Genomic DNA, 57,671 nt, shown 5'->3' with positions numbered 1-57,671 from the left:
CGCCTGAAAACCATCGAGCTCGGGTACAACATTCCGAAACGGATGCTCCGGTTTTCGGGACTCCAGTCGGTCCGCCTCTATGCCCAGGGGATGAACCTGCTCACGTGGGACAAACTCAAAAGCGTCGATATCGATCCGGAAACCAAGGAAGGCTCGGGCGATTGGTACCCGATTCAGAAGGTATACAACTTCGGCATAGACATCACATTCTAAAGACTGTATCCGATGAAATTCAACATATACCACGGGCTTATACTGCTGACGGCCTGCCTGCTCAGCGCCTGCAACGATAAATTTCTTGACCGGAAACCCGATGACCAACTCGATGAGTCTCAGGTTTTTACCCGGTATAACAAAACCAACCAGCTGGTTACCGACCTCTATGCCAATGTCAAGTGGGCCAACCGTCCGCTGGTGTTCTTCAACCACTTTTCGTCGGCGCCGGTAACCGACGAAGCGGAAGGGTCGAATGCCGAAGGCAGTCTGACCAATAAATTCAACGCCGGCGACTGGAGTCCGGCAGGTATGCCCGACCGGAGCGACTGCGGGCAGTATTGGTGGAGTTTGTACAGCAAAATCCGGGAGTCGAACGTGATTCTGGAAGGCATCCGGAAGTACAAAACCCCGGACAACCCCCTCCAGGAAGGCGACCTGAGCCGGCGCATCGGTGAAACGATGTTCATGCGGGCCTACCTGCATTACCTGCTGATCCGGATGTATGGAGAAAGCGTATACCTGACGCATTCCGTCAAGGCAACCGACCCGATGGATTTCAAGAAGGAATCCTTTCATTCGATGGTCGAGAAAATTGTGACGGATTGTGACTCAGCCTATGCCCGGGTACCGGCCAACTGGGGCGGCGCGGATTTCGGACGGATCGACAGAGGCGCCTGCCTCGGCCTGAAAGCCATGGTGCGCTGGATGGCCGCTACCCCGCTGTGGAACGGAGGTGCCCTGCCCAACGATACCCGGCAGTTTAAGTCGGAGTATGCGTTTGACCAGACCCGCTGGGTCAAAGCCCGTGACGCCGCAAAGGCGGTGCTGGATTTTCGGGGTGACGGCGGCCTCCGCTACAGTCTCTACACCGGCCATGATGAAACCGATTTTAAGGACGATGCCGGTGTGAACAACAACAATTCCAAAGTATATGGCCGGTTGTGGGACCTGTACTACAGCATGGACGCTTACCAGAAAGAAGCCGTCTTTTTTGTCACCCGGGATAAGGATAACAACTGGCAGGGGGATATCTACCCGCCGAGCTGGGGAGGCAGTTCCCGGCAAATGCCGGTGCAGGAGCAGGTCGATGAATATGAATACATTGCCGCCGACGGCTACGGGTATCCTGTGTATGGCTCCCGGGCAAAAGCCGATGGGTATGACGACGAAAATCCCTATGAATCCGTACGCCGCGACCCGCGTTTCTACCGCGACGTCATTTACCACGGTGCTACTTTCAAAGGAAAAGTTATCAACACGGCGGAAGGCGCGGATAAAGTAGGGGCAACCAACTCGTCGACTACCGGCTATTTCCTCCGCAAACTACTCCGCGAATCCTGGAACCGGGATAAGAGCTTCTCTATCAACGGTCCTCCGGTATGGCGTCTGCCTGAGTTCATCTTTATTTATTGCGAAGCGGTGAACGAGACTACGGGCCCCAATGCCGAGATTGCCGGATTGCTCAATCAGGTGCGGAAACGCTCGTTTATGGCGCCGATTCCGCCGGCCGCTGCGTCCGACAAAAAGCTGATGGACGAATACATCAAGCGCGAACGCCGGGTCGAACTGTTCTACGAAAACAACCGGATCTGGAGCAGCCGCCTGTACCTCGAGCCAAGCGCCACTACCGAAACAGCGAAAGAGGCTGCCTGGCAGAGCGCCGGAAGCACCAACGACGAGCGCTCCCAGAAGTACTGGCCTTATCCGAAGGCGCAGCGCATGATCAACGGCATGCGTCCGGTAGAGGATTCCGACGGAAAAATCGTCGTCAACGGGAAGAAGTACAAGATGAAGCGCTTCTTCGTCGAAAGCCGCGTCTTCCTCGCGCCCCGGCATTACCTCTTCCCGATTATGCAAACCGAACTGGAGCGAACGCCGACGCTGGGGCAGAATCCGGGGTGGTAGAGAAGCGGTTTTCAGTTTACGGTTTACGGTTTACAGTTTGGGGTTTAGGGTTTAGAGTTGGGGGCTGGCAGGTGTGCCAGCCTCCGTTGCTTTCGACGTATCCAGTCGCCTGCCGTGCGTAGCATTTGCTACGCACTTTTTAGTTGGTAGGCTGCGCCTACCGTCATTCAAGTTAAAGAATTGAAAAGGCTATCTACTGGTTGTCAGAAAACAAAACAGTAGGCGCAGCCTACTAATTAAAAAGTGCGTAGCGGATGCTACGCACGGCGGGCGACCATACTTGCCTGCGGCAAAGAAGTACTGTCAACCTTATTTCTTATAAAAAAGGGACCGGCATGCTTGCCAGTCTCCCTTGCTTTCGACGTATCCAGTCGCCTGCCGTGCGTAGCATCCGCTACGCACGGCAGGCGACCATACTTGCTCACAAAAAAAGAACTGCCCCCATGCCAATCCAGATTACACACGCACGGCAGGCACCCGGGCGCGCCAAAGCAAAGGGCCGGCATACCTGCCAGCCCCAACTCTAAACCCCAAACTGTAAACAGTAAACCGTAAACTGAAAACCGCTTCTCTACTTTGCCAGCGCATCCCACAAAATCTCTGCCGGGTGCAGCGCCGTGCGGCCCGTGCCGTCGTGGATCTGGTGGCGGCAGCTGGTGCCGGCCGCGGCGATGATGACTTCCTGGGGTTGCTTGCGCACCGTCGGAAAGAGTACCATCTCGCCGATTTTCATCGAGACATCGTAATGCTCGGCTTCATAACCAAAGCTGCCGGCCATCCCGCAGCATCCGGACGGAATGAGCTGTACTTCGTAATTCGCGGGAAGCGAAAGGATCTTCTTGCTGGGTACCAGTGAACTGACCGCCTTCTGCTGGCAATGTCCGTGGAGTTTGATGAGGCGTTTTTCCGCCGTGAATTGTTCCGGGCGGATACGCTTTGCGTCGACCTCACGGGCCAGAAACTCTTCAAATGTAAGGGCATTTTTCCCGAGGCGGGCAGCTGCTTCTGCGAGATCCGCATCGACCAGATCCGGGTACTCATCCCGGAAGGTGAGGATAGCAGACGGCTCTACACCCACCAGCGGCGTTTCTTCCGAGATGATGTCTTTCAATTGACGGACATTCCGGTTGGCTACTTCTTTTGCTTCTTTCAGTAATCCTTTGGAAAGCTGAGGGCGGGCCGACTGAAGGTTTTCACCCGGAAGACGTACATCATACCCGAGCTTTTCGAGCAGCCCGACGACCTTCTTCCCGATTTCCACATCATTGTAGTTCGTAAACTCATCTGCAAAGAGGTAAACAATTTTACCGTTTGCGGGAGTAGCGGACCGCTTTTTCCACCAGCTGTTAAACGTCTGGGGTGCGAGGAGCGGCATGGTCCGGTCGGGATGGAAACCCACTACCCGGTTGGCAATGCGCCGCAACGCCGGCGTATCAAAAATGGCGTTGTAGGCCCAGGGAGCCATACTTGCCATTTTGTTGAGCGAACTGAAGCCTGCGATGAGGCGCGACCGCATCGGGACTCCCTTCTGCTCGTAGTAATGCTGGAGGAACTCCATCTTGAGCTTCGCCATGTCGACGTTTGAGGGGCATTCCGCCTTACAGCCCTTACAGAGCAGGCAGAGATCCATGACCTCCTTGATTTCGTCGTGTGCGAATCGGTTGGGCTGCGTCGAGTTGGTCAGAAACTCCCGGAGGATATTGGCCCGGGCCCGGGTAGTTTCCTTTTCGTTGCGCGTGGCCATGAAGCTCGGACACATAGTGCCTCCGCTCAGGTGCGATTTGCGGCAGTCGCCCGATCCGTTGCATTGCTCGGCATGCTGGAGTACGTCCTGGTCGGTATACCGGAAATAGGTATTAAATGCCGGCGTTTGCTGGCCCGGGGTATACCGCAGGAAGGTATTCATCGGCGGAGTATCGACGATCTTGCCCGGGTTGAAGATATTCTCCGGGTCCCAGAGCGCCTTTACTTCCTTCATGAGTGCATAGTTCTTCTCGCCGACCATCCAGGGAATAAACTCCCCGCGGAGGCGCCCGTCTCCGTGCTCACCGGAGAGGGAACCGTTGTATTTCTTAACGAGGCGGGCGATTTCTTCAGCGATAAGCCGGAACTGCCGGTTGCCTTCTTCCGTCTTCAGGTTGATAATCGGGCGAAGGTGGATTTCCCCCGAGCCGGCGTGGGCATAATGCACCGCACTCATGCCGTTTTGGTGGAGGATATCGTTGAAGTCCCGGATAAAATCGGGGAGGTCATAGATATCCACCGCTGTATCTTCAATAACCGCTACCGCCTTTTCATCTCCCGGCAGGTTGGAAAGCAGGCCGAGACCGGCTTTCCGGAGCGCCCAGATTTTGCCGGTATCCGCGCCGAACAACAGGGGGAAATGATAGCCAAGACCCGCCTGACGCATGTCGGCTTCCACCTGCGCGGCGAGGATTTCGATTTCTTCCCGGGTATCGCGCTTGAACTCGACCACCAGGATCGCGCCGGGGTCTCCGTCTACGAAAAACCGGTTTTTACGTTGTTCAATACTGCTCTTCGTGCACTCAAGGATGTAGTGGTCGATGAGCTCGGAGGCTGATGGCTTGAACTGCATGGCGATGATATTGGCCCGCAGCGCTTCGTCCACCGAATTAAAATGTACACAAATCAGCCCGGTTTCCTTCGGCGGAAGCGGGTTGACGTGCAGCTTGATTTCGGTCAGAAAGCAGAGGGTACCTTCCGAGCCGGCAATGAGCTGGCAAAGGTTGAAATCCGGTCCGCCCGGTGTAAACGGCTCCGCGTGGAGCAGCATGTCGATGGCGTAACCGGTATTCCGGCGTTCGATGCTGGGTTTCGGAAAGTTGGCCCGGATTTCTTCCTGGGTAACAGGGTCCGAAAGCAGCTCAATCGTCCGGTCGTAAATGTGTTTTTCAAAGGGGTTTTCCGGAGAAACGGCAATGCGGCCGTTGACCGCCGGCCGGTCGCTGAAAATAGCTTCCGAGCCATCTGCGAGGAGGGCTTTTACTTCCAGCACGTGTTCCCGGGTGGAGCCGTATACGACTGAGTTAGAGCCGCAGGAGTTATTCCCGACCATCCCGCCGATCATGGCGCGGTTGGCCGTGGAGGTTTCGGGTCCGAAGAGAAAACCGTATGGCTTGAGGAACATATTCAGCTCGTCGCGCACAACGCCCGGTTGTACCCGTACCCAGCCTTCTTCCGGGTTAACTTCCAGAATCCGGTTGAAATACTTCGATACGTCGACCACGATACCTGCGCCGACGACCTGCCCGGCAAGGGAAGTACCTGCGGTTCGCGGAATCAGCGAAGTCCGGTGCTCCCGCGCAAAGGCAATCAGGGTTTTGAGGTCCGATTGGGTTTTGGGAAGGGCGACAGCGGTAGGAAATTCGCGGTAAGCCGAAGCATCGGTGGCATACAGCGTCCGCATGGTATCGTCGTAATAAAATTCACCTTCGAGGCGTTGGGCAAGGTCGCGTAGGGCTTCGGTCGGTAAAGGGGAATTCACTCCAGCCGTTGTCATCATTCGTTTTATTGCATTCGGGACTGCAAATGTAGCCTAAATCCATAGACCAGAAACGAAAAAAGGTACGGAACGGGTCCGTACCTTCATTTGAATGGGGGAAAGGAAAAGCAGGTGGGTCCTGCCGGATGATTACTTGACGAATACCATGCGCGTCGGCTGGTCGGTAGAAAGATCTACCTCTTTCTTCAGCGTCGTTTCGCCGTCCGTCACTTCAAAGCTGTATTTGCCGTCGGTCAGGCTGTTGAGGTCGAAGCGGCGGGCATAGCCGGTGGCGTTCTTGGCGATGGTTTCGGTGAAGAGGATTTCACCTTTGGCGTTGCGCAGGGTAACGGCCAGTCTCTTGCCTTTTACTTTTTCGAGGAGGAAGTTTACTTTACCTTCCTGGCCTTTGAAGACGTTGATTGCGTACGACGTCTTAGCGGTTTCTTTCGGATCTTCGAGGGAAGCAGCTTTAACGCTGGTGAAAGAGAGGGCGAAAAGAGCGATGGCGAAAAGAATGTTGGTTTTCATGGCTTTATACGTTTTAACGAATGGTTTGATTTTCATGGCTTTGTGTCAAGTCCTTGCGGCTGATTGACGATTCAAAATTGGCTGAAATTTCAGTACTATGCAATGCAAAGTAGTATGTATGGCTTTGCAGTGTGATGAACGGTTGCCGGCTACTCACTTTCCGTTCTTTTCTGCTGAACTGAAATTCGAACTAAGGATGAGGGAAACCGGCCCGACGTTGCAGCAGGAGTGCTTTTTTGCGCATTTCAGGGATGAGCGGAGATTTGGGAGGGGTGAGCGGCGGAAGGTACGTCAGTCCTGATTCAGCGCCAGGTACCAGCGACCGTGAATAAGTCTCAGATATTCAAGCGAAGCAGTGGATCGCTCCGGAAGGCAGACAAACGTACCGGCCCCGGAACGAAAAGAGATATCTGTTCGGTCCTTACCCGTGCGAATAAAAAAGACATCTTGTTCAGCCATTTGAGATACCAGGCCGGAGAGGGCAAGCGAGTCAATGCCATGCCTGTTGAGAAAAGTGTTTTCCGGTAACCTACTCCCTTTCTTTCCCCGGCAATTAACCTCCGTGCCGTTGAGGAAGGTAATACATCCGCCGTGCTGAGAGATGGTTTGAAGGCCCGCTACACGATTAACTTTGGCTACGAGATTTGTCAGAGCCGTTTCCTTTGTCAACCGGAAACGATATGCCGGAACATATTCGTCTGCTGCCCACCAGACCCCCCAGAAAAGTAAACAGGTCCAAAGGGAGAAGACTCCCCAGCGATGCCTTGATGGACGATCCGGTTCGTTAAGGGTATAGATATGGTACTGGATAGCCAGAATTACCAGACAAATAAACCAGATAAATAGCGTCTGGGGGAAGAGACCGAAAAGAGCAGAGATCGGTTTCGTCAGGTAATTAAAGCAAACATAGAAATATGGAAAAACGGAAAAGACAATGAGAGAGAAGAGAAGGCTCTTTTTCACGAAAGATAAGTGGAAGAAGGTAAGACGATTAGCACTATTTAGAAAAAGCAACCGCTAAAACGGATTCCAGAGATACCACGGACCCCGAAGGTGTTTGTATAACGATCCCGCCGGCGAAGGCATCCCGGTAGCGTGCAGGTAAGTACGGCCTGATTCAGTATGCAACGAGATATCGCCGTTTGCGTCACAACTCACGGAGATGACGCCGTTACTCTTCATAGCAGTCCGGAGAGCCAGAACATCTTTCCAGTTTTTCGGGGAAGTACCGGCTTCATTGCCCGTGGAGCGGTAAAATTCCGGCTCCCTGTTCGGAAACAGGTGGTGTAACGCTGGAACTTCCTCCACCTGACGGACAACTTCCGTCAGACCCGGTTCATCGATCCAGATCAGTCGACCGAGGGGTATCAGGTAGCCGATCGACCACCATACCGGAAAAAAAAGAAGAACAGACCAGCTACAGTAAAATCCCCATCGCAGCCGTTCAGCCGGATTTTCTTCTTCAACTGTCAGCCGATAGTAAGCAATCCATATAATCAGTAACAGGAGAAGGCCGACGAAGAATATTTCGAAGTACGCCATAAATGTCAGGCTTTCGCTAAATACATGCCTGTACAGTAGATATGCGTACTGGGCACCGATACTGGAAAGAATCGCAATGCGGGGAAATGACTTCATGAGCTGGATAAAGTACTTTGAATTGCAAAGTAAAATCAACCTCCTCCATTCTTCCAAATTTCCCCAATAAAAAAGCCTTCTTCCCCCCGAAGGAAAAGAAGGCTTTTAAAAGAAATGAATTGATAATCAGCGCACTCCTGCCAGGTTTTCCAACTCATTCAGCGCCAGGCGAAGGCCCATCTGCGCGGAATACAGATCCTGCTCGGCTTTGGCGAGGTTGGCTTTGGACTCCAGCAGGTCCTTGTCGAGCTTGAGGCCGGCCTCGCGGGCGTTGGTTTTCAGGCGTATTTCTTCCCGGCGGAACCCGGCTGCTTTTTCGGCGACCGCCACCAGGCGCTGCGTCTGGGTTACCTTGCGGTAGGCTTTGCCGATTTTGGCGGAAACATCGTCACGGGTATAGGCGAGGTATTCTTCCGCCTGCTTTTTCTGGGAAGCGCGCTGGTTTTCCCCGGCCTTCCGCTTCCCGAAATCATAAATATTCCAGCTCAGGTTCAGGCCCAGAAAGTAGTTATGGCCGGGTAGATCGGCAATCAGATTCTGATACGTATACCCACCGATGACCCCGATGTTGGGCAGCTTGTCTTTCCGGGCCGCTTCGATGCCATAGTCGGCCTTGGCGATGGTCTGTCCCGCCAGTTTGATATCCGGATTACCCGATTGTGCCTGGTTGAGGTACCAGGACAGCGGCTGTACTGTCTGCGCCAGCCCGGTCAGTTCTTCCGGTACCAGTTGCGTGGTATCGGTGCTGCCCAGCAGGTTTTTCAGATCGGCCTGGTAGTCTTCCATCTGATTCGTGATCTGGAGGATTTTCTGCTCCTGATTGGCCAGGTCTGCCTGAAGGCCTACTTTGTATACTTCATCGGTTTTTCCGGCAGCCAGTGCGCTTTCGACATCGTATAGTTTGGCCTGCGTCAGGAGAACGTTGACACGGGCTTCGTCGAGTTGCTTCCGGTTGATGAGCAGGCCGTAATACAGCTTTTCCACTCCTTCCAGAATACCCAGTTCCGCTTTGGATACCTGTGTCTTCGCGATGTCCACGTCGGCTTCGGCCACTTTAACCCCCACCTTGATCTTGCCGAGCTGGCTGATGGGCTGGTACGCCATCACCGAACCAAGCAGCAGGTTGTGCTTTCCTTCAAACAGCTTCACGTCCTTCTGTGGCAGGGGATTGCCGCCGAGGTTGCCGAAGGAGCCCGCCGGAATCGCCAAATCCTTCGTAATGCCGTTGAAGATGTAGTTTCCCGATGCCATCAGCATGGGTTTGTTTTTGGTCCGGGCTTCGGCAACCTTGAATTCGTTTTCCCGGACTTTTTCCTGCTGGATCGACAGCAGGCGGTTGTGTTGCAGGGCCTGCTCCTTCGCTTTTTCCAGGCTGATGGACTGCGCCCCGGCGTGCGTCCCGGCTATCGCCAGGATCAGCAGAATGCCTATCTTTTTCATGCGTGTGTTTCGGTTCCGACGAGGTATTCCTTGTCCTTCGGTTTGATGAATTTGACGTACAGCACCGGGACCGTCAGCAGGGCCATGATCATGGACCAGACGACGCCCACCGCGATGACGCTCGCCAGCGGACTCCACATCGGGGAGCCGGACAGGATCATCGGCAGTACCCCGATGGCCGCGGCCATCGCCGTGAGGAAGATCGGGCGGAGCCGCCGCTTGCCGGATTCCATCGCCGCCGACGGAATATCCATGCCGTGTTTCAGCAGCTCGTTGGTATGGTCGACGAGGATGATGGCATTCCGGACAACAATCCCCGAAAGACTGATCAGTCCCACAAAAGCGGTGAATCCGAAGTTATTATGCGTCAGCAGCAAACCGAGGAAGGCGCCAAAAAGACTCAGCGGGATCGTCAGCATGACCAGCAGGGCTTCCTTGATACTCCGGAACTGGAACAGCAGGATCAGGAATATCAACACGATACTGATCACCATCACCACTACCATCTGGCTGAAGGTTTCTTTTTGTCCTTCAAATTCGCCGCCGTACTCGATGCGGTACCCTGCCGGCAGCTGAATTTTGGCAATCTCCGGCTGTACTTCCTTCAATAGTTCAGAAGGCAGTACCTGGTCTTTGGTTTCGCTCTGTACTGTCAGCGTCCGGACGCCGTTGCGGTGCATGATCCGCCCGGTTTGCCAGGACGGCGTCAGGTTGGCAATCTGGCGGAGCGGCACCGATGAGCCCGTAGCGGGCGAGGGCAGGTAGGTATTCTCCAGGTCTCCGAAATTCCGTCGGTTGGCCTCGTCGAGGCGCACGGCAATGTCTACCGGCGTATTGCCTTCGTACATGGTTGTCACCGGTGCGCCGTTGAAGCCCGCATAGATGGTCTGCGCGATGGAAGAAGTCGTGAAACCCAGCCGGTTTGCCTCGTCCTTCAGGTTGATATTCACCCCGTAATAATCTTCCATAAAATCCCGCCGGATAAGGGCGCTGCCGCGCGCCTGGCGCAGAATTCCTTCGACCTGATTGCCCAGTTCCTTGAGGGTATTGAGGTCTTCTCCGACAATACGAACCTCTACCGGGGCTTTCGTTACCGTACCCTGCTGCATCAGTTTCACCTGCGGGCGGCCTTCGGGTACCAGGGCGTCGACCTGATGGGTCAGCTCTTCGGCCATAGCCTGAGCCGAGGCGATATCCGTGGTATTGATGAGTATCTGCGCATAGTTTGTCACAGGTACTTCCGGCGAGAAGTTGTAGTAGAAGCGGGGAGCGCTGGTACCGGTGAAGGTGGCATAGCTTGTCACGCGTTTGTCTTTCTTCACGACGTCCTCCAGCTTGCCGATAGCCACCTGGGTACGTTCGAGCTTGGTACCGGTGGGCATCCAGAGTTCGACCACAAACTGGTTTCGTTCGGCGGCCGGGAAGAACTTCTGCCGGATTTGCGTAAACAGGAGCCCTGCCAGTACTACCGTGACCAGACTCGCCGCGATTGTCAGCCAGGAGTGTTTCATGCACCATTCGATGGCCCGGTCGTAACCGTTCTGCATGCGGTCGAGCAGAGAAACGCGCTTCTTCTTCTGCGGTTCAGCTGAATGGTCATGCAACCCCTTTTTGATGAACGTATAGCAAAGCAGCGGCGTCAGAATCATCGCGACGATGAACGAAGCCGCCAGGGCAATCGCCACCGTAATCGGCAGGGCGAAGATGAATTCCCCGACAGATCCCGTCAGAATAATCATCGGCATGAACGAGGCAATGATCGTAATCGTCGCCGCCAGAACGGGGACTACCAGGTCGCTGGCACTGCGCCAGGCGGCCGTCCACCGCTCCACACCTTCATCGAGCAACTCTACATAGTTGTCCGCAATGACAATCGCGTCGTCCACCACCATCCCGAGTACTACAATCAGCGCCGCCAGCGATACCTGGTGCAGCTCGATGCCAAAGGCATGCAGCAGGGCAAAGGTGACGGCCACCGTCATCGGAATAGCCATCGCGGCCACCGTTGCAATGCGGAAGGGGAGGAGCAGGATCACGACGACAACCACCGAAACAATCGCGAGGAAAAACTCCCGGATGAAGTGGCTGACGTTTTCGTCTACCAATTCGGGCTGGTCGACAACCGTTGTCAGGGTGACATCAGCCGGAAGCAGCTTTTTGACCGCTTCCACCTTCCCGTTTACCTCTTCCCCGAAACGCACAATGTTATTGCCTTCCTGCATTTCAACGGCAAGCATGAGTGCCTTGTGGCCGTTGACCGTCGTCAGGCTGGTGGGTTCCTGGTACTGCCGGGTGATCGTCGCGACGTCTCCGATGCGGATCACTTCCCCGGTTTTCGAGGTGCCGACAACCTGATTCGCGATCTGGTTTTCTGTATTGTAGTAGCCGTTGGTATAAAGGGGCACTTCGGCGGTGCCGGTTTTGACATTCCCGGTCGCGTTGATCGAGTTCTGCGATTTCAGCACCTGAATCACCTGCGAGAACTTGATGCCGTACTGCGCCAGCTTTTCGGAATTGCTCGTGAGAACGATCTGCTCCTTCTGCTCGCCGATGCGCTTGATTTTCGAGACCGCCGGAATCGTCCGGAGTTCGTCCTCCAGCTTCTGGGTATAGTCTTTCAGCTGATTGTAGGAGGCTTTGTCGGACTGGACGCCGATGACCAGCGCCTCCGTATCTCCGAAATCGGAATTGACAATCGGGCCGCGTACTCCTTCGGGCAGCGCCAGGGTTTTGGCGATGAGGAGTTCGTGCCGGAGCTTGCTCCAGAAAATATCCGGGTCTTTGACTTTGTCTTCGAGTTCGACGTTAATGACTACTGCGCCATCGCGCGTGGTCGAAAAGGTCTTCGATTTCTTCACCTCTTCAAACTGAAAGAGGTACTGTTCGAGCTTTTTGGTGACCTGGTCTTCCACCTGCGCCGACGTAGCGCCGGGGTAAAAGGCCAGCACCAGCCCCGTCCGGATCGTGATTTTGGGGTCTTCCCGCCGGGGCATGGTGAGCAGGGAGTGTACGCCGACGGCAAAAACCATCAGCAACACCGTCAGCGTCACCTGCGCGTATTTCAGGGATGATTTGACAAGATTCATGAGAAAGTCGGTTAGTGGGTCGTGTCAGAAGAAATCGTAACAGGTGATCCGTCGTGCAGTTTCTGCTGCCCGCCCGTGACGACCTGCTCGCCGGGTTGGATACCGGAAACGATTTCCAAAACGCTGTCGGTCAGGCGACCGATCGACACTTTCCGCTTGAACGCCTGTTTCCGGGCGGGGTCGGCGACAAACACATAGGCAGTGTTGTCTGCGTCACGCAGCACGGCTTCGGCCGGGAGGCCCAGGATTTCCTTCTTTTGGGACGACGGCAGGGTTACTTCGGCAATCATACCCGGCCGGATAAGGAGTTTCGGGTTGGGAACGTCGATTTTGACGGAAAACGAACGTGTCGTCGCGTCGGCAGCGGAACCTACTTCCGTGACTTTCCCGCTGACTGTTTCATCTAACGCTGCGATATATACCCTGGCGTCCTGGCCGAGACGTACCCGGCGCAGCTCCGATTCCGGAATCGCGGCGTTGACCTTGACCTTCCGGATATCGGACACCACAAAGAGGGGCATACCCGAGCCAACGATCTCGCCGACTTCCGTCATCTTCTTCAGTAATACGCCGGAAATGGGGCTGTACAATTTGGTGTCCGACAGGTTTTTGCGCTGAAGACCGGCCTGCGCCTGCGCCTGCTTGAGTCCGTTGCTGATTTTGGAGAAATCGGCATCGCTCAGGCTGTTGCGGTCGTGCATGAGCTTCAGGCGATTGTACTCGTCTTCGACCTGCGCGGCGCTCGCGCTGGCGGCGTCCACGCCAAATTGATAGCTGGCCGGGTCGAGGCTGGCGAGTACTTTGCCGGCGGCGACGGGTTGGCCTTCCGCCGCGGCGATGTAGTTGACTTTTCCGGCGACGAGAAATCCGAGGCGGACAGTTTTACTGCCTTCGACGTTTCCGCTGATGGAGATATCGCTCGAAACGGGCGTCAGTGCCGCGGCGCGCGTCAGAACGGGAATCGGCGAAACGGTAGCTTCCTGAGTTGCTTGCCTGGGGTGGCAGGCTTCTGTTCCGGCAAGAAGGCCGGCCAGCAAAAGAAGACGTGACTTCATGGGTACGTTCGTTTTTAGGATGAAAGGTTTCGGATCGCTTCGGCGGGTACTCCCAGAAAGAGGAGGTACTCCCGGACCGATTCCGTGAGATCGGGATTTCCGGATAGTATAAAGCGGACCGGCTGTCCGTCGGACCGGTTTACCACCGACTCCAGGTAATCGAAGCAGGCGGGTTCCGGCAGAAACGGCGGTTCCGTTGTGATCGGCAGCAAAAGGGAAGAAAAGCGCCCGGGCCGGGAGGCCTTCGCGAGGTCGTCCGGGGCAGTGGGTTCAGAAAAATAAAGAAAGTAAACGGATTGTACTTCTTTTCGAAGAAGGAAATCCAGCGCGGTTTTCCAGTTATTTCCGTTTTCTGAAACCAGTACCAGCAGGCTGTCGGTCGGCGTTGTCGGCGTGTCCATGAGCTTTTTCCCTGTTGACGGGCACAAAGTTCCGGCGTCTTCCGGCCAACCTATTTGATAAAGGTCAAAAAGCGAAAACGGCTATTTTTTGCTGCGGATGCGGCTGAGGGTTTCCTGCGAGATACCCAGGTAGGAAGCGATGTGGCCAAGGCTGACCCGCTGAAAGATAGACGGCTGGTCTTCCAGAAGGGACTCATACCGCTCTTTGGCGGTCTGAAATTGCAGGGCAGTGATGCGGTCTTTCATTTCCAGCAACAGCTGATGCTGAATGAGGCTCTGCAGCTTTTCAAAAAGCGGGTATTTCCGGAGCAGGGCTTCGAAGTCGGCAAGCGTCACCGAATACAGGACCGAATCTTCGAGGGTTTCAAGGCTGTAGCGGCTGGGCTGGTTGTCGAGAAAGCTATCGGCAACGGTCACAAACGCGCCTTCGGTATTGAACCGGTAGGTAGTTTCTTTCCCGGACATGCTGAAGTAGTACTCGCGGATGAGTCCTTCCTCGATGAAAAAAAGCTTACGACAGTATTGCCCGGGGCTGACGAGCACCTGATGCGCCGGTGTTTCTTCCCGGGTAATCACACGGAGGAGATCTTCGAGCATGTCCGGCGTCAGCGGGATGTGACGCCGGATGAAGTCCGTCAGGTTCATGAATCAGCCGATATAGTACTGAAGCGCTTCGGTCATTTCCTTCTTCGTCACCGGTATATCGAATACACAGGTACCGATGCCTTTGAGAAGAGAAAAGCGAATCTCCTTTCCCCGGTTTTTCTTATCCTGTGCGGTAAGTGCCACAATTGCCTCGAAATCTTCGGGGCGGATATCGGCTTTTCCGTAGGTCGTAAAGAGAAATTCTTCGAGCTGAAGCAGCTCCTCTTCCGTGAGCCAGCCGCGTTTGAAGCTCAGCCAGGCTTCGGTGATCATACCGGCAGCGATAGCCTCTCCATGCAGGAGGCGCTTTTTCGGATCTTCGAGGAAGTGCGTTTCAATGGCATGACCGAGGGTATGTCCGAAGTTGAGGATCTTCCGGAGGCCTTTTTCGGTCGGATCGCTTTCGGTGATTTTTTCCTTGATCGCGACAGAATGGGAGATGAGGTCTTCCCAGTTCTGTTCTTCCCATTCTTTATTCCGGATTTCTTCCCATTTGGAGGCGTCGGCGATGAGGCAATGCTTGATCACTTCGGCAAAGCCGGAGCGGAGTTCGCGGAAGGGAAGGGTAGCGAGGAAGCCGGCGTCGATCAGGACCGCATCCGGAATGCGGAAAACGCCGATGTGGTTTTTCAGTCCTTCGAAATCGATGCCGAGCTTTCCGCCGACGCTGGCGTCGACCTGCGAGAGCAGCGTCGTCGGGAGTTGCACGAAATCGATACCTCTTTTGTACGTCGCGGCGCAGAATCCGCCCATGTCTCCGATGACGCCCCCGCCCAGGTTGAGGAGCAGGCCGTGCCGGTCGAACCCGGCATCGGTGAGCGCTTTCCAGATTTCACCGGCAGTACCGAGGTGCTTTTGCGTCTCGCCCGACCGGATCTGGATGAGCCGGTGTTTGGGGAGGAGGTTTTTCACCCGGGGATAGCAGTGCTTTTTGGTCTGTTCGTCGACCAGAACGGCGATCTGCGAGTAGTTGCGGGAGGCGAGGAAGGCCGGAAGACTTTCGGAAATCGGAGCGATGCGTACCATAATGGACAAAGGTAGGGGTTCATCGGGAAAAGCCTCCTTTCTCCGATGACTGCAAACGATGATTCGTGCTGACAGAATAGCTCAAAATAGGACAAATCAAATAGAAAACAGCAGCAGCTCCGGTGTGTTTCCCAAATACTATTTCGCATAATTGCGGATTTGTGAAATCCTGTTTTGCTGGATTGTGCAGGTAAATAGCCCTGGTAGCGGGTATTTTGTATCGTATGCCTTTTCCGGTCTGCCGGAATTTAGTAGAAATTAATCTTCATAAGTGGCGAAAATCATTTGTTTCAAAGCCGCAAATGGCTAATTATGCAAGCTGTTTACTGGTTTTGCCCCGGTAAATATTCTGAGTTGCATGTAATTGCCATCTTGTAGGCTTTTACAAAGATCGGGACAGTTTCGGGCGAAATCCGGCATTTAGTAATTTTTTCACTCCTTATCCATTTAAAGGGAAACTTATGCTTCACACACTTTTACGGGCATTTCGTCTGGTGTTATTGGTGGGAGCGGTCGTTTCGGGTTCCGTGTCCTGGGCGCAGGACAGGGTAGTCACCGGTAAGGTGACGGACGAAACCGGCTCCCCACTGCCCGGCGTTTCAGTTTTGGTCAAAGGTACCAGCCGGGGTGTCTCGGCAGGGGCCGACGGCGGTTACCGGATTCAGGCGGGCTCCGGTCAGACCCTGGTGTTTTCGATGGTGGGTATGACGACGAAAGAAGTAGCCGTCGCTGCCCAGACGGTGATAGACGTAGTATTGGCCAGCACCGATTCCCAGCTGAATGAAGTAGTCGTAACGGCTCTCGGTATCAAGCAGGAAAAGCGGGCACTGGGGTACTCTGTCGGCGAAATCAAAGGCGGAGACCTCGTCAATGCCCAGCGCGACAACTACCTGGTTTCGTTGCAGGGACGGGTGGCCGGTCTGAACGTGACGACGACCTCCGGTATGCCGGGCTCCTCAACCAGCATTCAGCTCCGCGGTGCGGCGTCTATCGGCGGGAATAACCAGCCGTTGTTTGTTGTCGACGGTCTTCCGATCGATAACCGGACTACCTCCGGTGGCGTGCTGTACTCCAATCGTGCGAACCGGGATATTGATTACCTGAACAAAGCATCGAATATCAACTTCAATGATATTGAGTCCATGACGATTCTGAAAGGACCGGAGGCGGCGGCGTTGTATGGGATTGATGCGGCAGCTGGTGCAATTGTAATCACTACCAAATCAGGAAAGTCAGGCAGGACACAGATCGATTACAGTAATAACTTTCGTTTCTCAGAGGTCTACCGTTTCCCGGAAGTGCAGCAGGTATATGGCCGGGGAACAGCAGGTTATACTGATCCGAATGCGCTTTCGTTTTTCGGCCCGAAATATGCCGAAGGCTCGAAGATGTATGACAACATTGGTAACTTCTTCCGCACGGGCTTCACGCAGACACATAACCTGTCGTTTTCCGGCGGAACCGAACGCGCAACCTACAACCTCTCGACGCAATATGTCGGAAGCGAAGGAATAGTACCGACGACTTCCCTGAAGAACTTTAATGTTAAGCTGACCTCGCGGATTAAACTATCTGATAAGATGTCACTTCAGCCTTCACTTACCTACATCAACGTGGATAACGTGAAGGTGATGAAAAACAACAGCGGCTTTGTAATAGCATTATTGAGCTGGCCCGGTAATGATGACGCGAGTAACTACCTCAATGCCGACGGAAGCCGCCGCATTCTTTTGAGTGCTATTCGTCAGGGCGAACCGGACAATCCTTATTTCAGCATATACAAAAATCACCTGGAAGATATTACAAACCAGACGCGTGCGAATATTCAATGGGAATATACGCCGTTGGACTGGCTCAAATTCAACGCGCGCTTTGGCGGGGACATTTATTCCACCCGCAGCAATATTTTCCTGCATCCGGAATCCTGGCAGGCAGGTAATGGCGCGGGAGTTACGGGCGGATTTTCCTCCGGAGGTTCTGTGGAAGACGCGGCTGAAAACAGCCGCCTTCTGAATGGAAACTTCCTGGCTACGATGAACAAAAAATTCGGTAAACTGAATACGACGCTGATTCTCGGTACCGCCATCGATGATCGTGATTACCGGACAAATGTCATGTATGGCCAGAAACTATATGACGCCAACTTCAACTCGGTCAACAATACGGACCCGGCTACACAGCGTGACAAATATTCGGTATCGAAACAGCGCACCCAGGGCATATTTGGAAGCCTGTCTCTCAACTATGAAGATTGGCTGTACCTGACGCTGACAGGTCGGAACGACTGGTCATCAACGCTCCCGAAAAAGAACTGGAGTTTCTTCTACCCGTCGGCAGCACTGTCCTACGTTTTCACGGATATGCCTGGTATCAAGGGAAATACGGGTATTCTGAATGCGGGTAAAATTCGCTTGGCATATGGTCAGACCGGTAACCCGCCACCCCCGTATTTCGTGTATCCCCGTTTGGTTCAGCAAACGACTTATGGAGGAGGGTACGGATATGATTTTTATGGAGGAAATACGGACCTCCAGGCCGAGCGCGGGGAGAGTTTTGAATTAGGCACCGAGTTGAAATTTTTCGATGATCGATTGGGAATCGATGCCGCTTATTATCAGAAGTCGCTCTCTCAGCAGATTGTGCAGCAACGGCTCAGCTATGCAACCGGTTTTATTTTTGGCTTGCTCAATGGAGGATCCTTCCAAAACAAGGGTGTTGAGATTCAACTAACCGGTATGCCGGTAAAGACAAAGGATTTTCGCTGGAATGTTACCCTGAATTTCACCAAATTGAAGACGGTCGTATCCAGCTTGCCGGCACAGGTTCCGGAGTATTATAACTCTGATACCTGGCTATACGGGCAGGCTCGTGCCAGTGCTTTTGTAAATAACCTGCCGTCCTTCTTTGATGCTTCCAATCCGGCTTACCGTGGGTTTAACTGGAATTATTACCAGCGGGGTATGGGGTCGGCCACGGCTATCGGTGGGTATTCTTATCAACGAAACAAAAACGGGGATATCCTGATCAACCCGGCCACGGGTCTGCCGATTCAAAACCCGAACTTCCTGCCTATCGGCGACCGCAACCCGGACTTCACGATTGGTTTGCAGAACTCATTTACGTACAGGAACCTGACGCTGTCGTTCCTGCTGGACATCCGCAAGGGTGGAGACGTGTTCAACGGTACCGAGATGTACCTGTGGCGCACCGGCCTGAGCAAGAAGACCCTCAATCGTGAAACGCCGGTCGTTTTCAAGGGTGTACTGCGCGATGGACGGGAAGATTCCGACAGCCCGACCAGAAATACCATTCAGGTCAACCCGACCCTGCGTTCGGCGGACTATTTCAACGCTATTCCAGAGTCCGAATTTGTTGAGAAGGATATCAACTGGGTTCGCCTGCGTGACGTTACGCTGCGTTATCAGGTTCCTTCTTCCGTGCTTACGCGTTCGAAGCTGGTCAAGTCAGCAAGCATTTTTGTCAATGGTACTGACCTTTTCCTGCTGACCAATTACACAGGTGCCGATCCGAATGTTAACGGCACGACAGCTGCCTCCGGCGGCGTGGGTGGCGGCGGTTTCGACTTTGGAACGGTATCAATGCCGAGAGGTTTTGCTTTTGGTATTTCACTCGGATTCTGACCTTGATAAACTAGCTTTTACGCTCTGGAAGATCACAACATTATGAAACGAATTCAACATGCATTGCTGATTGCGCTCGCTGGAATCGGGCTCAGTAGTTGCGAAAAATACCTTGACATTAACCGGGATCCGTCTACGCCTCAGATCGCGGAAGGATACACGCTTCTGCCTCCGATCATTGAGCAGATGGCGCTCGGAGAGCAATATGATTCCCGGTTTATCGGAAAATACATTCAGAACTGGGGGCACGTCGCAGCCAACGATAACTGGGACCGGCATGGATATGATCCCGGATCGGATAATGCCGGCCTGATCTGGCGTGTCAATTACTGGAACCTCGGTCCGAATATCCAGCTGATGATTGACGACGCCACGGCTAAGCAGAAGTGGGAATACCTGGGTGTTGCCCACGCGACGTTCGCCTGGAGTTGGCTCACCACCACCGACTATCACGGTGAAATTGTCCTGAAGCAAGCTTTTGAGCCGGGAAGGTATGTCTTTGATTATGATTCCCAGGAAGACGTTTATGCGCATGTCAATGATCTGTGTGCCAAAGCACTGGAGGCATTCGGACGTACCGATGGTATTCAGGGCGCCAATATCCTCAACAAGAATGGCGCAGATCTGGCTTACAAGGGGGATAAGTCGAAATGGGTGAAGTTTGTTTATGCAGTGATGGCCCGGGCGCAGCTTCACCTCAGTAACAAAGCGTCCTTTAATCCGGACAAAGTGATCGAATACTGTGACAAGTCGTTTGCCTCCAATGCGGACAACTTTAACGTTCCTTCTGCATCAACCGGAAACAATACAACGCTGAATTTTCTCGGGCCTACGCGAAGTAATTACGGGCTGTACTTGCAGACGGACTGGCTGGTGAAATTGCTTGACGGAACCATTATGGGTGCCAAAGATCCGCGGCTCAATATTCTTGCCTCAGCCTCTGCCGACGGAATTTTTCGGGGCGTTACGCCGACACAGGGAGATCCCAACAACGTCAAAGGCAACAAACAGCGTATTCCGACGCTTTGGGGAGTAGTATCCGACAGCGTCGTGACGGGAGATCCCAACGCAGGAAAGTACATCTTCAAGGATGGTGCTGATTTCCCGCTTATTACCTATTCAGAAGTACAGTTCATGAAAGCCGAAGCTGCGTTCAAAAAGGGCGACAAGGCAATGGCATACGACGCATACAAAAAGGGCATCCAGGCGGCGATGGATTTTGCCAAGGTACCTGCCGCTGCCGCTACCACATACCTCGCAGGCAAAGCCGTTCCCCAGACTGCGACCGATCTCAAAATCAGCGACATTATGATTCAAAAGTACCTGGCTCTTTACGGTCATGGTGTGATTGAAACCTGGGTGGATATGCGTCGGTACAAGTACAGCGCGGACGTGTATCCGGGCTTTACACCGCCTGCTGTGGATAAGCTTTTCCCGGACAACAACGGGAAACTGGCCTACCGGGTCCGCCCGCGGTACAACTCCGAATACGTCTGGAACCGGACGTCGATGGATAAAGTCGGCGGGAATAACCTTGACTATCACACGTATCCGACCTGGATCATTAATCCTTAATTCCGTATGAACACATTCGTAAAAAGCATCCTGACCGCTGCGACAATGCTGGTCGTGGCCGCCTGCGGAAGCGAGCATGATCCGCTGACGAGCCTGGCTCCTCAATCGGGTGCGCGGATCAAATTTTACCACGCCGCCCCGGATGCGGCCGGCGTTAACCTGTACGTCAACGACAAACTGTTTTCCGGCGTCAATACTGTCCCGGCAAATCCGCAACCCCTGCCGACGCCCGTTACCTACTTCACCTCGTATCCGGTACTTGACTACGCCGTGGTCGGCGCCGGCGCGGCGAAGTTCAGCGTGAAACTGGCAGCGACCGCTTCGGCGGCGGAAAGCGCGCTGCTCTCCGGAGATGCCACGGTCGAAGACGGTAAATACTATTCCGTTTTCACGATCGGAACGACCGGCGGGTACGAACTCCTGACCGTAGCCGATAACCTGCCGGGTACTGATAAGTCGAAAGCCTATGTACGGGTGGTCAACCTGGTGAAAGACAGCCCCGCGGGCGGGTATGAACTCCTCGTCAACGGAAAGTCGGTCACGACGGCCGCCGCCTACAAATCGGCATCTGCCTTTGTAGCGGTGGATCCGGTAGCCTATGGCGCGACGGCTCAGACGGTTGTGGCGAAAAACGGTGCAGCGTCCCTGACGGCCACCGGCGGCATTCAGCCCTATGCCGGCCGCTACTATACCGTTGTAGTCCGGGGTGTATTCGGAAATACAAAGACCCCTCCGACAGCGACCCTTTCGGTTAATCTTTAGAAAACAGGTATAAAAAAAGACCTCAGAAGCTGTTTGCTTCTGAGGTCTTTTTTTATACCTGTTTTCAGTTTTCAGTTTTCAGTTTTCAGTTTTCAGTTTGCGGTTTTCAGTTTACGGTTGGGGGGCGCCCAACTGAAAACTGAAAACCGTAAACTGAAAACTGTTTAAAGGATCGTCGCCCCCAGCCGCGCATACGGCTGAATAGCCGGGTCGTCGGAAGGTAATTCGGTGATGAGGGTATCCAGTTCGCCGATTTCGCAGAGCTTCATGCGGTGGGAGGTGCCCAGTTTTTCGGAGATACTGAGAACGGCAACCTTGTCGGCTGCCTTCATCATCGCTTTTTTGATCTGGACGACTTCGATATCGGTTTCGGTGATGCCTGCCGCGGTGTCGATGCCGGTGGTACCCATGAGGAGCAGGTCTACCCGGATCTCGCTCAGGCGGTGGATGACTTCGCCGCCGAGGCATATCTGGGTTTCGGCCGTGACGCGCCCGCCGATGAGAAATACCTCAATGTTGGGATGCCCGATGAGCTCGATGGCGATGTTAGGGCTAATGGTGAAGACCGTGAGCCGGAGGTTTTCCGGAAACAGCCGGACCAGCGCGCTGACGGTGGTGCCGCCGCCCATGAGGACATACATGCCGTCGTGAAGCAGCCCCATCGCTTTCCGGGCGATGATTTCCTTTTCGTCCGGAGCATAAATTTCACTCCGTACCGTGGTGTGTCCGTAGGATTTGGACAACGCTCCTCCGTGGACCTTGACCAGCTTGCCCAGGTCGGCGAGCTCGTTGAGGTCCCGTCGGATGGTGTCTTCGGAGACTTTGAGCTGCTGACTCAGGTCGGAGGAGAGTACCCGGTTATGGATATTCAGCTGGTGCAGGATGAGCGACTGACGTTCTGGTTTAAGCATTGCAGGGAATATAAAAAACAGAGCGAGGATTAGCGGTTTATTTCATGTTTATGCGGAAAATTAATGGTTTCACACTAAAAATCTTGCAAAAACCTGAAAAAACTGCAACTAATTCCCGAATTGTTTACGTAACTTTCAAGGACGAAATATTGATTCGTTCGATTTTAAGCGGTAAATATGCAAATAGACGCGTTTGTGCAAGTTGTGTCGCAGATTTGCGCATTTATGCTGTTTTGAGTCGGTTTGTTCACTTATCCTAATCAACTTCCATGCTGCACCTGCTACTTACTTCCTGCCGATGCAAGTTACTGATCCTTTGCTTACTGCCGATGATGGCGTATAGCCAGGATCGTATTCTTACCGGTCGGGTCTCTGACACCAAGGGACAACCGCTGCCCGGCGTAACCATTCAGGTCAAAGGTACGCCACGAGGTACCAACACCAATGCTTCCGGTGAATACCGTTTGTCAGTGTCCCCCGGAGTTACACTGATTTTCAGTATGATCGGCACGCAAACCCAGGAAATAGAACTGGGTTCTCAGACCGAACTGAACGTTACCCTTGAAAACGCCGTCACTTCGCTCGACGAAGTAGTGGTGACCGGTTCTACGCTGACATCCAGTCGCCGGACCCTCGGGAACTCCATTGCCTCCATCAAGTCTGAAAACCTCACCAAAACCGGTACCAACAACCTGTTCGGAGCGTTGCAGGGGAAGGTGGCCGGCGCCCAGATTACCCAAAACTCCGGGGATCCTTCCGGCGGTATTTCCATTCGCCTCCGCGGTGTGAAGTCCCTCCAGGGTAACTCCGATCCGCTGTATGTCATTGACGGGGTGGTCGTTTCCAACTCGTCTGACAACGTTTCCCAGATCGCTTCCGCGACGCAGGCGGGAACCGCCGCCACGCAGGGCCAGAACCGGATGGCGGACATCAACCCGAATGATATCGAGACGATCAACGTCATCAACGGCGCTGCTGCCGCTGCCATTTACGGGTCGCGTGCCAGCAACGGGGTCGTGCTCATTACCACCAAACGCGGCAAGTCAGGCAAGCCCCGGGTTACGTTCTCGACCAGCTTCAATGTCAACGAACTACGCAAGAAAGTCTTTATCTCGACGTATGGCAAGCAGTTCGGGACGGCTGACCTCCGTTTACACACCATCGGCGCGGCACCTGCTTCGGCTCCGGCGTCGGATGTTGTCTCGATTGTCCGCGATGGAACGGCTACCAATTTATACAAAAACCTGGTCGACGTGAAACGCTATGATTATCAGGACGATATCTTTCACACCGGATACGGAACCGATAATTACCTGTCTATTTCAGGCGGAACGGAGAAAACTCAGTACTTCGCTTCGCTGTCATACCTGAAAAACGAAGGAATTATCCGCGGAACGGATTTCAAGCGGTACGGCCTGCGCCTGCGCCTGGAACAACGCCTGACGGACTGGGCGAAGGTATCCCTCGGGTTGTCGTATACCAACAGCTTTTCGCATGAAATGCCGAACGGAAACGTCTTTTACAGCCCGATCAACTCGGTCAATATCACCAATAACATTTATGATATCTCCCAGCGCGATGCCGCCGGTAACCTGAAAGCGGTAGAGCCGACGCGTATCAACCCGCTGACGGTAATCGAGACGTTCAAGTTTACCCAGGCGGTCAACCGGACCGTCAATAATTTCCAGCTGAACCTTACGCCGCTGAAAGGCCTGAGCGTCGACTGGATCGTCGGGGTGGATGCATACTCGCAACTCGGGAAGAACTTCATGCCGCCTTATCCGTATGCCACGGAAGCTGGTCTGCCGGCTGAGCGGTATCCGAAAGGCTTCGCGGCGACCGCCAACAACCTGGTATTCCTGATCAACAACGATGTCAACGCGACCTATTCACGGGATTTGACAGACTGGTTGTCGCTCAATGCTACCGTTGGTTTTAACTACCAGTACCAGCAGAAAGACCAGTCGGTGTCGACGGGACAAAATCTCTCTCCGTTTATCGAAACCGTCAGCGGTGCCAGTACCACCATCACGGCAGGGTATGACCTGAACCGGTTTGCGATCAGCGGACAGTTTGCCCAGGCGACGTTCGGTTATAAAAACCAGTTGTTTCTGACGGGAGCGATCCGCCGGGACGGTTCGACCATCTTCTCGCCCAGCGAAACCAACCAGCTCTACCCGAAAGTGAGCGGGAGCTGGGTCGTATCCGATGCGGGATTCTGGAAACAGGCATCACTTGACAACGTATTCAGCAGCCTGAAGCTCCGCGCCAGTTACGGAGATGCCGGCGGATTGAGCGCCCTCGGGACCTACGACCGCTTCTGGCAGTTCGCTCCGACACTCTTCCTCGGCGCCAATACGCTGGTACCGAATGCCCGTCTGGCCAACTCCCGGGTACGCCCCGAGCGCATGCGGGAACTGGAGTTTGGTGGCGACCTGTCGTTCTGGAGTGACCGGATTAGCCTCGGCCTGACGTTCTACAAGCAGAAAATCAAAGACCTGGTCGTCAACCGGGATCTCGCACCGTCACAGGGCGGAACGAGTATCATCGATAACGTCGGAGAAATGGAGAACAAAGGGGTGGAAGTGACGCTGGGTATTCAACCGGTCAAAACCAAAGATTTCGAATGGGACGTGAACTTTGTATACAGCCGCAACCGGAACAAAGTAACCGCGTTGGGTAGTCCGACGGTATCCATCAGCAACGTGGCCGGCGCGCCGGTATTCCTGGCGCAGGGCTATGCCGCTCCGATATTCTATGGCTTCTACTATGCCCGTAACCCGGATGGCTCCCTGCTGCTGACGCCCCAGGGCCTGCCCCAGCGGGAGCGCGGCACCGCACCTGCGGCGGGCCAGCTCACCGGTACGCCGCAACGCGGGGCCGACGGCCAGCCGACGGGTACGTTCCTCAACAAAATCATTGGCAATCCGAACCCGAAATGGACAGGCTCTTTCTCTACCAGTCTGACCTACAAGCAGTTCGGGCTGCGGGTATTGCTCGATGCCGTTCAGGGATTCCAGATCTTCAATGCAGATAAGCGCACGCGCAACAACGTTGGTATCGGCGACCTTGCCGAGGCGGAAATGAAAGGTACTGCTCCGCGCGGAACGGTCTTCTCGCTCGTGAACATCGAGGAGTACCGCGTCGACGACGGCTCCTACACCAAGCTCCGGGAAGTAGCACTGAGCTACAGTTTCCCGAAACTGTTCAAGGGACTCGAACGGATGCAGTTGTCTCTCATCGGGCGGAACCTGCACGTCTGGACCAAATATCCGGGCTATGATCCGGAAACGAATGCAGGGGGTAACAGCGACCTGCTCCGCGGTGTCGACTTCGGCAACGTACCCATTCCGCGTAGCTACCAGGTAAGTCTGACGGCCAATTTCTAATCCCAAACGAGATCTTCATGAAACGCATATATCTCACCGCTCTTTGCCTCGGCCTGTTGCTGACAGCCTGCGATCAGGCGGAATACCTCAACCCCAGCGCCGCTTCCGAGACTCAGGTAGTGTCGGATGTCAACGGGCTCATTACGCTGGCAAACGGGCTGCAATCACGCTATACCACGCTCCGGACGGGCGTGGTGTATAACTCCATCGCCGCTTCCGGATTATCGACCAAAGAACTCCGTAACCTCAATGCCGGGAATACCGACGAGGAACTGCTGATGCAGGGCGGCGCCAACGTCGACGCCAATAATGCCGTCGTCCGGAATATGTGGTCGCAGGCGTTGCTCACCAATTCCAACGCCGACCTCATCCTCAAAAACCTGGATAAGGCGACGGACCCCGGTACAAAGGCAGGGCTACAGGCCTATGCAGCGATTTTCAAGGCCCTGTCCCTCGGAACGCTGTCTCAGTTTTTCGAACAGATTCCGCTGGTGACGCAGGCAAACGCGCCTTTCAGCCCCCGCACAGATGCGCTCAAACAGGCCGTAACGTTGCTCGAGCAGGCCAAAACGGCACTCGCGGCCAATACCCCGGGTACGCCGTTTACAGGGAAGATTGTTCCGGGAATCGACCTGCCGTCGACGGTCAACGCCCTCATCGCGCGGTACAGCCTGTTTCTGGGCGATTATGACAAGGCCCTTTCGGCAGCTGCCGCGGCGAGCCTGACGACGAAGTCGGAATTCCGGTTTGACGACAATGCCCAGAATCCGATCTACTTCATCTCCTTTTCGAGTATCAACGTTTTCCAGGTAGATGTGACGTTCGGTCTGCCGGCCTCCCTCCAACCGGATCTGGTTAACGACAAGCGGATTGCGTTTTACCTGCAAAACACAACGCCTATTCCGCCCAATAACAATGCCTACCGTGGCAAAGGGTTCTTCACTGCCAATACGACCGCGATCCCGGTATACCTTCCCGGTGAAATGCTGTTGATCCGGGCGGAAGCGCTGGCGCGGAAAGACCAGCTGGCCGATGCCGTAACCGAGCTGAACAAGGTACTGACGAAGAAGCCGGCCGCCGATCCGTTCGGCGTCGGTGCTGACCTGCCCGCGTACGCAGGCGCTGTCACGAAAGAGGCCGTGCTCACGGAAATCTTCAAACAGCGGTCGATCGAGCTGCTGATGTCAGGTATGAAGCTGGAAGACAGCCGCCGGTTCGGCCGGCCGGCTCCTGCTACAACCGGCGCCGAGCGGACGCGGAACTTCTACCCGTATCCCAATATCGAGCGCCGGAACAACACCAGTACCCCCGCCGATCCCCAGATTTGAGTCGACCTTCGGACTGATGAGCCGCCCGGTATACGCCGGGCGGCTTTTTTTCGTTCCATCCGGGACGGGCTTGGCGAAGTGACCGAAATTGGCCAGTTTGCAGGGAAACTCGAAAAACGAAATGGAAGACGAACAAGAAGGACTTCCGCCCTTCGTCCGTTCCTGGAAGCAACTTTACTGGCTCGTGGCTGCTAACCTCGTTGCCCTCATTTTGCTGTTTGCCTGGTTTACCAACGCCTTTTCCTGACGCCTTATCTGCATGTCTTTACTTGATTGGCTGGTCCTCTGCCTCACGCTCGCGTCGATCATCGGCTACGGCATTTACCGGAGCCGGAGAGCCCAGAACCTGGAATCGTACCTCACCGGCGGGCACTCCATGGCCTGGTGGCAGGTATGCCTCAGCGTGATGGCCACGCAGGCTTCGGCGGTGACGTTCCTGTCCGGGCCGGGGCAGGCGTATACCGACGGCATGCGCTTCGTGCAGTTTTACTTTGGCCTGCCGCTGGCGATGATTGTGATTTCGGTGACGTTTGTTCCGATTTTCCACAAACTGAACGTCCTCACTGCCTATGAATTTCTGGAAGGCCGCTTCGATCTCAAAACCCGGACACTGACCTCATTGCTTTTCCTCGTTCCGCGGTGGCTTTCCACCGGGATCAGTATCTATGCGCCGAGTATCATCCTCTCCACTATTTTTGGCTGGGATATTGTCAGTACCAACCTGGCGATGGGCGGATTATTGCTGATTTACACGGTATTAGGCGGCTCGCGGGCCGTGAGTTATACCCATACCCAGCAGATGTTTATCGTGCTGGGCGGTATGGCGCTGGCCGGGTACCTGGTCGTCCGGCTGTTGCCCGGTGATATGGGTTTTGTTGATACCCTGCGGGTTGCCGGGAAAATGGGAAAACTGAATACCATCAACTGGGAGTTTAACCTGGCCGACCGCTACAACGTCTGGTCAGGGCTGATCGGCGGGTTCTTTCTGCAATTGAGTTATTTCGGGACGGACCAGTCGCAGGTAGGCCGGTACCTCGGCGGAGAAAGCATCGGGCAGAGCCGTCTGGGATTACTCATGAACGGGATCATCAAGATTCCGATGCAGTTTTTCATCCTGCTCGTCGGCGCGCTGGTTTTTGTCTTTTACCAATTTGAACAACCGCCGCTGCTCTTCAACCGGGCGGCGATTGAAACCGTCGAACATACCGCCGAATACCGGGAACTTCAGCAGCAGCATACCCGGCATTTCTCCGAAAAGAAGAAAGCGGTAACCGAGCTTTCCGCCGCCCTCAAAGAAGGAAACGAAGCGCGCATCGCTCCGCTTCAGGAACAGGTCAATACCCTGAACAAGGAAGACGCCGGCCTCCGCAGCCAGGCGCAGAAACTGGTCAATGCAAAAGGCGGAGACGGGAACGATACCAACTATGTTTTCCTTTCCTTCGTGGTGGAATACCTGCCGAAAGGCGTGGTAGGCCTGTTGATCGCGGTGATTTTCGTGGCGTCGATGGGCTCGATCGCAGCGGCTATCAATTCGCTGACGTCGAGTTTTGTGGTGGATATTTACCGGAGAATGTGGGTACGGGATGCGTCCGAACGCCATTACGTCAACGTCTCCCGGATCAGTACTGCCGGCTGGGGATTGCTGAGTATCTCCGTAGCGATGTATGCCAGCCGGGTAGGCAGCCTGATCGAGGCAGTAAATATTCTCGGGTCGTTGTTTTACGGAACGATTCTCGGCGTCTTCATCGTCGCTTTTTACTTCCGGAAAATCGGCGCCAACGCCACGTTCTGGGCAGCTATACTGGCCGAAGCGATCGTGGTAGTTTGCTGGTGGCTGGACCTGACGGCTTTTCTCTGGCTCAACCTCATCGGCTGTGTGGCGCTGGTAGGGATCGGCTGGCTGTTGCATTTAACCGGCATGGACAAGAAGCAGGCCTGATATGGAAAAAATATTAATTGAACTCGTGCACCGTGATGCCAGACTGGCCCGGGCTATTTCCGAAGTTTCGATCAGCGAGCCGCAATCGTCGGGCGATGTGTACTATGACCTGCTGGAATCCATCGTTTCCCAGCAGTTATCCACCAAAGTCGCGGACGTCATTTTCCGGCGTTTTCTGAAATTGTTTCCCGGAGAATACCCGCACCCGAATCAGCTGATGGCGATGGACCTGGATACGCTGCGCTCGGTAGGGCTGTCGAAAGGCAAATCCCAGTACATGCAGAACGTCGCGGATTTCTGGGTCAGGGAAGAACTCGAAACCAAAAAATGGGAGGATTTCGGGGATGACGAACTCGTTCAGTACCTCAGCCAGATCAAGGGAGTAGGGCGGTGGACGGTGGAGATGATCCTGATTTTTACCCTCCAGCGACCGGATATTTTTCCGACCGACGACCTGGGCGTGCAACAGGGCATGATGCTGCTCTACGGTCTCGAAAAAGATAAAAACCTGAAAAAGAAAATGACCGAAATCGCCGAAGCCTGGCGTCCGTACCGGAGTACCGCCAGCCGGGTTATCTGGCGATGGAAAGGTCAGCAGAAAACCGCATGAGTAAACCCTTGCTGATCGTGCTGGCCGGGCCTACCGCCGTGGGAAAGACCGAATTGTGCGTCCGCCTGGCCCGTGAACTGGATACGGAAATCGTTTCCGCCGACTCGCGGCAGTTTTACCGGGAGCTGAGCATCGGTACGGCCAAGCCGACGCCGGAAGAGCAACAGGGTATTCCCCACCATTTTGTCGATTCGCATTCCATTGCCGACTACTTCAGCGTCGGGGATTTTGAGAAAGAGGCCCTGTCGACCCTCGCCGAAATTTTCTCCCGGAAACCGGTAGCTATCCTGACGGGCGGGTCCGGTTTATTCCTGAAAGTGGTTACGGATGGGCTGGACGACATGCCCGAAGTCAACCTCGAAATCCGCGAAACCCTCATGGAGCGCTTCCGGGCCGAAGGCATGCTTCCGCTGACGGCCGAGCTGCAACGCCTTGATCCTGCGTATTTTGAACAGGTAGACCGCCACAATACCCAGCGGGTCATCCGTGCGCTGGAGGTATGCCTGTCGTCGGGCAAACCGTATTCTTCCTTCCGGAGCGGGCAGAAGGCCGAGCGGCCTTTTGATGTCGTGAAAATCGCCCTCACACGTGACCGCGAAGTACTCTACAACCGCATCAACCTGCGGGTGGAGCAGATGATCGCGGCCAGTTTGGTAGCCGAAGTACGGTCGGTAGCAGCCTACCGCGACCACTATGCCCTCCGGACGGTCGGGTATCAGGAGGTCTTTGCGTATTTCGACGGAGAGCTGACCGAAGCCGAAATGATCGCCCGCATCCAGCAAAATACCCGCCGCTATGCCAAGCGGCAGCTGACGTGGTTCCGGCACCAGGGAGGGTATGTGTGGTTTGATGCGGCAGACTTCAACGGTGTATTGGAATACGTCCGGTCGTTCAAGCCGTAGGCCGAACTACCGCTTCAGCATCTTTTTCACCTGCTCCCTCGGCAACTCCTCACTGACACCGTTTTTTCCGCTTACCGTCCGCGCCGCCCAGAGGGAATTCAATATCGCCTCTTCCGTCGCTTCAATTGCCCCCAGAAAAAGAGGAGACATAGCATCGTTGTGGACTTCTTCCAGCGTTTGCGTCGGGCCGGGCTGGTTATGCGGAATGCGTACTTTTTCATTCGTGGAAAATGCCAGAACATATTCGCCGGAACCGTTGGACGCGATACCGCCGACGCGCGCCAGCGCCGACCAGGCACGTTTGGCGAGGCGCTCCAGGTTCCGGTGGGATAAAGGAGCATCGGTAGCGACGACAATCAGGCAGGAGCCATCCGCCGGATCGTTCAGCTGATCGCTCAGAAAGTACTTGCCGAGGTTTTTGCCGACGGGTATACCTTTGATTTCCAGTACGCCGCCAAAATTGGTTTGCACCAATACGCCTACGGTATATTTGCCTGATTTCGAGGGAAGTACGCGGGAGCTGGTGCCAATGCCGCCTTTCCAGCCGAAACAGATGGTGCCGGTGCCGGCGCCGACGTTACCTTCGTCCACTTTTCCCGTTTTGGCGTCTTTCAGCGCCTGTAACACGTGCTCGGGCCGGACGTGCCGCCCGGTGATGTCGTTCAGAAAACCGTCGTTCGTTTCTCCGACGACGGCGTTGACCGACCGGACCTTTTCATTCCCGGGCTGCGCGAGGGTATATGTGATAAGCCCTTCCATACCTGCCGCGACGGAGAGGGTATTGGTCAGGACAACAGGCGTTTCCAGATTACCCAGTTCGTTGACCTGACTGATGCCCGCCATTTTCCCGAAACCATTTGCGACAAATACGGCTGCGGGTACTTTTTGCTGGAAGATATTCCCGTCGTGCGGCAGGATAGCCGTGACGCCCGTCCGTATATCGCTGCTGGAAAATAGCGTCACCTGGCCGACTTTCACCCGCGGAACATCGGTAATGGCATTGAAGGCGCCGGTTTTCAGAATACCGATGGCTTCGCCGGTATCTTCGCGAAAACGGGTCTGGGCGTGAAGCATAGCGGGCAGGAAAAGCAGGAGAAGGATTTTTTTCATCATAGAAGAAATCGTCGTCCCTGAAAATACAACCATAGCCTGCTTCCGAAAAGCTTTTCCCCCGAAATCAACCGAAAAAACGACGACTTACTATCCCGCCGATTCCGACGCGAAATACCGGAACCGGCTCACCCACGCCGCATATCCCCAGAGCGCCAGCCCGGCGATGGCGATATCCAGCCGGAACATGATAGCCACTAACCCGAAGATAAAACCCCAGAGACCGTAGGCTCCGACCTGTTCGAGGTATCGTTCCCGCACATAAAACCGGTGCAGCGCCGCCAGCCGGATACCGGTATAAAACACCACTACTTTCAGAACAAGAACAGCAGATACCCCCTCCGGCAGGTAGCGCGCCAGCAGCAGGGTTTCAGGAAGGAATAACAGCAAGCCCTCCAGTGCCAGCGTACCGAAGCGCACCGCGAACGGCCGTGGCAGGTTCCGGAGAAACAACAGATACCGATGTTCGAAGACATACTGCTCCTGCGCCAGCCCGAGGTGAGCCAGCCCGCCAATGAGCGCGCCGATGGCAAGTAGTCGCTCGTCGTAATCATCTGTCGGATACAACAGGCAAACGCCGATCAGCACCGCGCCGGAAAACAGCTTCGTCAAAACCAGCAGCAACGGCTGCTGCCGGAACAGGTGCGCAAAAAAGAAAAGCCACACCGGCAGCGGGCGGTTCCGGGCTACTTTCCGGTTCCGGGCTTCCCGTACCGGATTCCGGACGAGGTACTCATACCAGCGGGCCGGAAGTACGGTCAGCGCGACCAGGCAGCTAAGTACCAGCGCAACGGACAGCCACTGCCCGTCGGCATAGCTGCACATCCACAGCCCATAGGCCCAGAGCGGGGCGAGCAGGCCCAGCTGAACCGTCCACCAGGTGAGATACCGCTGCATAGAAGGATACAGGCGCAGGTGGTACAGAAACTGGCAGGAAGGTTCGCGGAATTGCTGCCGGACAAATGCACTGGTTTTCAGGGCATACAGCGCCCACAATGCGAAATAGTAAGGCAACGCCGCCGGCGCCGCCAGCGCATACCGGAAAAGCGCGATGTGGTCGTCGGAGCGGATAATACCAAAGCCCAGCAGCAGCAGAATCAGGAAAAAGCCGGAGTTCTGCCGGTAGAATTCGGTGACGAGTGTGCGGAAGACAGCGTTTTTCACGTCAGTTTACGGCTTGGCGGATAGTCTTGTCCTGAATGACATAGGCGGCGTCGAGGACGAGGTCTGTCAGCCTGAAATCCTGATGCGAAGAGAGCAAAAAGTGTATTCCCTTTTTGTACTCGTCGGCGATGAGTTTGCAGACGTTTGAAACCGCCCGGTCATCGATCGTAATCAACGGCTCGTCGAGCATAATCAGGCGCGGCTGACCGAGAAAACCCATGACCAGGGATGTTTTTTTCAGCATACCGGAAGAATATGTGCCGACGGGCTGCTTCCAGAAATCTCCGATCTCCAGCCGGTCGACCAGCTCCGCCACCTGCTCTTTCGGCGCTTTTTTCGCCTTCGCCACAAACGAAATCAGGTCAAAGGCAGACAGGTATGCGGGGTACAGCGGCTCTGCTTCGGCGTAGTTGACGCGCAGGCGGTAGTCGACCGGATTTTGGTTGACTTCCCACCGCTCCTCCAGGCGGATTTCGCCTTCGAAGGGCAGCATCCCGGCAACTGACCGGAAAAAGGTACTTTTCCCCGAGCCATTGATACCGCGGAGCCAGTGGACGCCGTCGCCGAAAGTGAGTTGCGGAATCTCCAGTACAAGCTGGCCGTGGTACGCTTTCCGGAAGTTTCGGATTTCTAACATGGCTGCAAAAAAAGGATTCTTCCTTCCGGAAGCCAAACCGACCAGCATTCAGCGGCCGCCGTTCGTACTTTTGCGCCATGCAGAGCAATTATTACTTCCTCCGGCAGCTGTCAGCCGAACTCGGAAAACGCCTGACCGGCATGGTATTGGCGGAGTGTTTTTCCCAGGAGAAAGACGAGCTGGTCATCGGTTTTTGCGAAGACGGAAAGCAGTGGCGGAAGCGCCGGGATGTGTATGTCCGGGCGACGATCCGACCTGATTTTGTGGCGCTTAGCTTTCCGGATGACTTCCGCCGGGCTGGAAAGAATACCGTAGATCTGTTTTCGGAGCTGGTCGACAAGCCCGTCACCGGCGTCCGCCAGTTTCTCAATGAACGGGCCTTTTCCATTGATTTTGACGAAGATCTGCACCTGGTTTTCAAGCTGTTTGGAAATCGCTCCAACCTGGTATTGGTGCAGGGAACGGAGGTGACGGACCTTTTCCACAATAAGCTGGTCACGGATGAACAGCTGGATATCCGGACCCTCGACCGCCCGCTGAATCAAAGCCGGGAGGCATTTGAGGCGGTGTCGGGCGACTGGCGCAAGCTCTTTCCGACGTTTGGCAAGGATATTTCCGCCTGGCTCGATCGCAAAGGGTACCGTACCGCGTCTCTGGATGAGCGCTGGGCACTCGTGCAGCAGGTACTGGGTTTTGTGGATAACCCGGTGTATTACATCAAGACGGTTGATTATCAGCCGGTCCTGACCCTGATACCCGATGATGCCGAAAAATCTTTCACGGACCCTGTCGAAGCGGCCAACGGGTTTTACTATGCCTATTCCCGCATCAATGTATTTGACCGGGAGAAGGGCCAGATTGTCCGGCTGTTGCAGAAGCGGAAGCAGAAAACCCAGCAGTACGTCGACGCGGTGTATGAGAAGCTGGACGAAATGGAAAAAGCCGTCAAACACGAAGAAATCGGGCATATTCTGATGGCGAACCTGCACCAGATACCGGAGCGGGCGGAGTCGGTGGAGTTATACGATTTTTACCGGGATGTTCCCCTGAAAATCAAGCTGAAACCCGATCTGTCGCCCCAGAGAAATGCGGAGAGCTACTACCGAAAGGCGAAAAACGAGAAGATCGAAGTCGAACACCTGATGGAAAACCTGACCGCCCGGGAAAAGGAGCTGACCGGGTACGACGAGCAGATCGAAAAGGTGGAGGCCCTCGAAACCCTGAAGGAATTACGCAAGTACCTCAAAACCAGCGGTCTCGATAAAATGGAGAAGCCGGATGTTTCGGCTGCTACGCTTTTCAAGCGCTATGAGTATCAGGGGTTTGAAATTTTTGTTGGAAAAAATGCGAAAAACAACGACCTCCTTACCCAGCGGTATACCCGGAAGGAAGACCTGTGGCTGCATGCCCGCGACGTGACGGGCTCCCACGTCATCATCCGCCACCAGCCGGGTAAGAAATTTCCGAACCCTGTCATTGAAAAAGCAGCCAAGCTCGCTGCCTACTATTCGAAACGTCGGAACGACAGCCTGTGTCCGGTGATCGTCACCCCGAAAAAATACGTCCGCAAAACCCGGGATTTGCTGGAAGGTCAGGTGATTGTAGACAAGGAAGAAGTTGTGCTGGTAGAGCCGGCGCCGTGAATGCCGGTTGACGGGCACCTCGTGCGTACTGACGCCGCCGTCTTTCTGCGTCACTTTGACGAGGTAGAGGCCGGCAGGCAGCAGGTAACGGTTATCAACGTTTCCAGGTTTGTATTTCTCTTAGAAGCGCGTCCTTGTTTAAAGAGCTAATGCGATGAAATTCAGCGATCTGTGCATTTCGGTGGGCATCGGAAAGATAACCGCTATTTTTTCCTCTGGGATGATAGAGGTGAAACATGGGGCCTTTCACACGAATCAGTCGTTTGCCTAGTATCTGCCATCGTTTCACTCTTTCCCCGTCTTCTTGCCCCCAACCATAAAAGTTCTCGTTTTCACCTCCGCATTCGAGGTAATCCGAGAGCCTGGCAAAAAAACCTCCTCCGCAAGCGGTACTCGTGTAAGGCAGCGACATAGTCGCTGTATTCGACAATAGATAATCGAGGTTGCCGGATTTTAGAAACTCGATTCGATTAACTGCACCGGTATCAAAAAAGTGACCATCGTATGGAAAGACGAAGTCATGTGTATTTTGCCTTAACCTGGAGATTGCCAAATCAATTTGATTAGGATGGACAATTACATCACTATCCCAAACGGCTATGTATTCGGTGTTGACAATTCGGGACAGATGGTTAAGGTATTTTGTCCGATGGAAAACGGGATTGTCATCTTTTGTGAAGGAATACTCTAAAATACCCTTTACAGCATCTTCTACTAACCCTGTATTGGTATAGTCAGCTTCAAGAATTAAAATATTAGTATCGAAAAAGTCTGTTAAATAACGAACCAGTATATTGATATTTTCGAATCGTTCAAATGAATCAATTCGAATGGGGATAACGAATGTCGTATCTTTCAAGTATATCACAGAACTATTCTTATTAACCATTTAAAAGCCGAAAACAAAAATATTTATTAAAATAACAAAAATTAAAAAAACAAAAGCACCAGTTGAAAAATATATAAATGACTTCATTTTTCTATTCCTTTCGTCTTGTGAATATATATTCATATTATAGTTTGTTGATATTTTTCTATTTATTAAATAATATATAAGAGCATACGATGAGAAAAATAATATTCCTTTTATATGCTTATTATAATAAACTATTCCTGTTAATTTATACCAAAGCCCTAAAATGAATAAATTCAGTGATAAATAGTAAACCAATAGTAAAATACACAAAACACCTCTATTTTGTATTTTAGAAATAGATATTGAATTATATTTTCTTAAGAAAATATAATTGCCTTCTCTGACGTCATTTAGAAAATCTATCATAACACAGATTTATAAGTTAACAGAGACGAGCGTTACCCATCTCTGTTAAGAGTGTGAATTATTCGGGATTTGCCGTTGTATAAACTGAAACTCCAACAGATACGCCTGCGACCAGCACTGTAAACCAACCAATTGGAGTAAACGCAGCTGCCACCCCCAATGCAGTAGCGCCTAATGTTAGCCAATCATTTTTGCTATAATCATGATCAGAAAACCCAACGTACACTTGGTAAACGCCTATTCCGACTCCAATGAAACTAACGGCTTTGGCTCCCGCAGTTAGTCCTGTCACACTTGCGACTCGGATCTTATTTGCGTTGAAACCCAGTGTACTGACAATTGCTGTTGCTTTCGACAGAGAAAGATCTAAGGTTGAAATGCCTAACCCAACTGCATTAATACTTTCATTAAGACGTTTTTCAAACTGTGCTCTTTCCCAGCTATAGCGGTCGGAGGTTAGTTTGTAAAGATCGTAATCAACAATCGGGCTTATCGTTGGCGTTGTTGGGGGAGTATATCCACCTCCCGTGTTACTCGGCGAATATCCTCCGCTACCCGTATATCCCCCTTGGTCGCTGCTGTTGTAGTCGCCATAGCAGTAAGTCTGAGCAACGTTATGAAGGGTATAAGTGACGTCAATACAGCTAGGGCCGCATGACACACCTGACATGGTTGAATATTGAGTGTAATATGTAATGCACTCTTTAGTTCTGCCTCCTTTATTTTTTACATTCGGATTGTAGTAGTTTACGAGCTTGCCATCCAAGAACCGCCATGACCGTAAAATATTCTCGTTCCAGTCAGCATTAACAACAAGTCCTGTGAAACTTGAAGGATCAACTACAGATCCGGGTTTACTTTTTTGTGGATCGAAGGCAAGCTGAGCAAGAAAACCATCATAGTCTCCATTTGGCTTTCGGTAGATAAGAAACCCTTCAGCTATTGACCAACTTAAGTATTGGGCGAGTTGTTGAACATATTCTTCCCCTTCTTTCCACATCAAAATAGCTGTTCCCTTTTCGTCTCCTGAATACTCAATGGGTACCCAAATAAAATCATGTTTGTTGGATTTCGCAATCTGCTGCCTGGCCCAATCAAGCGTTCGGGTTATGGAGACGTCTTTTGTTCTGGCTCCTTCATATACTTTTACGTATTGGTTTGAAAACCAGTCTTGTGCGTCTTTGGAGATGGGTGAAGAATAGAGGTTGGTCAGGTCTTCAACGGTACTTTTGCAACCATAGTCAAATGCTGTGCCGGTTAAGGCAAGCATACTCTTAACAAAATCGGAACGATCCATTTGAGGATAGATTGTTAGGTTAGTATGTCTTGACATGGCGGATTTTCATGCCATATATCAATCGGGACGACAGAATGTAACCTACGTCCTTTGAAAAATACCGCGCAGACGGTGTTGTTTTTATATAATATCTTGATTAATTTATATAAGTATTTTTGACATAAAATGCCTATTTATTGACCTGTTGCATGCCAGCAACGGAGGCCTTGTTCCATGGTCAGGTATTGCTGACATGGTCTTCTGTAGGAAAGGACGGGGTACGCAGGGAGAAATGAAGGTGACGGGATCGACTATAGCCAGCTGTATCGAACGAAGACGAAGCCTCCGGTTTCAGCGATTGGCGCCGGTAAGATGACTACCCCCCGTAACGCACACCGGCGGTTCGCCGGGAGCCGGCGTCCGCGGGCTGAACGGAAGCCCGAAGCCCAAACCCCGCCAGATAAACAGCAGCGCCACCACGATCGTGTACATCGGGATGAAGCGGTTCAGCCGCTGCCGCACCGGCATACTTACCCGCTTCCATAACCAGCTGACAGAGAGCATGGCAGGTAAAGTCCCGAAGCCGTAGGCAATCATGTACAGGAAGCCGTCGGCGGGTGAGCCCGCTGTCAGCGCGCCGGCCAGCGCTACATACACCAGGCCGCAGGGAAGCAGGCCATTGAGTAGCCCGGCGCCGGCAAAAGCCCAGAACTTTTTGGTTTGCAGGAGTTTGCGGAAGGAAAGGGTGGCGGTTATCGGAAAGCGGATGAAGCGTTTTCCCGTCACCAAAAAAATCATCAGCAAACCGGCGGCGACCGATACCTGCTGCTGCCAGCCGAAGAGGGAAAGCCGCTCGCCGAAGAGCCCGACGCCAAGGCCGAGTATTCCGTAGCTCAGCGTCCTGAACCCATTGTAAATCAGCCGGGCGATCCAGGCTTTCCCTTCCGGCAGGCCGCCAACAGGCAGGGCGAGTGCGATCGGACCGCACATCCCCACACAGTGCAGGCTGGCAACCAGGCCGGTCAGGAAAGCAAGCTGAATCATGGACATCGTATTAAAGGGTGAGATGCTCCTCGGAATAGTATTCCTGCTGACCGTCGGTCCAGGTTACCTGTACCTTCCAGTAGCCTTTGCGGAGGCGGGCCGTCGGGACGGGCGCCATCCCGGGCGTGACGGGCACAGTGAAATCCAGCCGGGCATCAGACGGACGGAAGAAACGCACTTCTCCGCCCCGCGCCGAAGCCGGTACGGCAAAGGATACCTGCTGCTGCGCGGGCTCAAACCGGACCTTCAGCGGGTCGCTGGCCCTGCGGCTGTGCCGGATGCGCTCGATCTGCTTCTGATAGCCGATTTCAGTCTGATAGTAGTCGGACCGGACAAGGTCCACTTTGGCGGTCGTCATCCGGTATACCAGAAACCCGATAAACGACCCGAAGGCGATAAACGCGGTGATGATGGCTTTTCCCCAGTTCATGGAAAATCAGTTTTCAGGTTAGGAAAATCAGTTTTCAGTTTGCGGTTTTCAGTTTTCGGACGCTTTAACTGAAAACGGAAAACAGTAAACCGAAAACCGCTCACTCCACCGGCCCCATAAAATTCGTCCCCACTTCTTCCACCATTTTCCCGTCGGCGAGGATTTCGAGAACGAGGGGTGTCTTGTTTTCGCGGATGCGGCGGGCAGGTACCGACAGGAAGAAGGAGCCTTTGGTGAGCTCACCCGGCTCGACAGTCGTCAGGGGCTGCCCGACGAATTGCAGGGCGAAATCGGGCTGCTTCACCCGGACCGTCACGTGAACAGGACGGAAGGTTTTGTTGACGATTTCAAGGTTGTACAAATTGGAAATCCGGCCGTCCGGCTGCTTCTGGAACGTCAGGCCCGAAGCGCGGAGAATGGTCGTATCCACATCTTTCCGGACCACGAGCAGGTAGCCGATCACAGCCGTCAGGATGAGCAATACGGCCGAATAGGCGCGGAGACGCCCGTCGAAACGGAGCTTCTTTTTCTGCTCGATGCCTTCGAGAGAGGCATACCGGATCAGGCCTTTCGGTTTGTGAATTTTGTCCATTACCTGGTCACAGGCGTCGATGCAGGCTGTGCAGTTGATACACTCCAGCTGGGTGCCGTGGCGGATATCAATGCCCGTCGGGCATACCTGAACGCAGAGGGAGCAGTCCACGCAATCACCCTTCGGCGTTTCATTTTCTTTCTTGCTGAGTTTTCCGCGGGGCTCGCCGCGGACGTAGTCGTAGGCCACGACGATCGACTTCTTATCCAGCAAAACGCCCTGCAACCGTCCGTAAGGGCAGATGACAATGCAGACAATTTCCCGAAGCTTGGCAAACACGAGGTAAAAGACCACGGTGAATACCAGGAGAGAAGCGAGTCCGCCGAGGTGGTTCATCGGATTATCCGTCTGGATCGCCAGGAGTTCGTCTTTCCCGATCAGATAGGCCAGGAACGTATTGGCAATGGCAAAGGAAATCAGGAAGAAAACGAGGTGTTTGAGTGTTTTCTTCCGGATTTTGTCCGAATTCCAGGGGCCGGCATCGAGTTTTTTCTGGGCTTTGTAGTCGCCTTCTATCCAGTTTTCGATCGTCCGGAAAACGACTTCCATGAAAATGGTCTGCGGGCAGGCCCAGCCGCACCACACCCGCCCGAAGGCGACCGTAAACGCGATAATAAAGACCATGAAGGCCAGTAAACCCAGCGCGACGAGGTAAAAATCCTGGGGCCAGAACGGCACGCCGAAGAAGATAAACTTCCGGTCGAGCACGTTGAAAAGAAACAACGGGTGGCCCTGAAATTCCAGCCAGGGCAACCCGAATAAGATAAGAAGGAGCCCCAGAGCCACGACGATTCTCCACCGGTAATACACGCCGCCTTTCGGCAGGCGCGGGTAGATCCATTTTCGCCGGCCGTCAGTCTCCTGATTACTGACGTGGTCCCGGAACTCCTCTTGTGCTTGTATCATGGCTGTAGGGGCAGGGACGTGCGTCCCTGCCGGTAAGTGAGACTATTCAGCAGCGAGTTTTTCTCCCTGCGGCTCTTTCGCCCCGGCAGGGTTTGAGCCTTTCAGGGAAAAGATATAGCTGGTAACTTGCTGAATCTGAATGGGATTCAGCTGTTTTTTCCAGGAAAGCATGCCTTTGTCGGGTACGCCTTCGGTGATGGTATGGAAGACCGCCTTGACGGTGCCGCCGTGGAGCCAGTATTCATCGGTCAGGTTGGGACCTACTTTCCCTTCGCCGGCAGAGCCGTGGCACGCTACGCAGTACTGGTCAAAGAGTTTCTTCCCTTCGGTGACGGCCTTGGCGTCTTTGAGTACCGTGACGTTGTTTTCGTTGACGGAGTTGGCGAATTTCTTGAGATAGGCTTCCCGGGCTTTATCGGCTGCGGCGATCTCGGTGGTGTATTCCCGGTTCATGATGTCTCCGTCACCGGCTACGTGGTAGATGACCAGGTAAACCGCGGCGAAAACGATCGTTCCATAGAAAAGAAACATAAACCACGGGGGTGTCGGGTTGTCGAGCTCCTGGATACCGTCGGGAGCGTGCTCCATCAGCAGGGAATCATTGGCCGAGGAAGGTGGTACCCGAAACAGCCGGTTCCAGAAGGTGCCGCCGGCATAGAGATCTTCTTTCGGGGATTTTTCGGCCGGCAGGGCGAGTTGCTTGACCGACAGGTACAGGTGGATCACCGCGACGCAGATACCCAGCGCCCCGAAAACGAGGAAGGCCAGGATGACCACCAGAAAGAGCTCTTCGCCGGTATTGATCTGAAAATTCATGGTAAGAAACAGTTAGGGGACCCTGGGTATTAGTTGTCGAGCGGCATCGCGCTCATCCGGTTGAGGTGTTTTTTGTCGGCGAGAAGGACGTACAGACCCATTGCCGCGAAAAACAGAACGAAAATCAGCAGGGATGAAATCATGTATAGATCAGCGCCCTGGAGCTGAGTAATGAGGTTGCGGAACATAGCGCGTAGGGTTTAGTCCGGGGGCGGGATAAGCCGCCCCCGGGCGGGTTATTCTTCCTTCTTGATGTCAGTCCCCAGGCGCTGGAGATAGGCAATGAGGGCAATGATTTCTTTGTCGGCCGCTACTTTGATGCCTTCTTTTTTCAGACGGGCGGTGATTTCTCCGGCCTGCTGCCGGACGTTTTCCTGCGCTTCCGAGATGGCGTAGTCTTCATACGGTACACCAAGGGATTGCATCGTCTTCAGCTTGGCTTCGAGCTGGCTGTTGTCCAGCGTCTGCTCCAGCAGCCAGGGGTAGGCCGGCATGATGGACCCCGGAGACATCGTGGTCGGGTCGTTCATGTGGTGGTAGTGCCAGGAATCCGGATACTTGCCGCCTTCGCGGTGGAGGTCCGGACCGGTACGTTTCGATCCCCAGAGGAAGGGGCGGTCGTACACAAACTCCCCAGCTTTCGAGTATTCGCCGTAGCGTTCGGTTTCGGAGCGGAAGGGCCGTACCATCTGGCTGTGGCAGTTGTTGCAGCCTTCGCGGATGTAGAGGTCGCGGCCCTGTAATTCCAGCGGCGTATAGGGCTGGACGGATGCGATGGTCTGTACGTTTGATTCGACGGTAAACGTCGGCACCAGCTCCAGCACCGTTCCGATCAGGATCATGATCAGGGAGCCGGCGAGCAGCTGCATCGGACGGCGTTCGAAGATCCGGTGCCAGTAGGTATCGCTTCCGGTCGGCACAAAATCCTTCGTCAGCGCGGGGGCTTCGGCGGCTTCATTCGCCTGGAAGCTGCCCTGGGCCATGGTCTTGAAGAGGTTGTAGCTCATCAGGATGGCGCCGAGGAGGTAGATGGTTCCCCCGATGGCCCGCATCATGTGCATTGGCAGCAGTTGCAGCGTAGTTTCGAGGAAAGCGGGGTATTGCAGTGTGCCTTCCGGCGTAAATTCTTTCCACATCATCCCCTGTGTAAAGCCGGAGATATACATCGGCACGGCGTAGAACAGAATACCGAGCGTGCCCAGCCAGAAGTGGATTTTAAGGAGGCGTTTTGAGTACAGCTCGGTCCGCCACATTTTCGGGATGAGGTAATACAGCATCGCAAAGGTCAGAAAGCCGTTCCAGCCCAGCGCGCCGACGTGTACGTGCGCCACAATCCAGTCGGTAAAGTGCGCGATGGCGTTTACGTTCCGGAGTGAAAGCAGCGGGCCTTCGAGCGTTGCCATCCCGTAGGCGGTGATTCCGACGACCATGAACTTCAGCCGGTCATCTTCCCGGACTTTGTCCCACGCGCCGCGGAGAGTAAGCAGGCCGTTGAGCATCCCGCCCCAGGAGGGCGCGATCAGCATGATGGAGAAGACCGTCCCGAGTGACTGCGCCCAGTCGGGCAATGAAGTATAGAGCAGGTGGTGAGGACCGGCCCAGATATAGATAAAGATCAGTGACCAGAAGTGCAGGATCGAAAGTTTGTAGCTGTAAACCGGGCGGTTGGCCAGCTTCGGCAGGTAGTAATACATGAGGCCGAGGAAGGGCGTCGTCAGGAAGAATGCGACCGCATTGTGCCCGTACCACCATTGTACCAGCGCATCCTGTACCCCTGCATAGGCCGAGTAGCTTTTCAGAAAACTAACGGGGAGGGAGAGGGAGTTGATGATGTGGAGTACGGCGACCGTCACGAACGTCGCGATGTAAAACCAGATACCGACGTAGAGGTGGCGCTCCCGCCGGCGGGCAATTGTACCGAACATATTCACCCCGAACACAACCCAGATCAGCGTAATGGCGATATCAATCGGCCATTCGAGCTCAGCGTATTCTTTCGAGGAAGTAAAACCCAGCGGCAGCGTCGCCACCGCGGATACAATGATGAGCTGCCAGCCCCAGAAGTGAATCCAGCTCAATCGGTCCGAAAACATCCGGGCCTTGAGCAGGCGCTGGAGCGAATAGTACACGCCCATGAAAATGGCGTTGCCGACGAAGGCAAAGATCACCGCATTGGTGTGCAGCGGGCGGATCCGGCCGAAGGTCGTGTACTGGTTGTGAAGGTTCATGGCCGGCTGAAACAACTGCGTGGCGGCAATGACGCCTACCAGCATCCCGATCAGCCCCCAGACAATGGTGGCGATGGAGAAGGCTTTGACCACCCGGTTGTCGTACTCAAAATGCTCCAGGGACGTTGGAGCGTGCTCGGTAATCGGAAGGGGATTCATTCGCGCTTGTAGGATAGTTGGGAAATTCAGGGTTCGTCATCACACAGGATCCGCATGCCGGGTGTGTGCAGATCGTCGTTCTGCCCGGATTTCATCGCCCAGAAAAACGCAGCCAGAAATCCGCACGCCAGCAGCAGACTAATTCCGATGAGCAGAAAGATGATGTTCATAATTCATTGATTTTCAGCCTCAAAGGTCGCTCCGGAGGTCTCCTGAATAAATGACATAAGTCACTCGCGGGGGTGATTTTGAACCGGAAAGCACTCTCCTGTGACGTAAAAAGCCAAAAGCCCGGCAGGCACTATGCCTGCCGGGCTTTTGGCTTTTTTAAGTCACGGGAGCTTTAAGCAGTAAGCTATAAGCAGTAAGCTATAGGCAGTAAGCTATAGGCAGTAAGCTTATGGCTCGCGGCCCTGAGCCTAAAGCCTAAAGCCTATAGCTTACTGCTTAAAGCCCTTACAGCTCCTTCCTCGTTACCTTCAACAACTGCCGTACCCGTTTGCCGAGTACGCGGGAGGTACCGCCCGCATCGAGCGTGTAGGCCGATCCGCTCTTCACAATCGCGCTGTTCCGGTAGGTATAGTAGCCGACCTGCGAGCTGGTGAAGCTGCCGCCGCCGCTTACATTGGTATAGGAAGCACCATTGATATTGACGACGTAGTTGATGTCCCGGTTACCCTGGTAATACTCAACCACGACATAGTAAGAGCCGTCCGGGGCCGACGACGGCAGGCTGACCGTCTGGAAGCCTTCCTCGTTTACACTCGATAGTGAATTGGTCTGGTCGGCATTGAGGATATTGCCGTCGGCGTCGAATTCCACACCCGTGAGGAGGTACAGGTCCATTTCTGCCTTTGAACCTTTGTCCCAGGTAAGGTCTACCTGAATACCGTCGGTCGGCGCGGTATCGTCGTCTTCCACCGAAATAGTACCCGTCAGGTCCAGCGCGTTGGTACTCAGGGTATGGCCGGAGCTGATGGCTTTCAGGGTTATTTCAATGGTTTTGGTACTTTCGATGGCCTTGTCGTTGATCAGTTTCAGGACAATATTCGAAGAAGAGGAGCCTTTGGGAATCGTCAGGGTGGAATCCGTCGTGGTTTGCATGATATAATCGCCGTTCAGGACGGCAGTTCCGGTGACGGAAAACTGCAGGACAACGTCCTCCGTCGTCACCGATCCGAGCGATACGCCGAGGGATACCTGCCCGTCGCTTTCCTTGACAGACTTGGCCAGTTCGGAGAATTTGACAACGGCGGAGACGTCGTCGCCGGACTTGGAGCAGGAAGTAAGGGCAAGGCCGGTCAGGAGTAGCAATCCGGTTAGGGGTCTCATAAAAAGGAGGTTTGACTAGAACATCTGTTTGAGACCGGAGAACGCAGAGAAGCTGCGCCTTATGCAGGCGTGTAGACGTTGGGACGACTTGTCGCTCCCGGCGGTGCGGTTTTATCTACCGGGCGGGTTACTAAAAGGGGAGGATGTCAGGGGAGGAAAAAACGGATGCCTGTTTCGGTTTCGACTTCTCTCAATCGTTGGAGCGTTGTCACAGAGCTCAGGCCAAGGCTGGCGCGCAGGGCATTGGCACGCTGCCGTTCCGCGTCCGTTTCCGGTGCCGAGAGGTAGCCGTAGCCTTTGTCTTTCCATTCACTTTTGACGACCAGATACCAGTCGTCAATCTGTGCAAAAGTGACGGGAGCGAGTTGTCCTGCCTGTACCGCCCGGAGCAGCCCGGGCCGGATCGAGGGGTACAAAGTATCTCTCTGCGCATATTTCGCGGAAATGGAATTATGGTGAGTCAGAATCACAGACGATCGCCAGGAGTCCGCCACCAGTGCTTCACCCGGGTAGCCCCAGGTATTGAGTATCTGCTGAAATCGCGCCATCTGTCGCTCGCTGTGCGGAGCAAAGGCCCGTTCCGCGTAGCGATCCTGCCCCCGTGATGTGAAACAGAGCATGGCCCGGAACGCTTTTCGCTGATCTTTCCGGAACATGTTACCTACCAGCCGGGAAACTTCGGGCTGAAGGCTTTCCAGATATGTTTTTCGGAGTGCCGGATATTGTTGCTGAAGCGATTTCCACTGCGGCAGTTGCCGCAGCGGCTGAAAAGCGCTGAGTTTCCGGAATTTCTTCCATTCCCAGCCACGGGAAACGGCCTGTTTCAGAAAAAGAAAAGCGGTTTCGTCCTTCCGCAAATACGCAGCCAGTTGCGCCGCTACCCGGTAATCCCGCGAAAAAGAGAGATGACTTTTTTCCGCCGCTTTCTGATAGACGGCCAACGCCCGCTCAAACTGCCGGTCGGCAAGCAGGCTGTCGACCGTGCCCGAAAGGCGGTCCTCCGCCCGGGCAGCCGGATGCAGGACTGCCAGCAGCGCCAGTATTTTAACCGTCCTGCTCCGCCGCCAGCCGGGAGGTATCGCGTGTTTCGTCCATGAAAACATACACCAATAACGAACAAAAGACAGCAGCAGTGATGTACCAGTAAAAATAAGGTTCATGGCCTAAGTCTTTAAAAAGCAGTGCAATATACTCTGCCGTGCCCCCGAAAAGCGCCACCGTGAGCGCATAGGGGAGGCCAACACCCAGTGCACGTACTTCCGCCGGAAACAGCTCGGCTTTGACGACTGCATTGATGCTCGTATAGCCGCTGACGATGATCAGGGCAATGAGCAGGAGGATAAATGCTTCTCCCTCGGAAGAAGCCCGGCTCAGCGCCGTCAGCAAAGGCACCGTACCAAGCGTCCCCAATACACCGAAACCAAGCAACAGCGGCCGCCGCCCGATCCGGTCCGACAACAAGCCGAACAGCGGCTGCATCAGCGCAAAAATCAGCAGCGAGAGGAAGGACAGAAGTGTTGACTGGCCTTTCGTCAGGTGAACGGTATTAACCAGAAACTTCTGCATGTAGGTGGTGTAGGTATAAAACGCCAGGGTACCGCCCATCGTCAACCCTACGACTGTGAGGACCGCTTTCGGGTGTTTCAATAACCCTGCAACAGTACCTTTCTTCGGCGCCCGGGCAGCTTCGAAAGCTTTGGTTTCGTCCAGGTGGCGGCGGAGATAAAGCGCGACAACCGACAGGATCGCCCCGATCACAAACGGAATACGCCAGCCCCATTCATGCAGTTGCTCTTCCGTCAGAATCAGCTTTTGTAATAAAAGCTGGATACCCAGCGCTACCAACTGCCCGCCGATCAGCGTTACATACTGAAAGCTGGAGTAGAAGCCCCGTCGGTCAGGCGTGGCCATTTCACTCAGATACGTAGCCGAAACACCGTACTCGCCACCGACGCTCAGGCCCTGCAATAGCCTGGCTACCAAAAGAATAGCCGGCGCGAATAGCCCGATACTCGCATAGGAGGGCGTAAACGCAATGAGCAAAGAGCCGAACGACATCAGCAGTACCGACAGGGTCATGGACTGCTTCCGGCCGACCCGGTCGGCGATCGACCCGAACAGCCACCCGCCAATAGGCCGCATCAGAAATCCGATCGCGAAAATCCCGGCGGTATTGAGCAACTGGGCCGTCGCGTCTCCCTTCGGAAAAAAAGCCGCCGAGAAATACAGCGAAAAGGCCGAGTAGGTGTACCAGTCGTACCACTCGACAAGATTCCCGACGGAACCTCCGAAAATTGCTTTGACCCGGCGGCGGGAGATGCGAGAAGATGCCATGCGTCTGAACGAAAGGAAGGCACCCGGTTCCGGATGCCTTCCCAAAATAACTTACTTATAGATCAGATACTTCTTTCGCATCTTTTTATAATCGGACAGACCCGGATCCCAGCTTTTCCGGATCTCGGCTTCGGGTATTCCGGCCCGGATCTGCTCCCTGAGTTTCTCGGTTCCGGACAGCCGGTCGAAGACGCCGACCACCCGCGTCTGCGTCAGGTTGAAAAAGTGATCCTTGTCCGGATAGGCATTGTACAGCTCGATCAGCCAGGACAGGTTCAACTGTTTGCTGCGACGGAGCTTCTCCGTGTCGTACTTGCGGAGATCCAGGCCGTAGCACTCCTGATCCTGATACTGAGGCGTTTCGCTCATGCCCGGAATACTGACGGGCTTGAAAGAGAAGGCATACTTACCTTTCAGCAGCGGCGCGCCCAGCACGGTAAACGGCATGTACGTACCCCGGCCGTGGCTGAGGAAGGTACCCTCAAACGGGCAGGTACTCGGATACAGCAGGATAGCCTGCTGGGTATTCAGGTTGGGCGAAGGCCATACGGGAAGTTCATACGGCGTGTCATGGGTGTAGTTTTTCACCGGAATGACTTTGATCTTACACTGAAGCTTACCCGGCAGCCATTTTTCGCCGTTGAGCATCTGCGCAAACTCCCCGATGGTCATGCCATGTGCGATGGGGATTTTATGCATTCCAATGCCGGAATGCAGGTGATCTTCGAGAATAGGTCCGTCGACGAGGTACCCGTTAGGGTTCGGACGGTCCAGAATGAGAAGCTCTTTACCGTTTTCGGCGCAGGCTTCCATGATGTGGTCCAGGGTATTGATATAGGTGTAAAAACGAACGCCGACGTCCTGAATATCGAAGATCATCAGGTCGATACCAGCCATCATTTCCTTGGTCGGCTTTCTCAGTTTGCCATACAAAGAGGTGACAGGAATGCCGGTTTTGGCGTCGACCTCATCGCTTACATGGGCTCCGTTGCTGGCGTTTCCCCGAAAACCATGCTCGGGGCCGAAAACCCGCACGATATTGACGCCGAGACTGAAGAGGCTGTCGACGCTTGACTTTTTTCCAATGATGGACGTCTGGTTGACAACCATCCCGACGCGCTTGCCTTTCAGGTAGGGGAGATACAGGTTGGTCTGGTCTGCACCGGTGACGACCTTCCGCGCGGGAGGGCCGGCAATCGCCTGCAGCGAAATCAGGAGGGATAGAACGAGGAATTTCATAGAAAATAGATTGCGTGCATGAAGCGACAAAAATAGGCAGTCATTTCCGCTTTTTCCAGAGAAATACCAGACCATTCGCCTGAATCTGCTGGTATTTTTGCTGGTTCTTGCAGGGGTTTCCGGTGGATTTTTCTGAATAGACCCATAAATCCGGCTGCCGGTCGGTTTGGAGCGTATCCGTCAGCGCGCTGACATAGTGTTGGTGAAAAAAAGGCAGAACACGCAGGTCACAGATCACTTCCGAATGGGAGGGCAACGACCGGCTGGCCGCTTCCAATGCCGATTCCTGCTCCTTTGATAAGGCATACCGGGGATACAAACCCGTCAGAACCGGCCAGATACGCGGCTCGGCAATGACAGCGAGCGCGGCCAGCTGGACCACGGTTGTCGCAGGAAACGGAAACCGGAATTTCAGGTCATAACCATACCTCGCCGCCGCCAGAAAATGCGCCGGAGCCAGAAAACCCCACAAAAAGGCCGTTCTCGGCGGAAAACCGAACGCATTCCGGCTGTAGGGGTAGTAAGCGAGACCTTCAACGATATTGGAGAGGATCAGCGGCAACGCCAGCAGCGTGACCAGCAGCAGGTACTGCTTTTTTCGGGTCGTTGAAATCGCCAGCAACAGAAAAGGAACCAGCCCGCCCGCCAGAATGGCCAGATTACCGGTCAGGCTCCGGATCAGGTAAGACCCGAGCGCCTCCGGGTGCCGTCTCACGGCCTGTATCGCAAGACCCAGCCGGCTGTGCCCCCAGCCATTCAGGGCGGAAAGCCAGATCAGACCGGCGGCAAACAACAGCGTGAAAGCCAGAAGGATCCACCCATTGGATCGGGTAGCGAGATTTCGGATCAGCGACGACCGGTCTTTGTCCGGAAAAGAAGCGAAAAGAAACAGCGCGCAAAGCAGAACCGGCGCATTTTCCTTCACCAGTGCAATAGCCAGCGTGGCCGCAAACAGGCCTGCCGACGAGCGCCTGTGCCAGGCACTGGCCCAACACGCCGCCAGCGGGAGATAGAGGAGTTCGACATGCCAGCCCTGCGTCAGATCGCAGAAAACCCAGTAGCCGAGCGGACCCACCAGCAGCGCAGAGACCGCCAGCCAGGTCCTGCCCCCTCTTCCGGCCAGATCCTGCCGCCAGAGAAACAGCGCAACCAGACACAGGACCGTATGCAATCCGAACAGACCGAGCGAACCCGCGCCATATACAAACGGCGCCAGCAGCGGATTCAGGAAATAATTATGAAGCAGAAAATGATTCCCGTAAACAGTGTCAGTCAGAAACGGTCGCCCGTCGAGCCAGGAGATACAAAGCTGGGTATGAGCATGCACGTCAACGGCATATACTCCGTCCCTGAAAAGTATCCATTTGTATCCCAGCCATAGCACCGGGATCAAAAACGGAAGGATGCCGATCGGCCGAAAGTTCATACGGGGTGAAGGATTACCGGAAGATACACCTTCGGCGCGGATTTGCCCGTATTACCGAAAGATATTGGCTCAGTGCCCGGTCGTTTTCGAGAGCAGGTTCATCACCAGTACGCCGGCCACGATCAGCGCCATCCCGACGCAGGCGGCCAGATCCGGTACCTGCTTGAGTACCACCGCCCCGATGACCGCCACCAGTACCACGCCTACGCCCGACCAGATCGCATAGGCCACACTGACCGGCAGGTACCGCAGCGCATGACTCAGAAAGTAGAAAGCCAGCGCATACCCCACCAGCGTCAGCACGCTCGGCCATAGCCGGGTAAACTGGTTGGACGCGCTCAGCGCAGTAGTGGCCATTACTTCGGAAAGAATGGCGGCGGCCATAAAAACGTATTTCATGGGGTATTCAGTTGTTCAAGTAGGGTGATGATCTGCGATTGCTGTTCCTCCGTAACCGTATAAAAGCCGAATACGCCGGCATTCCAGAGCCCGTCGGCTACCAGTACTGTCAGCAGGGAGGCGATACCATTTCCTTCCGGGAGATGCTCCCGGTACCATTCGGTCAGGTGGGTACGGTAATATTCTTCTTTCATGGCGGCCTGAAACAGAAACAACAGCGCACGCCGCCGGTTTTCGGATGCCAGGTCGGTCAGCGCTGCCCGGAAATAGGCCATCGCCGGCGAGATTTCCGGCGATTGCTCCCGCTCCTGCCGGATTGAAGCCGAAAACTGATCGAGGCTTTCCCGGAATAAGGCTTCCTGCAAGGCACTTTTGCTCGGAAAATGGTGGAGTAACCCGCCTTTGCTCAGGCCGGCGCGGGCTGCTACCGCCTCCAGCGTCAGCGCGTCGATTCCCAGCTCGCTGACCATCCCGAAAGCGACTTCCAGCAAGAGCCGCCGGTTCTCCGCCGGCTCCTTCTTCCGCTGATAGCGATTCTTCATTCAGTAAAGATACCGTCTGGACGGTTTCTAAAAAAATATCCGGAATATTTCAGAACCTGCTGACACAGGGCTGTCAGTACCCGGGAGTTCTTTTGAACAAAAAACACGGCTATGGAAAAACTGGATCTCACCAAAACACCTTACTATAAGGCCTCTGCGGCTCCTTCGCTGCACCGTTTCGGCCCGCGGCGGTACCTGTCTGTCACCGGTATCGGCGACCCGTCGTCTGCCGCATTTCGTGAAAAAGTAGGCGGACTGTACGCGCTGATCTACAAGGTAAAATTCGCGGCAAAAGCAGCGGGTGCCGATTTTGTAGTGCCGAAGATGGAAGGTCTCTGGTGGTATGATACAGACAAATACGGCGTACTTCCGCCGGGTGAGACGATGGACAAAGTACCCCGGAGCGACTGGCACTGGCAGATCCTCCTGCAGGTGCCCGAGTACATCACGGAAGAAAATATTGAAAAAGCGCGGGCTACCGTGCTTCAGAAAACGCCTTCGGCCGGTGAGGTTAAATGGGTGGCGGTCGACGAAGGAGAAGTCGTTCAGGTACTGCACATCGGCCCGTATACCGCCGAAGAACCGGCGCTGGAAAAAATCATCCGGTTTATGAAAGACGAATGGCTCGAATCAGCCGGCGAGCACCATGAAATCTACCTGTCCGATCCGGCCAAAACCGAAGAGCGGCGGCTGCGCACCATTATCCGGCATCCGGTGCGCCGGGTCAGCCGGGCTTCGATCTGGCTGGATGCTTCGCCGGAAGTGGTCTGGGACGCCCTCGTTAACCCTGCCAAGGTAAAAGAGTACTTCTTTGGCACGACGCTTGAAGCAACCTGGGAGCCGGGCAGCCCCCTGCGCTTCACCGGGGAGTGGGACGGGCAGGCCTATGAAGACAAGGGCGTCGTCAAGCAGGTCGATCCCGAAAAATACCTTGCCTACACCTACTGGACGGTGTATTTCGGAACGGAAGACCGGCCCGAAAACTACGTCAACATCGAATATTCACTCACGAAAGAGAACAACGGTACCCGCCTCTCCGTCGCCCAGGACGGAAAGAAAGACCGGGCTGCGGCGGAAGAATCCGCCGGTCACTGGGAGCAGGTACTGAACGGCCTGAAATCTTTTCTTGAAAAATAGTCTTCCCTGAAAGCCATCAAAACGAAAACGCGGGCCGAAACCCGCGTTTTTTTATTTTTTGAGAAGCCCCTGCACATCCAGCCAGTCGGCGAAACGCTCAATCCAGCGGTCGGACGGCAGGTGCTGAACCCGCATGCCGAAGCCATGCCCGCCTTTGGAGTACAGGTGCAGTTCCGCCGGTTTTTTCGCGGCGATCCAGTCGTTGTACAACCGCACGGAATGCGGCCCGAGCCCGAGCTGATCGTCGGACGCCGCAAGGAGAAACATCGGCGGCGCGTCGGCCGGTACGCCGTTGCGGATTACCCAGTCGTATTGCAGGTACACCGGCGCCGCAAAATCGGGCCGGGTTTCGGGCGTGTAGTTGTAGGCAACGGACGCCGTGACGGTTCCCCCGGCTGAAAAGCCAATGATTCCGATGCGATCGGGCCGGATACTGTATTCAGAGGCATGCTTCCGGACATATTCCAGCGCCTTCAGGCCATCGGCCATCGCCAGGCGGATTACCGGCAGGGTTTCCGCTTCCCGCTGTTTCGGATTTTCGCGTCGACTGGCGAGCTCGCGGGTGGGGTCGTCGGTTTTGCTTTCGACGAGACGGTATTTCAGGACAAAACAGGTTACTCCCTTCTGATTCAGCCATTTGGCTACGTCGAAACCTTCGCTGTCGATCGACAGCGCCTGAAACCCGCCGCCGGGGCAGATCACCACTGCCGTGCCGTTGGGGTCAGTCGGCCGGAAGACGGTCAGGGTAGGATCGGCGACGTTATAGACGATCCGGGTATTCCATAAATTCTTATTGTTTTCTTTTTCTTTCTGTTTCCAGTGTTCAGAACCCGGAGCCGGGCCGTCGTACAGGCGGATGACTTTTTCCTGAGCAGATACCTGCATTGAAAGGATGAAAAGTGCAGAAGCGAGAAGTTTTTTCATGAAAGAGGAAATCAGAGGTCAGCCAAATGTACATACTTCCTGCAAAGAGAATGTGTGGATATTTTTCTACGTAAATAAAGGCAAAGAAGAATAGCACAACTATTTGCGGTTTCATCGGCAGAACAAACTGAATACTATGATACGACGCCTGATCCTGTTGCTGCTCGCCGCCGGTACGCTGCTTTCCTGCGGAGGCACAAAAACAGATACGTCGGAAAAGACGGCTCCCGCTGCGGAAGCGCCTTCCCCCGAACCTGAAAAAAAAGTATCCTATGATGCGCTGTTTTCCTATGCCAGGGAAGCAGGACTTAGAGCCGATTCCACCGATCCGCAAAAAACGCTCGTCGAGCTCGGTTATGGCCATGCGCCGGTTCCGTTGAAGTATACTGCCCGGAAACTATCGCCCGATTCGGCAGTAGTGGCAAAGGCGTTGCAGGCCTATTCGGAGGAGAAGAAGGACTGGATGGCCGGCCTGGAACCTTCCGACAGTACCTATCTTCTGCTGAAAGAAGCCTGGAAACGCCTGAATACGACCGGGGAGAAAGATAGCGCCGCTGTTGTCGCGCAAACCCTGAACGCCCGGCGCTGGATGCACCGCCAGACGCAAAAGGCTCCCCGATCGGTATACGTCAATACCCGCGGTGCATACCTGGTGGGCCGGGATTCTGCCGGAAATAATGTGCTTCGGATGCGGGTGGTTGTCGGCAAGCCCGACAAGCCGACGCCGGCCATGGATACCTATGCCACACAGCTGATCACGCACCCGTACTGGAACGTCCCGCGGAGTATCGCGGTGGAAGAGATGTTACCCAAAATACAGCGGGATGCCCGTTTTCTCGAACGGAATAATATAGAAGTTATTGACGCAAAGGGAAACCTGGTCGACCCGGAGTCGGTTCGGTGGGGAAAACTGTCCGTTGCGAAATTCCCCTACCGCCTGAGGCAGGATACGGGCGGAGATAATTCACTCGGTCTGCTCAAGGTAGAGCTGAAAAATCCGCTGGCTATTTACCTCCACGACACCAACGCCCGCTACCTGTTTGCCCGCCAGAAGCGCTGGCGAAGCCACGGCTGCGTACGGGTACAGCACCCGGCCGATCTGGCGAATTTTCTGGCTGGCAAGCCATTGCTCGATTCCGAAATGTTTACAGAACCAAGCGATAAAGAGCCGCCGAAGGCCCACCGGCTTCCCGAGCGGATTCCGGTATTCCTGCTGTACCTCGGCGCGGATATCGACGAAAACGGAAAGCTCGTCTTTTATCCCGATGTATACGGGTGGGACAAAAAGGGCGAGTGAGACAGGTAATCGGCTGACGGTGCGTATAAAAACAGCCCCGCGCCGCCCTTCAGCAGCCCGATCAGCTTTTTGTGTTCAGCCATGGATACCGCCGGACAACCGAAGCTGCGGCCCAGGCGGCCGGTCTGCCGGATAAACGACTCGCTGACATAATCGGCGCCGTGCAAGACGATTGCGCGTTGGTAAGCCAGGTCGTTTACACCTTTTTCCAGTCCCTCCAACTTGAGCGACAGGCCATGCTTGCCCTGATACGTGCCGAGCGTCCGGTAAAAACCCAGGCTGGACTGGTTGGAAGATTCCCGGTTGGAAAAACGCGTGGCAAATTCCGACCCGGAATTGATCCCATGCGCAACATAGGTCTGATAGAGCAGCTTATGCCGGACCATATCCAGGATGTAAAAACGTTTGCGGGTAGAAGACTGGCTGAAGTCCGCGATGGCGACGACCGAATGCTTCAGCGAAATCTTCCCGAAACCCTGCCAGGCATAAAAAAAGGCTTCTTTGGAGAGCCCGGAGCCGGAAAGCCCGAAGGAATCATACTCGGCCTCCCAGGTGCGGGCCGTTTCTTTCGGGACTTCTGCCGTGAAGAACAGCAGAAGAGACAAAACGATGGACTTTAACATAGGCGGCGGATACCGGTAGTGAAAGTAAATCGGTTAGATAAACGGTTCGTTATCAAGGGTAATTGCTTACGGACGGAAAAAGTTTCCGGGCAGACAGCGGTCTTCCCCTGAAATGGGTGATTTTCATGGAAACCGGTATGGTTTCCAACGTGGGGAAGGGTTCAGGGGTCTTTTCACAAACCTCCTCACGATGAAATACCTCTGCTCCTTTTTTCTGCTCTTTTTCGCGCTGCTGGCGTGTAAAAAGAGCGATGACAAAATCGATAATCCCCTGATCGGGAATTGGAAACTCGTTCAGATACAGGCGGATTCGGCGTGGAAAACCTTCGGTTCGAGCCACGTGCTGACGCTTTCGTCGACCGGTGTTGCCAGCTACGCCGGCGTACGTGACAGCCTCCGGATCGGTTCGCTGTATGACCGGTATACGATGCAGGAGAACCGGAGTATCTGGTTTCGTCCGTCAAACGAATTCATGTCCACCGCTCTTTCCGTTCAATATACCCTCTCACGGGATACGCTTACGTTTCAGCTGAACGGTGCCAAAGACCGGGCACAGCGTTACGTTCGCCAGCGATAATCTGCCTGCTAAACCTCACAATCATGAAATACTTTTCCCTCGTATTGCTCGCCGCAGCCGGACTGGCCGCCTGTAAAGGAAAAAAAGAAGACCCGCCGGCTGTAGCCGGTTCGTGGAAACTCGTTCAGGTGCAGGTCGCTTCGGCCTGGAAACCCTACGCAGCTAATCATATCCTGACGCTGACAACGGAAGGTACCGCTGCGAATACCGGCGCCCGGGATAGCCTCGGCATCGGTACGGCGTATCAGCGCTACAACATGGCGGATGCTTCGCGGGTGGTTTTCCGTCCGGCGAACGAAGGTATGTCGAACCTGTTGTCGGTCAGCTACGCGTTTTCCGGCGATACCCTGACGTTTCTGGCGCAGGGGTTCGCCGCCGGGCAACGCTACCTTCGTCAGAAATAAAGTCTTTGTTTCGTACAAAAAGTCCTGCCGCTATTTCACGATACGGCAGGGCTTTTGTTTTTTTGCGGGTAGGAGAAAATCCTCTAAACTAAGCTCATGCAACGTCGAACCTTTGTGAAAAACCTGGCGGCTACCGCCGGTGCCTCTACGATAGGCGGACTGTCAGAAGTCTCGTCTGCCGCCGCTCCGAAACAAACCTTCAAACTCAAGTATGCCCCGCACTTCGGTATGTTCCAGAACCTGGGGGGTAAAGACCTGGTCGACCAGCTTAAATTCATGCACGATCAGGGGTTTGTAGCGCTGGAAGACAACGGGATGACGGGGCGCCCGGTCGAAGAACAGAAGAAAATCGGCGATACCATGGCCAAACTGGGTATGCAGATGGGCGTGTTTGTCCTCGACAAAGGCGGCAACTCTGCCAATACCCTTGCTGCGGGCAAGCAGGAACACGTCGATATTTTCCTGAAAGGCGTGAAGAATGCGATTGAAGTCGCCAAACGCTGCAATGCCAAGTTCATCACGGTCGTACCCGGGGATTTCGAGCGAAACCTGCCCATCGGCGTACAGACCGGCCACGTCATCGACGCGCTCCGCCGCGGCGCCGAGCTTTTCGAGCCTCAGGGTCTGGTAATGGTGCTCGAACCGCTGAGCGATTCGCCGAATCTGTTCCTCCGCACGTCCGATCAGACGTACGAAATCTGCCGGGCGGTCAACAGCCCTTCCTGCAAGATCCTGTTCGACATCTACCACATGCAGAAGAACGAAGGCCATATCATTCCGCACATCGATTGGGTGTGGAGTGAAATCGGCTACTTCCAGCAGGGAGATAACCCTGGCCGCCGCGAACCCGGATCCGGAGAGATCAACTACCAGAACGTCTTCAAGCACTGCTACAAAAAGATGCAGGAAACCAAGAAAGACTTCATCTTCGGCATGGAGCACGGTATTTCCGGCAGCGGCGCCGAAGGCGAGAAAAAGCTCATTGAAGCGTATAAATGGGCAGATAATTTTACCGTCTGATGATTGGAAAAGCAAAAAGAAGTACCCTCCGGTACTTCTTTTTGCTTTTCCAATCATCAGACGGAGAGCTGTAAGCTTTAAGCCATAGGCTTTAAGCAAAAAGCATGAATACGGGCCGCTGCTTAAAGCCTATGGCTTAAAGCTTACAGCCTTTTCTACGCTTTTTCCCTTGCAATTCGTTTAATAACTACGGATATTATCACCGTTAAACCGGGGGGAAACGTCCCCTTCTTACTCGTATGATTTACCGCAGATTTGGCCGTACCGACTGGCCCGTTTCCGAGATGGGTTATGGCATGTGGGGCCTTGCCGGCTGGACCGGTTCTGATATTGAAGAAGTAAACGAGTCGCTCGACCGGGCCGTGTCACACGGTTGTAATTTCTTCGACACCGCCTGGGGCTACGGCGCCGGCAAGAGCGAGGAAATTCTCGGCGGGCTTATCAAGCGCCACCCTGAAAAACGCCTGTACGCAGCCACCAAGATTCCCCCGAAAAACTTCAAGTGGCCTTCCCGGCCGGAGTACAGCCTGGCAGACTGCTTTCCTGCCTCCCACATCGTTGAATACACCGAAAAAAGCCTCAAAAATCTCAACGTAGAGCAGATAGATCTCCAGCAGTTTCACGTCTG

50 protein-coding genes (2 of these 50 cut by a window edge) are annotated in these 57,671 nt (G+C 54.4%); 18 read left to right on the top strand and 32 right to left on the bottom strand.

The genetic code is table 11. From position 1 onward, the window contains the following. Both BLR09_RS13260 and BLR09_RS13255 read left to right on the top strand, forming a co-directional pair. Nucleotides 1–213, top strand: partial view of a TonB-dependent receptor gene (locus BLR09_RS13260; protein ID WP_093202783.1) — the 3' end only. 3,366 nt of this gene lie to the left of the window's left edge; the window shows 213 of its 3,579 coding nt (coding positions 3,367–3,579); the start codon falls outside the window, past its left edge; the stop codon is at nucleotides 211–213. A 12-nt stretch (nucleotides 214–225) separates the two neighbouring features. Beyond that, nucleotides 226–2,121, top strand: coding sequence for a RagB/SusD family nutrient uptake outer membrane protein (locus BLR09_RS13255; RefSeq protein ID WP_093202780.1), 1,896 nt, complete (start codon nucleotides 226–228; stop codon nucleotides 2,119–2,121). A gap of 571 nt (nucleotides 2,122–2,692) precedes the next feature. On the opposite strand, the gene BLR09_RS13250 is transcribed toward BLR09_RS13255, so the two are convergent. The 10 genes from BLR09_RS13250 to aroB form a co-directional block, all read right to left on the bottom strand. Continuing rightward, entirely contained in the window at nucleotides 2,693–5,548 is a 2,856-nt protein-coding gene (locus BLR09_RS13250) for an FAD-binding and (Fe-S)-binding domain-containing protein (protein ID WP_394331407.1), read from the bottom strand. Between the two features lie 225 nt (nucleotides 5,549–5,773). After that, nucleotides 5,774–6,154: a hypothetical protein gene (locus BLR09_RS13245; RefSeq protein WP_093202778.1), complete on the bottom strand. Its 381-nt coding sequence runs from the start codon at nucleotides 6,152–6,154 to the stop codon at nucleotides 5,774–5,776. A gap of 291 nt (nucleotides 6,155–6,445) precedes the next feature. Continuing rightward, entirely contained in the window at nucleotides 6,446–7,168 is a 723-nt protein-coding gene (locus BLR09_RS13235) for a hypothetical protein (protein ID WP_093202773.1), read from the bottom strand. A 3-nt stretch (nucleotides 7,169–7,171) separates the two neighbouring features. Next, on the bottom strand, nucleotides 7,172–7,792 hold the full coding sequence (locus BLR09_RS13230; RefSeq protein WP_093202770.1) for a hypothetical protein: 621 nt from the start codon (nucleotides 7,790–7,792) through the stop codon (nucleotides 7,172–7,174). 126 nt (nucleotides 7,793–7,918) lie between these two features. Further along, on the bottom strand, nucleotides 7,919–9,232 hold the full coding sequence (locus tag BLR09_RS13225) for a TolC family protein (protein ID WP_093202768.1): 1,314 nt from the start codon (nucleotides 9,230–9,232) through the stop codon (nucleotides 7,919–7,921). Next, nucleotides 9,229–12,318: an efflux RND transporter permease subunit gene (locus BLR09_RS13220; protein WP_093202765.1), complete on the bottom strand. Its 3,090-nt coding sequence runs from the start codon at nucleotides 12,316–12,318 to the stop codon at nucleotides 9,229–9,231. The genes BLR09_RS13225 and BLR09_RS13220 overlap by 4 nt, the downstream gene beginning before the upstream one ends. Nucleotides 12,319–12,329: 11 nt before the next feature. Then, complete coding sequence (locus BLR09_RS13215; RefSeq protein ID WP_093202762.1) at nucleotides 12,330–13,373, bottom strand: efflux RND transporter periplasmic adaptor subunit; 1,044 nt, start codon at nucleotides 13,371–13,373, stop codon at nucleotides 12,330–12,332. 14 nt (nucleotides 13,374–13,387) lie between these two features. Next, nucleotides 13,388–13,774 carry a hypothetical protein gene (locus BLR09_RS13210; protein ID WP_093202760.1) on the bottom strand — a complete coding sequence of 129 codons (387 nt, stop codon included), beginning with the start codon at nucleotides 13,772–13,774 and terminating at the stop codon, nucleotides 13,388–13,390. An 81-nt stretch (nucleotides 13,775–13,855) separates the two neighbouring features. Further along, entirely contained in the window at nucleotides 13,856–14,419 is a 564-nt protein-coding gene (locus tag BLR09_RS13205) for a Crp/Fnr family transcriptional regulator (RefSeq protein WP_093202757.1), read from the bottom strand. Between the two features lie 3 nt (nucleotides 14,420–14,422). Beyond that, a complete protein-coding gene (aroB, locus tag BLR09_RS13200) occupies nucleotides 14,423–15,445 on the bottom strand; it encodes a 3-dehydroquinate synthase (RefSeq protein ID WP_093202755.1) in 1,023 nt (340 codons plus the stop codon). Nucleotides 15,446–15,906: 461 nt separating this feature from the next. Here aroB and BLR09_RS13195 point away from each other — a divergent pair, with 461 nt between their 5' ends. Genes BLR09_RS13195 through BLR09_RS13185 form a run of 3 tightly spaced genes read left to right on the top strand, consistent with a single transcriptional unit; the run spans nucleotide 15,907 to nucleotide 21,423 of the window. After that, on the top strand, nucleotides 15,907–19,086 hold the full coding sequence (locus tag BLR09_RS13195) for a SusC/RagA family TonB-linked outer membrane protein (RefSeq protein ID WP_093202752.1): 3,180 nt from the start codon (nucleotides 15,907–15,909) through the stop codon (nucleotides 19,084–19,086). 42 nt (nucleotides 19,087–19,128) lie between these two features. Next, nucleotides 19,129–20,661, top strand: a complete 1,533-nt coding sequence (locus BLR09_RS13190) for a SusD/RagB family nutrient-binding outer membrane lipoprotein (RefSeq protein ID WP_093202750.1) — start codon at nucleotides 19,129–19,131, stop codon at nucleotides 20,659–20,661. Nucleotides 20,662–20,667: 6 nt separating this feature from the next. Beyond that, the gene (locus BLR09_RS13185) at nucleotides 20,668–21,423 is read left to right on the top strand and encodes a DUF4397 domain-containing protein (protein WP_093202747.1); all 756 of its coding nucleotides are present in this window, start codon (nucleotides 20,668–20,670) and stop codon (nucleotides 21,421–21,423) included. 164 nt (nucleotides 21,424–21,587) lie between these two features. On the opposite strand, the gene BLR09_RS13180 is transcribed toward BLR09_RS13185, so the two are convergent. Continuing rightward, nucleotides 21,588–22,334 carry a DeoR/GlpR family DNA-binding transcription regulator gene (locus BLR09_RS13180; protein WP_093202744.1) on the bottom strand — a complete coding sequence of 249 codons (747 nt, stop codon included), beginning with the start codon at nucleotides 22,332–22,334 and terminating at the stop codon, nucleotides 21,588–21,590. Nucleotides 22,335–22,603: 269 nt separating this feature from the next. Here BLR09_RS13180 and BLR09_RS13175 point away from each other — a divergent pair, with 269 nt between their 5' ends. The 6 genes from BLR09_RS13175 (at nucleotide 22,604) to miaA (ending at nucleotide 30,502) form a co-directional block, all read left to right on the top strand. Next, nucleotides 22,604–25,723 carry a SusC/RagA family TonB-linked outer membrane protein gene (locus BLR09_RS13175; RefSeq protein WP_093202742.1) on the top strand — a complete coding sequence of 1,040 codons (3,120 nt, stop codon included), beginning with the start codon at nucleotides 22,604–22,606 and terminating at the stop codon, nucleotides 25,721–25,723. Between the two features lie 17 nt (nucleotides 25,724–25,740). Then, nucleotides 25,741–27,051, top strand: coding sequence for a RagB/SusD family nutrient uptake outer membrane protein (locus BLR09_RS13170; RefSeq protein ID WP_093202739.1), 1,311 nt, complete (start codon nucleotides 25,741–25,743; stop codon nucleotides 27,049–27,051). A gap of 121 nt (nucleotides 27,052–27,172) precedes the next feature. Then, entirely contained in the window at nucleotides 27,173–27,298 is a 126-nt protein-coding gene (locus BLR09_RS25865) for a hypothetical protein (protein ID WP_262507488.1), read from the top strand. A gap of 12 nt (nucleotides 27,299–27,310) precedes the next feature. Continuing rightward, nucleotides 27,311–28,990: a sodium:solute symporter family protein gene (locus tag BLR09_RS13165; protein WP_093202737.1), complete on the top strand. Its 1,680-nt coding sequence runs from the start codon at nucleotides 27,311–27,313 to the stop codon at nucleotides 28,988–28,990. 1 nt (nucleotide 28,991) lies between these two features. Then, nucleotides 28,992–29,600, top strand: a complete 609-nt coding sequence (locus BLR09_RS13160) for a DNA-3-methyladenine glycosylase family protein (RefSeq protein ID WP_093202734.1) — start codon at nucleotides 28,992–28,994, stop codon at nucleotides 29,598–29,600. After that, on the top strand, nucleotides 29,597–30,502 hold the full coding sequence (gene miaA / locus BLR09_RS13155; protein ID WP_245689926.1) for a tRNA (adenosine(37)-N6)-dimethylallyltransferase MiaA: 906 nt from the start codon (nucleotides 29,597–29,599) through the stop codon (nucleotides 30,500–30,502). Before BLR09_RS13160 ends, miaA begins: the two co-directional genes overlap by 4 nt. Nucleotides 30,503–30,508: 6 nt before the next feature. Here the strand turns inward: miaA and BLR09_RS13150 are convergent, their stop codons facing one another. From BLR09_RS13150 to BLR09_RS13140, 3 genes are all read right to left on the bottom strand, one after another. Next, nucleotides 30,509–31,612 (bottom strand): DmpA family aminopeptidase, encoded by a 1,104-nt coding sequence (locus BLR09_RS13150; protein ID WP_093202948.1) that lies wholly within the window; start codon nucleotides 31,610–31,612, stop codon nucleotides 30,509–30,511. 90 nt (nucleotides 31,613–31,702) lie between these two features. Then, complete coding sequence (locus BLR09_RS13145) at nucleotides 31,703–32,776, bottom strand: hypothetical protein (RefSeq protein WP_093202729.1); 1,074 nt, start codon at nucleotides 32,774–32,776, stop codon at nucleotides 31,703–31,705. A 1-nt stretch (nucleotide 32,777) separates the two neighbouring features. Then, on the bottom strand, nucleotides 32,778–33,413 hold the full coding sequence (locus BLR09_RS13140) for an ABC transporter ATP-binding protein (protein WP_093202726.1): 636 nt from the start codon (nucleotides 33,411–33,413) through the stop codon (nucleotides 32,778–32,780). A gap of 77 nt (nucleotides 33,414–33,490) precedes the next feature. Here BLR09_RS13140 and BLR09_RS13135 point away from each other — a divergent pair, with 77 nt between their 5' ends. Further along, on the top strand, nucleotides 33,491–35,056 hold the full coding sequence (locus tag BLR09_RS13135; RefSeq protein WP_093202724.1) for an NFACT RNA binding domain-containing protein: 1,566 nt from the start codon (nucleotides 33,491–33,493) through the stop codon (nucleotides 35,054–35,056). A gap of 94 nt (nucleotides 35,057–35,150) precedes the next feature. Here the strand turns inward: BLR09_RS13135 and BLR09_RS13130 are convergent, their stop codons facing one another. The 16 genes from BLR09_RS13130 to BLR09_RS13060 all read right to left on the bottom strand — a co-directional run bounded on the left by BLR09_RS13130 (nucleotide 35,151) and on the right by BLR09_RS13060 (nucleotide 51,061). Further along, a complete protein-coding gene (locus BLR09_RS13130) occupies nucleotides 35,151–35,915 on the bottom strand; it encodes a glycosyltransferase family 2 protein (RefSeq protein ID WP_176785536.1) in 765 nt (254 codons plus the stop codon). A 481-nt stretch (nucleotides 35,916–36,396) separates the two neighbouring features. Further along, the gene (locus BLR09_RS13125; RefSeq protein ID WP_143011083.1) at nucleotides 36,397–37,635 is read right to left on the bottom strand and encodes a hypothetical protein; all 1,239 of its coding nucleotides are present in this window, start codon (nucleotides 37,633–37,635) and stop codon (nucleotides 36,397–36,399) included. A 330-nt stretch (nucleotides 37,636–37,965) separates the two neighbouring features. Continuing rightward, the gene (locus tag BLR09_RS13120) at nucleotides 37,966–38,664 is read right to left on the bottom strand and encodes a sulfite exporter TauE/SafE family protein (RefSeq protein WP_093202716.1); all 699 of its coding nucleotides are present in this window, start codon (nucleotides 38,662–38,664) and stop codon (nucleotides 37,966–37,968) included. A gap of 4 nt (nucleotides 38,665–38,668) precedes the next feature. Beyond that, on the bottom strand, nucleotides 38,669–39,088 hold the full coding sequence (locus BLR09_RS13115) for a FixH family protein (RefSeq protein WP_093202713.1): 420 nt from the start codon (nucleotides 39,086–39,088) through the stop codon (nucleotides 38,669–38,671). 100 nt (nucleotides 39,089–39,188) lie between these two features. Further along, on the bottom strand, nucleotides 39,189–40,586 hold the full coding sequence (gene ccoG / locus BLR09_RS13110; RefSeq protein WP_093202711.1) for a cytochrome c oxidase accessory protein CcoG: 1,398 nt from the start codon (nucleotides 40,584–40,586) through the stop codon (nucleotides 39,189–39,191). A gap of 42 nt (nucleotides 40,587–40,628) precedes the next feature. Continuing rightward, complete coding sequence (locus BLR09_RS13105; protein WP_093202708.1) at nucleotides 40,629–41,402, bottom strand: cbb3-type cytochrome c oxidase N-terminal domain-containing protein; 774 nt, start codon at nucleotides 41,400–41,402, stop codon at nucleotides 40,629–40,631. 29 nt (nucleotides 41,403–41,431) lie between these two features. Continuing rightward, nucleotides 41,432–41,590, bottom strand: a complete 159-nt coding sequence (locus tag BLR09_RS25520; protein WP_176785534.1) for a hypothetical protein — start codon at nucleotides 41,588–41,590, stop codon at nucleotides 41,432–41,434. 48 nt (nucleotides 41,591–41,638) lie between these two features. Further along, nucleotides 41,639–43,789 (bottom strand): cytochrome-c oxidase, cbb3-type subunit I, encoded by a 2,151-nt coding sequence (gene ccoN, locus BLR09_RS13100; protein ID WP_093202705.1) that lies wholly within the window; start codon nucleotides 43,787–43,789, stop codon nucleotides 41,639–41,641. Nucleotides 43,790–43,815: 26 nt separating this feature from the next. After that, entirely contained in the window at nucleotides 43,816–43,959 is a 144-nt protein-coding gene (gene ccoS, locus BLR09_RS13095) for a cbb3-type cytochrome oxidase assembly protein CcoS (protein WP_093202702.1), read from the bottom strand. A 286-nt stretch (nucleotides 43,960–44,245) separates the two neighbouring features. Continuing rightward, nucleotides 44,246–45,121: a Calx-beta domain-containing protein gene (locus BLR09_RS13090; RefSeq protein WP_093202699.1), complete on the bottom strand. Its 876-nt coding sequence runs from the start codon at nucleotides 45,119–45,121 to the stop codon at nucleotides 44,246–44,248. 146 nt (nucleotides 45,122–45,267) lie between these two features. Beyond that, nucleotides 45,268–46,224, bottom strand: a complete 957-nt coding sequence (locus BLR09_RS13085; RefSeq protein WP_093202696.1) for a hypothetical protein — start codon at nucleotides 46,222–46,224, stop codon at nucleotides 45,268–45,270. Beyond that, nucleotides 46,166–47,455 (bottom strand): MFS transporter, encoded by a 1,290-nt coding sequence (locus BLR09_RS13080; protein ID WP_093202692.1) that lies wholly within the window; start codon nucleotides 47,453–47,455, stop codon nucleotides 46,166–46,168. The genes BLR09_RS13085 and BLR09_RS13080 overlap by 59 nt, the downstream gene beginning before the upstream one ends. 51 nt (nucleotides 47,456–47,506) lie before the next feature. Next, a complete protein-coding gene (locus BLR09_RS13075) occupies nucleotides 47,507–48,694 on the bottom strand; it encodes an exo-beta-N-acetylmuramidase NamZ family protein (RefSeq protein ID WP_093202689.1) in 1,188 nt (395 codons plus the stop codon). Between the two features lie 40 nt (nucleotides 48,695–48,734). Further along, nucleotides 48,735–50,120, bottom strand: a complete 1,386-nt coding sequence (locus tag BLR09_RS13070) for a hypothetical protein (RefSeq protein ID WP_093202687.1) — start codon at nucleotides 50,118–50,120, stop codon at nucleotides 48,735–48,737. Between the two features lie 69 nt (nucleotides 50,121–50,189). After that, on the bottom strand, nucleotides 50,190–50,519 hold the full coding sequence (locus tag BLR09_RS13065; protein ID WP_093202684.1) for a DMT family transporter: 330 nt from the start codon (nucleotides 50,517–50,519) through the stop codon (nucleotides 50,190–50,192). Further along, a complete protein-coding gene (locus BLR09_RS13060; RefSeq protein ID WP_093202682.1) occupies nucleotides 50,516–51,061 on the bottom strand; it encodes a TetR/AcrR family transcriptional regulator in 546 nt (181 codons plus the stop codon). Before BLR09_RS13060 ends, BLR09_RS13065 begins: the two co-directional genes overlap by 4 nt. A 111-nt stretch (nucleotides 51,062–51,172) precedes the next feature. Here BLR09_RS13060 and BLR09_RS13055 point away from each other — a divergent pair, with 111 nt between their 5' ends. Beyond that, on the top strand, nucleotides 51,173–52,198 hold the full coding sequence (locus BLR09_RS13055; RefSeq protein ID WP_093202679.1) for an SRPBCC domain-containing protein: 1,026 nt from the start codon (nucleotides 51,173–51,175) through the stop codon (nucleotides 52,196–52,198). Between the two features lie 51 nt (nucleotides 52,199–52,249). Here BLR09_RS13055 and BLR09_RS13050 read toward each other — a convergent pair whose 3' ends face one another. After that, a complete protein-coding gene (locus BLR09_RS13050) occupies nucleotides 52,250–53,122 on the bottom strand; it encodes an alpha/beta hydrolase (protein WP_093202677.1) in 873 nt (290 codons plus the stop codon). Nucleotides 53,123–53,258: 136 nt separating this feature from the next. Between BLR09_RS13050 and BLR09_RS13045 the strand changes: the two genes are divergently transcribed. After that, a complete protein-coding gene (locus tag BLR09_RS13045) occupies nucleotides 53,259–54,419 on the top strand; it encodes a L,D-transpeptidase family protein (RefSeq protein WP_093202674.1) in 1,161 nt (386 codons plus the stop codon). Here the strand turns inward: BLR09_RS13045 and BLR09_RS13040 are convergent. Then, entirely contained in the window at nucleotides 54,380–55,042 is a 663-nt protein-coding gene (locus BLR09_RS13040) for a murein L,D-transpeptidase catalytic domain family protein (RefSeq protein ID WP_093202670.1), read from the bottom strand. The two genes, BLR09_RS13045 and BLR09_RS13040, sit on opposite strands and share 40 nt — an antisense overlap. 190 nt (nucleotides 55,043–55,232) lie before the next feature. Between BLR09_RS13040 and BLR09_RS13035 the strand changes: the two genes are divergently transcribed. The 4 genes from BLR09_RS13035 to BLR09_RS13020 form a co-directional block, all read left to right on the top strand. Next, the gene (locus BLR09_RS13035; protein WP_093202668.1) at nucleotides 55,233–55,619 is read left to right on the top strand and encodes a hypothetical protein; all 387 of its coding nucleotides are present in this window, start codon (nucleotides 55,233–55,235) and stop codon (nucleotides 55,617–55,619) included. Between the two features lie 23 nt (nucleotides 55,620–55,642). Then, nucleotides 55,643–56,023: a hypothetical protein gene (locus BLR09_RS13030; protein ID WP_093202665.1), complete on the top strand. Its 381-nt coding sequence runs from the start codon at nucleotides 55,643–55,645 to the stop codon at nucleotides 56,021–56,023. 96 nt (nucleotides 56,024–56,119) lie between these two features. Beyond that, nucleotides 56,120–57,043 carry a hydroxypyruvate isomerase family protein gene (locus tag BLR09_RS13025; RefSeq protein ID WP_093202663.1) on the top strand — a complete coding sequence of 308 codons (924 nt, stop codon included), beginning with the start codon at nucleotides 56,120–56,122 and terminating at the stop codon, nucleotides 57,041–57,043. A 239-nt stretch (nucleotides 57,044–57,282) separates the two neighbouring features. Next, nucleotides 57,283–57,671 carry the 5' end (the start) of an aldo/keto reductase gene (locus tag BLR09_RS13020; protein ID WP_093202660.1) on the top strand. 583 nt of this gene lie beyond the right edge of the window, so 389 of the gene's 972 nt are visible here — the first part of the coding sequence; it begins with the start codon at nucleotides 57,283–57,285; its stop codon lies off the right edge, out of view.

Source organism: Siphonobacter aquaeclarae (genome assembly GCF_900103285.1).
Taxonomy (GTDB): domain Bacteria; phylum Bacteroidota; class Bacteroidia; order Cytophagales; family Spirosomataceae; genus Siphonobacter; species Siphonobacter aquaeclarae.
This window is presented reverse-complemented; position numbering and strand designations above follow the sequence as displayed.

What these genes read in the sequence shown, in the direction of transcription:
- BLR09_RS25520 (WP_176785534.1), bottom strand. Translation starts at nt 41,590, where the DNA reads ATGTTCCGCAACCTCATTACTCAGCTCCAGGGCGCTGATCTATACATG.
- BLR09_RS13025 (WP_093202663.1), top strand. Translation starts at nt 56,120, where the DNA reads ATGCAACGTCGAACCTTTGTGAAAAACCTGGCGGCTACCGCCGGTGCC.
- BLR09_RS25865 (WP_262507488.1), top strand. Translation starts at nt 27,173, where the DNA reads ATGGAAGACGAACAAGAAGGACTTCCGCCCTTCGTCCGTTCCTGGAAG.
- BLR09_RS13185 (WP_093202747.1), top strand. Translation starts at nt 20,668, where the DNA reads ATGAACACATTCGTAAAAAGCATCCTGACCGCTGCGACAATGCTGGTC.
- BLR09_RS13090 (WP_093202699.1), bottom strand. Translation starts at nt 45,121, where the DNA reads ATGAGACCCCTAACCGGATTGCTACTCCTGACCGGCCTTGCCCTTACT.
- BLR09_RS13195 (WP_093202752.1), top strand. Translation starts at nt 15,907, where the DNA reads ATGCTTCACACACTTTTACGGGCATTTCGTCTGGTGTTATTGGTGGGA.
- aroB (WP_093202755.1), bottom strand. Translation starts at nt 15,445, where the DNA reads ATGGTACGCATCGCTCCGATTTCCGAAAGTCTTCCGGCCTTCCTCGCC.
- ccoS (WP_093202702.1), bottom strand. Translation starts at nt 43,959, where the DNA reads ATGAACATCATCTTTCTGCTCATCGGAATTAGTCTGCTGCTGGCGTGC.
- BLR09_RS13040 (WP_093202670.1), bottom strand. Translation starts at nt 55,042, where the DNA reads ATGTTAAAGTCCATCGTTTTGTCTCTTCTGCTGTTCTTCACGGCAGAA.
- BLR09_RS13030 (WP_093202665.1), top strand. Translation starts at nt 55,643, where the DNA reads ATGAAATACTTTTCCCTCGTATTGCTCGCCGCAGCCGGACTGGCCGCC.
- BLR09_RS13215 (WP_093202762.1), bottom strand. Translation starts at nt 13,373, where the DNA reads ATGAAGTCACGTCTTCTTTTGCTGGCCGGCCTTCTTGCCGGAACAGAA.
- BLR09_RS13150 (WP_093202948.1), bottom strand. Translation starts at nt 31,612, where the DNA reads ATGAAAAAAATCCTTCTCCTGCTTTTCCTGCCCGCTATGCTTCACGCC.
- BLR09_RS13190 (WP_093202750.1), top strand. Translation starts at nt 19,129, where the DNA reads ATGAAACGAATTCAACATGCATTGCTGATTGCGCTCGCTGGAATCGGG.
- BLR09_RS13205 (WP_093202757.1), bottom strand. Translation starts at nt 14,419, where the DNA reads ATGAACCTGACGGACTTCATCCGGCGTCACATCCCGCTGACGCCGGAC.
- BLR09_RS13115 (WP_093202713.1), bottom strand. Translation starts at nt 39,088, where the DNA reads ATGAACTGGGGAAAAGCCATCATCACCGCGTTTATCGCCTTCGGGTCG.
- BLR09_RS13055 (WP_093202679.1), top strand. Translation starts at nt 51,173, where the DNA reads ATGGAAAAACTGGATCTCACCAAAACACCTTACTATAAGGCCTCTGCG.
- BLR09_RS13160 (WP_093202734.1), top strand. Translation starts at nt 28,992, where the DNA reads ATGGAAAAAATATTAATTGAACTCGTGCACCGTGATGCCAGACTGGCC.
- BLR09_RS13080 (WP_093202692.1), bottom strand. Translation starts at nt 47,455, where the DNA reads ATGGCATCTTCTCGCATCTCCCGCCGCCGGGTCAAAGCAATTTTCGGA.
- BLR09_RS13045 (WP_093202674.1), top strand. Translation starts at nt 53,259, where the DNA reads ATGATACGACGCCTGATCCTGTTGCTGCTCGCCGCCGGTACGCTGCTT.
- ccoN (WP_093202705.1), bottom strand. Translation starts at nt 43,789, where the DNA reads ATGAATCCCCTTCCGATTACCGAGCACGCTCCAACGTCCCTGGAGCAT.
- BLR09_RS13250 (WP_394331407.1), bottom strand. Translation starts at nt 5,548, where the DNA reads ATGCGGACGCTGTATGCCACCGATGCTTCGGCTTACCGCGAATTTCCT.
- BLR09_RS13230 (WP_093202770.1), bottom strand. Translation starts at nt 7,792, where the DNA reads ATGAAGTCATTTCCCCGCATTGCGATTCTTTCCAGTATCGGTGCCCAG.
- BLR09_RS13245 (WP_093202778.1), bottom strand. Translation starts at nt 6,154, where the DNA reads ATGAAAACCAACATTCTTTTCGCCATCGCTCTTTTCGCCCTCTCTTTC.
- BLR09_RS13180 (WP_093202744.1), bottom strand. Translation starts at nt 22,334, where the DNA reads ATGCTTAAACCAGAACGTCAGTCGCTCATCCTGCACCAGCTGAATATC.
- BLR09_RS13140 (WP_093202726.1), bottom strand. Translation starts at nt 33,413, where the DNA reads ATGTTAGAAATCCGAAACTTCCGGAAAGCGTACCACGGCCAGCTTGTA.
- BLR09_RS13075 (WP_093202689.1), bottom strand. Translation starts at nt 48,694, where the DNA reads ATGAAATTCCTCGTTCTATCCCTCCTGATTTCGCTGCAGGCGATTGCC.
- BLR09_RS13050 (WP_093202677.1), bottom strand. Translation starts at nt 53,122, where the DNA reads ATGAAAAAACTTCTCGCTTCTGCACTTTTCATCCTTTCAATGCAGGTA.
- ccoG (WP_093202711.1), bottom strand. Translation starts at nt 40,586, where the DNA reads ATGATACAAGCACAAGAGGAGTTCCGGGACCACGTCAGTAATCAGGAG.
- BLR09_RS13120 (WP_093202716.1), bottom strand. Translation starts at nt 38,664, where the DNA reads ATGTCCATGATTCAGCTTGCTTTCCTGACCGGCCTGGTTGCCAGCCTG.
- BLR09_RS13220 (WP_093202765.1), bottom strand. Translation starts at nt 12,318, where the DNA reads ATGAATCTTGTCAAATCATCCCTGAAATACGCGCAGGTGACGCTGACG.
- BLR09_RS13255 (WP_093202780.1), top strand. Translation starts at nt 226, where the DNA reads ATGAAATTCAACATATACCACGGGCTTATACTGCTGACGGCCTGCCTG.
- BLR09_RS13065 (WP_093202684.1), bottom strand. Translation starts at nt 50,519, where the DNA reads ATGAAATACGTTTTTATGGCCGCCGCCATTCTTTCCGAAGTAATGGCC.
- BLR09_RS13165 (WP_093202737.1), top strand. Translation starts at nt 27,311, where the DNA reads ATGTCTTTACTTGATTGGCTGGTCCTCTGCCTCACGCTCGCGTCGATC.
- BLR09_RS13125 (WP_143011083.1), bottom strand. Translation starts at nt 37,635, where the DNA reads ATGGATCGTTCCGATTTTGTTAAGAGTATGCTTGCCTTAACCGGCACA.
- BLR09_RS13060 (WP_093202682.1), bottom strand. Translation starts at nt 51,061, where the DNA reads ATGAAGAATCGCTATCAGCGGAAGAAGGAGCCGGCGGAGAACCGGCGG.
- BLR09_RS13170 (WP_093202739.1), top strand. Translation starts at nt 25,741, where the DNA reads ATGAAACGCATATATCTCACCGCTCTTTGCCTCGGCCTGTTGCTGACA.
- BLR09_RS13175 (WP_093202742.1), top strand. Translation starts at nt 22,604, where the DNA reads ATGCTGCACCTGCTACTTACTTCCTGCCGATGCAAGTTACTGATCCTT.
- BLR09_RS13070 (WP_093202687.1), bottom strand. Translation starts at nt 50,120, where the DNA reads ATGAACTTTCGGCCGATCGGCATCCTTCCGTTTTTGATCCCGGTGCTA.
- BLR09_RS13225 (WP_093202768.1), bottom strand. Translation starts at nt 9,232, where the DNA reads ATGAAAAAGATAGGCATTCTGCTGATCCTGGCGATAGCCGGGACGCAC.
- BLR09_RS13105 (WP_093202708.1), bottom strand. Translation starts at nt 41,402, where the DNA reads ATGAATTTTCAGATCAATACCGGCGAAGAGCTCTTTCTGGTGGTCATC.
- BLR09_RS13085 (WP_093202696.1), bottom strand. Translation starts at nt 46,224, where the DNA reads ATGTTTTCATGGACGAAACACGCGATACCTCCCGGCTGGCGGCGGAGC.
- BLR09_RS13210 (WP_093202760.1), bottom strand. Translation starts at nt 13,774, where the DNA reads ATGGACACGCCGACAACGCCGACCGACAGCCTGCTGGTACTGGTTTCA.
- BLR09_RS13135 (WP_093202724.1), top strand. Translation starts at nt 33,491, where the DNA reads ATGCAGAGCAATTATTACTTCCTCCGGCAGCTGTCAGCCGAACTCGGA.
- BLR09_RS13035 (WP_093202668.1), top strand. Translation starts at nt 55,233, where the DNA reads ATGAAATACCTCTGCTCCTTTTTTCTGCTCTTTTTCGCGCTGCTGGCG.
- miaA (WP_245689926.1), top strand. Translation starts at nt 29,597, where the DNA reads ATGAGTAAACCCTTGCTGATCGTGCTGGCCGGGCCTACCGCCGTGGGA.